Raw genomic sequence first — 56,182 nt, forward strand, 5'->3', positions numbered from 1 at the left:
ACGCCGGGAGGGTCGTCGACGCCGGCTCGCGGCTGATGGGGGCGCGGCTGATAGGGGCGCGGCTGATCGGCTCGCGGCTGATCGGGATGCCCTGAAGGACCGCTCGTGTGATGTCAGGCCCGCGTGACTCGCTGCTCCAGCACCTCGGCGATGCCCTCCAGGAACGCGTCGACGTCCGCGATCAGATAGCCGGGCTTGAAGAGCACCGTGGCGAACTTCGCCGCGCGCACCTCGGCGACCGTGAGCGGATAGTCGGTGGTGCCGCGCAGCGTGGCCACGATCCGGTCCAGGAAGGCGTCCACCTCGTCCTCGTTGTAGCCGGTGGCCATCCGGCCGGGCCGGAACGCCACCCGCTCCACCTTGGCCGCCTGGGTCTCGAACCACTCCTCGCGCAGCAGCTCCCCGGTAGGCTCCGCCATCGCCAGCCGTATCGGGCTCTTGGCCATGGTCTCCAGCGCCACGATGAACGCCTCCAGCGCGAAGTCCACGGCGGTCTCCTGGTAACCGCCGCGCTTGGTGCGGAACGTCGCGCCGCGGATGTCGTCGGCGGTGACGAGCTCGACCTCGCGCGGCCCCCTGCCGAGGGTGGCCTCGATCCGCCCGATCAGGACGTCGACTTCGGCGGGGTCGTAGCCTGAACGCATACCCATGACGCGTGGAAAGCGGTTCAAGCCTTCCTCCTGAAAGTGTGCTGGGCGGTCGCCTCATTGTCCTTTATCCCGACCCGGCGGGGCGACCTATAGCGTTAGATCACCATGCGCCTGTCGAATGTGTCCTTCCGCTACGCAAGACGTGATCAACCCGTCATCCAGGGGGTTGACGCACAGCTCGCTCCCGGCGACGTGATCGAGCTGACCGGCGCCAACGGCGCGGGCAAGTCCACCCTGCTGCGCCTCCTGGCGGGGCTCACCAGGCCGACCAGCGGCACGATCACCGACCGTCCGGCGGTCGTCGGCCTGGCCCCCGACCGCTTCCCGACCGAGCAGCCCTTCACGGTGTCGGCGTACCTGAACCACATGTCCCGCATCCGCGGCGGCGCCCGCTGGGAGCCCTGGGTGGAGCGGCTCAACATGGGTGAGCTGCTCGGCGTACGCCTCCTGGCGCTGTCCAAGGGCAGCGGCCACAAGGTGGGCCTCGCCCAGGCCCTGATGGCCGACCCCGGCCTGCTGCTGCTCGACGAGCCGTTCGCCGGCCTGGACGCCGACACCCGCCGGGCGCTGCCGCCGATCGTCGAGGAGCTGTCCCAACGTGGAGTCATCGTGATCGCCAGCGATCATCAGGGCGGCCTGCGCGGCCTCCCGACCGCCCGCCGCTGGTCCCTCACCGCCGGCCACCTCCAGGAAACGGCTGGTACGGCGGACGACGCGACACAGGAGCCGGTGACGGTCGCGGTGACCTTACCCGCCGCCGACGTCGGCGACTTCCTGACCAGGATGCACCACCAGGGCTACAAAACCCACGAACCGACCCCCGAGGACACCCGATGACCGCCCTGGCCACCGTGGAACCGACCACCCTCCAACCGACCACCCTCCGGCCGGCCGCCTTCCGGCCGGCCGTCTCCAGCCCGGCCGTCCGGGAGACCTCGTGATCGCGCTGGCCGTTTTCAGGATGGCCGGCTATGTGCGGTCGCATCGCGTCGTTCAGGCGCTGCTCCTGATGGTGCTCCTGCTCGCCGTCATGCACGGCAACCGGGCGCCCGAAGGGGCCGAGGCCGTCGTGCTGACGGACTCGGCGGCGCTGATCATCCCGGTGCTCGCCTGGGCCGCGCGGAGCCTGCTCGACACCGAGCCGGACCAGCAGCGGCTGATGTCCGCGACCAGCGTGGGCGGCAGCTCGCGGGAGCTGTCGGCCGGCCTCCTGGCCGCGCTGACCGCCTGCACCGGCCTCGCCGCACTGGCCCTGGCCTGGGGTGTGCTGCTCGGGCTGACCGCCACTCCGCCGGGGCCGGTGCTGGGAGCCGCCGTGGTGCTGCACGGGCTGGCCGCGCTGACGGGCACCGCGCTCGGCGCGCTCACCAGCAGAGTGATCCTGCCGTCGCCGGCCCTGTCCATCATGGCCCTGCTGTCCGGCTTTCTCGGCATGCTGATCCTGAGCGCGTCACCGCTCTACTGGCTGACCGTGCCGGTCCTCGTCTGGATGCGGGCCGCGAACACCGATCTCCTGCTCGACCGGCTCCCCGAGCTGTCAGCCCTCTCCCTGGCCTGGTGCCTGATCGGGCTGACCACCTACGCCTGGCTACGCCGTACCCGCCCCTGAAGCTACTCGGTGGCGGCGAGTTGGCCGCAGGCGCCGTCGATCTCGCGGCCGCGGGTGTCGCGGACCGTCACCGGGACGCCGTGGAACTGCAGCCGCCTGACGAACGCCCGCTCGTCCTCCGGCCGTGAGGCCGTCCACTTGGAGCCGGGCGTCGGGTTGAGCGGGATCAGGTTGACGTGCACCAGCTTGTTCTTCACCAGCTTGCCGAGCAGGTCGGCCCGCCACTCCTGGTCGTTGATGTCCTTAATCAGGGCGTACTCGATGGAGACCCGCCGCTTGGTCCTGGCGGCGTAGGCCCAGGCGGCGTCCAGCACCTCGGCGACCTTCCAGCGCGTGTTGATCGGCACCAGCGTGTCGCGCAGCTCGTCGTCGGGGGCGTGCAGAGACAGCGCGAGGGTGACCGGCAGGCCCTCGTCGGCGAGCTTGCCGATGGCCGGGACGAGGCCGACCGTGGAGACGGTGACGCCGCGAGCGGAGATGCCGAGGCCGTCGGGGGCGGGCTCCACCATGCGCCGCACCGCCGCGATGACCTGCTTGTAGTTGGCCAGCGGCTCGCCCATGCCCATGAACACCACGTTGTTCACCCGGGCGGGACCGCCGGGCACCTCGCCCGCCGCCAGCGCGCGGGCGCCCGAGACCACCTGCTCGACGATCTCGGCGGTGGACATGTTGCGGGTCAGGCCCGCCTGGCCGGTGGCGCAGAACGGGCAGTTCATGCCGCAGCCGGCCTGCGAGGACACGCACATGGTCACCCGGTCGGGATAGCGCATGAGCACCGACTCGACCAGCGCGCCGTCGAAGAGCCGCCACAGCGTCTTGCGGGTGGTGCCGCCGTCGGTGGTGAGCTCCTTGACCGGCGTGAGCAGCGACGGCAGCAGCGACGACAGCTTCTCCCTGGCCCCGGCGGGCAGGTCGGTCATCGCGGCCACGTCGGTGGTGAGCCGCTCGAAGTAGTGGCGGGAGAGCTGGTCGGCGCGGAAGGCCTTCTCGCCGAGCTCGGTGACGGCCGCGCGGCGGTCGGCCATGGAAAGATCCGCCAGGTGCCGAGCCGGCTTGGCCCTGCGCGGCGCGACGAAGGTGAGCTGACCTGGCTGCTGGGACACGATCCTGCCTTTGCTGTGGTGGGTTACCGACCAGGGTAGTGAACGCCGGCCGTCGAGGTGACATTCCGTGGCAGAGCGCACGCCGCCCGGTGCTCCCGGTGCGGTAAGCCTCGCATGAGGGCGACCGGCCGATCTACAGTCTTCACGTATGGCGATTTTCCGGTCTGCTTCTGGCGAGGGGCGCACCGAGGTCGTCCTCACCGCCGGCAACCCGTACGGCAGCCGGACGCTCGTGGTCGAGCGCGACGAGGACTCCTCGGTGGCCTACCTGTGCGCGCCCGACGGCATCGTGTACGGCGCGGTGTGGCTGGCCAACCACCGGCCCGCCCCGCCCGTGGTCGACCTGGCCAGGATCAACGCCGGTCTGCCGCCGCTGATGCCGAGGGCCAACACGGTGCATCCGACCGGGCGGCGGCCGCTCGGCCAGCTCACGCCGCTCTGGTTCGAAGAGGGTGACGGGGTGGCGCTCTACGAGGAGGACGACCTGCTGGCCGTCATCCCCGGGTGGGCCGACATGAGCCGCGGCATGCCGGGCTATGCCCGTGACGCGGTGGGTGAGTCGCCGTTCGCGTGGGCGCTGTCGGAGGCGTTGGAGGGGCTGCAGCCGCGGATCGCGGGCGCCCGTTCCTACTGGCGGTGGCGATCGGCCGAAGGGTCCTGGCCGTCGTACCAGGAGCTGGTCATGGGTCATCTGGACCGGACGCTGGGCCCGGCCGGGCGCTACTGGGACGCCGGTGGCGAGCGGTTGCCGACCGTCGGCATCAGCGAGCGGCCGCCGCGCGGCAGGCGCGAGTTCACCGTGCTGTCCACGGTGGGGATGAGCTGCCAGCGGATGCCGACGGTGGAGCAGTGGATCGACGGACCCGGCGCGTACGCCCGGATCGAGCTGGCCGTCGCCACCCGCGAGGATCCGCGCGACGCCGCGCTGCTGCTGGTGTGGCTGGCGCAGTATCCCTGGCACTCGGTCACCTGGCTGGGCCACGGGCACACCGCGAAGTGGTATCACGAGCCGTCGACGTTCCCGCTGGGCTCGCAGTACTCGGGGGTCGTCATGCAGGCCGACCCACCCGGCATGCCGGACATGTCAGGATTCGCGTTCGGGGGTGAGGCCGTACGGTGGCTCTGGCTCTCCCCCGTCACCCACGACGCGCTCGAAGAGCAGCGTCGCTAGCCGGAGCTCGCCGCACGGACGTCTTCGGACGAACGGTCCTGGACGCACCTCGCTAGACGAACGTTCCTGGACGAACAACGTCAGACGAACAGCGCCAGCAGCATCCAGACCGGCACCAGCGTAGTGATCAGCGAGTCCAGCCGGTCCATCAGCCCGCCATGACCCGGCAGGATCGTGCCCAGGTCCTTGATGCCGAGATCCCGCTTGATCATCGACTCGATCAGGTCGCCCACCGTGGCCAGCGCCGCGACGAGCACGCCGATCACGGCCCCCTGCCACAGCTCACCGCCCAGGCGCCACGTCATCAGCCACGCCCCGACGGCGACACAGGCGATGACGGACCCGGCGAACCCCTCCCAGGTCTTCTTCGGGCTGATCACGCTCATCTTGTGCCGGCCGAACAGCACCCCCGCGATGTAACCGCCGATGTCACTGGCCACGGTCACCGCGATGAACAGGACCACCCGATCGGCCCCGTCGTCAGGGGCCAGCAGCAACGCCACGAACCCGGCCAGTAACGCCGGATAGAACAGGACGAAGACCGAGGCCGTCCCATCACGGACATAACCATCGGTACCGGCGGCGAACATCCGCCAGATCAGCAGCACGAACGCGAACACCACGAACGTGCCGAGCAACCAATCCGCCCCGCCCCAGTAGGCGCCCGCCTGCATGGCCGCCAGCCCGAGCAGCGTCGGCACCACGGGCACCTGGATGCCGCGAGTCTCGAACGCCCGGATCATCTCCACCACGCCGACACCCACCGCGCCCACGACCACCAGGAGGAAAATCTCCTTGATCGTATAAACGGAGATGATGACCGAGGCGCCGAGTCCCACCCCCACCGCGATCGCGGCAGGCAGGTTTCGGCCGGTACGGCCGCCGCCGTTCGGTCCGGTGCCAGCCGTACGTTCTTCCACAGAGTCTCTCCAGAGCCACGGCCCCCGCCTTCAGGCGAGGGCCGTGCGGCGGGCCACTCAGACCTCGAGCAGCTCGGCTTCCTTGTGCTTCAGCAGCTCGTCGATCTTCGCGACGTGCTTCTGGGTGATGTCGTCGAGCTCCTTCTCAGCACGCCGGACCTCGTCCTCACCCGCCTCGCCATCCTTGATCATCTTGTCGAGGATCTCCTTGGCGGAGCGGCGGATGTTGCGCACCGACACCTTGGCGGCCTCACCCTTGTTCCGGGCGACCTTGATGTACTCCTTGCGGCGGTCCTCCGAAAGCTCGGGGAACGACACACGGATCACCTGGCCGTCGTTACCGGGGTTGACGCCGAGGTCGGAGTCGCGGATCGCCCTCTCGATCGCGGCCATCGAGCCCTTGTCGTAAGGCTGAATGATGATCATGCGAGCCTCGGGCACGTGGAACGAGGCCAACTGCTGGATCGGCGTCTGCGTACCGTAATACTCGGCGCTGATCTTGTTGAACATCGAGGGGGTGACCCGGCCCGTCCGAATGCTCGCGAAGTCTTCCTTCGCCACCGAAACGGCCTTGTCCATCTTCTCCTCGGCTTCGAGGAGGGTTTCGTCGATCACAGCGGCTCCCTGTCTACTAGCTGGCGGTATCGGGCTCGCGCCCTCATTTGCCTGCGGGACTCACCAGCGTGCCGATTTTCTCACCGCGGACCGCTCGCAGGATGTTGCCCTCACCCATGAGGTCGAAGACCACGATCGGCAGGTCGTTGTCCTTGCACAGGCTGATCGCGGTGGCATCCATGACCGCGAGGTCACGCATCAGCACCTCGCCGTAATCAAGATGGTCGAAGCGCACCGCGTCGGGGTTCTTGCGTGGGTCGGAGTCGTAGATCCCGTCCACCTGGGTTCCCTTGAGCAACGCCTCGGCGCCGATCTCCAGGGCTCGCTGGGACGCCGCGGTGTCGGTGGAGAAGTACGGCGACCCCAGGCCCGCGCCGAAGATCACCACACGCCCCTTCTCCAGATGCCTGATCGCCCTGCGCGGCAGGAACGGCTCGGCGACCTGCTGCATGGTGATGGCCGTCTGGACCCGGGTCTCGATGCCCCGCCGCTCAAGGAAGTCCTGCAGCGCGAGACAGTTGATGACCGTCCCCAGCATCCCCATGTAGTCGGCCCTGGCCCGGTCCATGCCGCCCTGAGACAGCGTCGCGCCGCGGAACATGTTGCCGCCGCCGACCACCACCGAGACCTGCACGCCCTCGCGCACCGCCTCGGCGATCGAATCGGCCAGGTGGTCCACCACGGCCGGATCGATGCCCAGCGGGTCGCCGCCGGCGAACGCCTCGCCCGACAGCTTCAACATCACCCGCTTCCAGCGCAGCGGACTCTGGTAGGGCACCGGGTCTGACTGGCTCGGCTCGTTCGGGGACTCGTTCGGGGTCTGGTTCGGGGACGGAGAGTCCGCCGACGTGGCGGGCTCCTGGCTGTCCTGCACGGCGGCGGCCTCCCTCTCTAGGCGGTTCGATGGGTCGGAAATTCGCTCAAGCCTAAGCCTGGCCGACCTTGAACCTGACGAACGCGAGAACCTGCACGCCGTTCTCCTCGGCGTACTTGCCCACGCTCTTCTTGCTGTCCTTGACGAACTGCTGCTGGAGTAGGGTGAAGTCCTTGTACCAGCCGTTGATCCGGCCATCGACGATCTTGCCGATCGCGGCCTCGGGCTTGCCCTCCTCACGCGTCATCTCCTCGAAGAGCTTGCGCTCCTTCTCGACGACGTCGACGGGGACGGCAGCGGCCTTCAGATACTGGGGAGCCATCGCGGCGGCGTGCTGCGCGATGTCCTTGGCCACCTCGGTGTTCGGCTTGTCGAGCTGTACGAGCACGCCGACGGCCGGCGGCAGCGCCGGGTCGGTGCGGTGCATGTACGCGCCGATGTAGCCACCCTCGAGCACCGCGAAACGGCGGATCTCGATCTTCTCGCCCAGCGCGGCGTTGGCCTCGTCAAGGTGCTCCTTGACGGTCTTGCCGCCGAAGGAGGACTCGAGCAGGGCCGGGACGTCGGCCGGCTTGGTCTCCAGCACGTGCGCGACCACCTGCGCGGCAAGCTCCTGGAAGCGCTCGCCCTTGGCCACGAAGTCGGTCTCGCAGTTGACCTCGACCAGCGCGGCGGAGGAGTCACCGTCCTGCTTGAGCGCGACCAGGCCGTTGGAGGCGGTGCGCGTCTCGCGCTTGCCCACGTCCTTGGCGCCCTTGAGGCGGAGGAGCTCGATGGCGCGGTCGAAGTCGCCCTCAGACTCCTCCAGAGCCTTCTTACAGTTCATCATGCCGGCAGCGGTGATCTCGCGAAGCCGCTTGACGTCGGCCATGTTCACGGAAGCCATTGCTTTTTCCTTGTGGGATTTCGTCGTGGATCGGGTGGGCGCCGGGATCCGGGCCCACCCTCTGTTGGTACGACACCGCGTGCCGTACAGGAAGCTCTTACTCGACCTGAGGCTGCGATTCGTACGATCCGAGCCCGGAGGCCCTTGACCGCTGGAACCCGCGTCTCCGGCTTACACTGACCACTGGCCACTGGCCACTGGCCTGTAGGTGGCCCCTTGCCTTCGGACCCGGCCTGCCCTGCCGTCGGGCCTGCCCTGCCGTCGCTGAGCCCTGCCCGCGCCGCTGACGTCCTGGTTTGACTGGACCCTGCGGCCCGGCCTTGCCCCTCGCCGTCGTACCGGACTCGGCCCGTCCGAGGCATGTCCGTGGCTCGGGTTTCACCCCGAGCCACGGACGCCCCGGACCATGGCGCGAGATCGTCAGGCCTGCTGCGGGGTCTCGTCCTCGGCCTTGACCTCGGTCTCGTCCTCAGCCTTCGCCTCGGCGGGAGCCTCGGCGGGAGCCTCGACCTCAGCCTCGGCGGGAGCCTCAGCGGCAGCCTCGGCCGGAGCCTCGGTCACGGTCTCAGCGGCGGCCTGCTCGCCGGTGCCCTGCTCGATGAGCTCGCGCTCCCACTCGGCCAGCGGCTCGGCCGCGGCCGGCTTCTCGTCGCCGCGAGCGGCACCCGAACGAGCCATCAGACCAGCGGCGACACCATCGGCGACCACCCTGGTGAGCAGGCCGACGGCGCGGATGGCGTCGTCGTTGCCCGGGATCGGGTAGTCGACCTCGTCGGGGTCGCAGTTGGTGTCGAGGATCGCGACGACCGGGATGCCAAGCTTCTTGGCCTCGCTGATCGCGATGTGCTCCTTCTTGGTGTCCACGATCCACACCGCGCTGGGCACGCGGCCCATGTCGCGGATGCCGCCGAGGGTGCGCTCAAGCTTGTCCTTCTCGCGCCGGCGCATGAGGAGCTCCTTCTTCGTGAGCCCCGAAGCGGCGACGTTGTCGAAGTCGAGCTCCTCGAGCTCCTTCAGACGCTGAAGCCTCTTGTGCACGGTGGAGAAGTTGGTGAGCATGCCACCCAGCCAGCGCTGGTTCACGTACGGCATGCCGACCCGAGCGGCCTGCTCGGCGATGGCCTCCTGGGCCTGCTTCTTGGTGCCGATGAACAGGATCGTGCCGCCGTGGGCGACGGTCTCCTTGACGAAGTCGTACGCACGGTCGATGAACGACAGCGACTTCTGCAAGTCGATGATGTAGATGCCGTTGCGCTCGGTGAAGATGAAGCGCTTCATCTTCGGGTTCCAGCGCCGAGTCTGGTGCCCGAAGTGGACACCGCTCTCGAGGAGCTGTCGCATGGTTACGACGGGGGCCATGTGCTGGTCCTCCAGGTCTGGGCGCCCATGATTCGGGCGCGATTCTCGGTTGTGTCGCGACAGCCGGCGGGCTGTCGCCCTGATGCCCCGGAACCGCTCCAGCCAGGCCGTGGCCTGGACCGAAGGTGCGATCCCTGGACGGGGCATGCGAAGTCGGCCTGCGAAGACAGGCCACCGAAAAGTCTACCTCCCACACGAGCCCCACCTGACCGTTCAGGTCAACCAGCGCGCCACCCCCGCAAATCCCCCGCGCCCCAGACGTAGTGATCCCGAATCGGCTGGGATCGAGGTTCGACACGTGGACGGTTCGCTCTGACGCTCACCCGTCGGGGCCGGCACCGTGATCTTCGCTGGGCAGCCCGGGGATCGGCCGCTTGGCGTGCGGGAACAGGTTCACCTGCGCCTCTGCCACCCTCGCCCCGGGCGGCGCGTCCTCCTCGCTGCGGTAACGAGCCCGGTACGGCGCCAGCAGCTTCTCGATCTCTTCGCTGAGCCGCGCCATCTCCGTCGTGTCGAGCCGCAGCAAAGTCCGGTCGAACCGGGTCACATCACGCCACTCATCGGGCTCCTGCGCAACGGCGGCCAAGGCTCGTTCCAGTTCGCCGTCGGCGTCCCTGCGCACTGCCCGGATCAGCAGATTCTTCGCCTCACGGACATCCGGCTGATCACCCGGAGCGACGCCGATCACCAGCCGTCTGTCCGTGGCCCTCCACAGCCGCTCACGAGCATCGCTCCTGGGCGGCGCATCCTCCACGAACCCGTACTTGGCCAGCATCCGCAAGTGATAGCTGGCCGCGCTCGGCGTGATCCCAGCGATCTCGGCCACCTCGGTAGCGGTGGCGCTGCCGTCGGCTCCAAGCCGGTTCAGAATCGCCAGTCTGGCCGGATGAGCGAGAGCCCGCATCGCTTTGGGATCAGTGAGCCCATCCCTGTCCTGCTCCATGCGCCAAAGGTACCCGGACACACATCGTGAAGGATTGCCTTCATAACTCCGAAGGATTACCTTCATAGTTATGAAGCATCTCTTTCATATCTTGGTGACCGACCCCGGCCATCGCCTCACCTCGGGCGACACCTCCCAGGCGCACTGAGGAATCCATGACTCCTCACCCTCCACGCCCGAACCATCCGGCCTTGAACACACCCGAGCCCCTCCACGCCGTCCCCCTACGCAAGCAGCGCGACTACCGCCTGCTCTGGTCGGCCCGCACGATCTCGATCACCGGCTCCGAGGTGTCCAAGCTCGCCGTCCCCTTGACCGCGGTCACCCTGCTGGCCGCCTCCCCGTCCGAGATGGGCCTCCTGACGGCCGCGTCCTTCGTGCCCGCCTTGCTGTTCGGCCTCCACTCAGGCGTGCTCGCCGACCGGCTGGCCCGCCACCGGCCGCTGATGATCGCCTGCGAGCTGGTCGCCGCGGCAGCAGCCGCGTCGGTCCCGCTGGCCTGGCTTCTCGGCGGCCTGAACGTAACCTGGCTCATCATCGTGGCCCTGATCATCGGTACCGCCGGAGTGATGTTCAGAGCCGCGAACTTTCCGCACATAGCCGCGGTCGTCCCGCCAGAGCAGCGAACAGATGCCATGGCCGGTTTCAACGCCTCCTACTCAGTCGCCTCGGTCAGCGGCCCGGGACTCGCCGGCCTGCTGGTGCAGACACTCACGGCACCTTTCGCCGTGCTCGCGGAGGCCCTGTCCTTCCTGACATCAGCCCTGCTCCTGCGCGCTATCCGTACCCCGGAGAAGAACGAGCCGGCCCCCTCCCACGGCATGTGGCGCGACGTCGTGGAGGGGCTGCGTGCCAGCGCCACCCATCCGGTCCTGCGCGCCCTGCTGGGCGCAGGCGTGACCATCAACTTCTTCGCCATGGCGTACACGGCTGTGTACATGCTCTACATGCTGAAGACCCTGGACATCCCTCAGTTGATGATCGGCATACTCATCGCGCTCAGCGGCCTCGGCGGCCTGCTGGGCGCCTGGTCCACCGCCCGCCTGGCCAAGCGGTACGGCGAGAACCGGATCCTGCTCGTCTCCGTGCTGTTCTTTCCCATCGAGATCCTGGCGGTAGGCCTCCTGGACGGGCCGCTCTGGTGGAAGCTCTCGGTCCTCGCCCTGACAGGCACGATCACCGGCGGCATCGTCGTCGCCTTCGCCACCTGCATGGGCGCCATCGTCCTTCGCGACGCCACCCCCCAGTTGAGAGGCCGCGTCAACGCCACCATGACCTTCGCCGTCCAGGGCGTCATGGCCCTGGGCGGCGTGACCGGCGGCTTTCTCGCCGAACTGCTCGGCCTACGCCCGGTCATCCTCATCTGCGCGGCCGGCATCGCCATGAGCACCATCTGGATCTGGACTTCGCCCCTGCGCCGACTTCCACCCGCGAGCGAAGACGAGCTCACGAACAACAGAATCTACCGCTAGGTCCCGCCTTCACTTCTCGCTCTGCTGGCGCACGGAAAAGGGTCGCCGATGACGCTGCTCCTGCCGGCCATCACGCGATAATACCTGGACAAAGGTTATTCAATGGCACGCTTCGGATGATTCTCTGCGGGAAGGCCTTTCGCATGACCAACGATTATGGGCCCACTGCCGATGACCTGCTGCATCACGCCCAAAAGTTCCTTCAACTGGCGACCCTGCTCAAATACGACAAGGACTTCGAGGGGAAGTTCAGCGCCGCCAGTCGCATGGGCGACGAGGAACAGGTGCAGAGCCTGCTCGCGCCGCTAGGAATGAAGGGGGTGACAGTCATGGCGGAAGGCGTTCGTCACAGCCCCGGGGTGTGCGAACACTGCTGGACCTATCAAGGCAAGCAACACTGTATGCCCATCTGCAGGTAGCGAATTACATTCGCTGGAGCAACCATGGCTCTGGCGCTTGACCAGTCGCAACCCTACCGCCACGATCCCTGGGTGCCGCGCCATCGTCGGATCACTTATCCACAGACAGCTGATGCTCCATTGATTCATCCACAGAATCGCGTTCGCCTCAGTTCGCCATCCGGCGTGCGCCACATACTCCCCGCATGTACGTTGCCCCAGCCTCCGACAACGCCTCCCGTCGCCTTGCAGGCTGCTCCTCCCGCCCCTATCAGAGACCCGGCTTCCACTGCGCTTCACCCAGCCACCACAACGCCATTACGAACCAGCACGCCAAAGCACTCATAACCATATTTCGTACTGTGTTCCCTTATTTCCTCACAAACCACCCTTTCTCCCTCACGACAAGACGTGATCGCCTCTCGTTCGAGTCCCGAATTCGCGTCATCGTGATGGCCACTACCCTCCTGATCGTTTCCTCCCTCCTCTCCCCGATCCCAGCGATGTCAGCAACGCCCGTAACGGCGGCACCCTCAACCTGGCAGTGGCCTCTCAACGGATCTCCGCGAATCCTGCGCCGCTTCGCCCCGCCGCCCGAACCATGGCTGACCGGCCACCGCGGCGTCGACCTCGCCGCGACCGTCGCAGCCCCCGTCCTGGCCGCAGGTCAAGGCACCATCGGCTACGCCGGCTCGGTAGGTGGTCGAGGCGTCGTCACCGTGGACCATCCGGGCGGCCTGCGCACGACCTATCTCCCAGTCGCCGCCGCAGTACGACCGGGCGATGCGGTCTCCCCAGGCGACCATCTGGGCATCGTCGAGCCGGGTTCCCCCCACTGTCCTGAGTCCTGCCTGCACTGGGGACTTCGCAGGGCCTCGGCTTACCTGGATCCCCTACTGCTGCTGGGGCGCGCCCGCATCCGCCTCTTGCCGTACTGGCACGCAATGCCGCCCCCGACTATCACCCCAACCCCACCGACCGCCACCTCCACGCCCGCTCCTAGCCCTCACCGCCCCTTGGACGATCACACACGTGGCCGCGGTGATCTCGCGGGTGACGCTGCCGCCCCGGTCGAGGTCGCGCGTCTCGACGAAAAGAAGCGGCCTTCACACCAACCCCTCGCCCCCGCCAAGCCAGTGCGGCACCACACCCCCGCCCCTGTCGCAGCACTCGGCCATTTCTCGCCGCGCTCCGCCGCGACCCCCATGCTCTCCGCCCTCGGCATCGCGGCACTCCTGGCCGTGCTGATTCTGCTCACCCTGCTCCGCTACCTGATGCGCCCGAACAGATCCCCACGTGATCCAGTAGGCGGGAGACACTCCGCTAGAAGCGATCACCCGGCCATGACAGACGACCGCTGCCATACGACAGGTCAGCACCGAAAGCCCCCGACGCAGACGGCCACGCCGAAAGTGAGCCCGACCACCGGCGAAGCACGCCGAACAGCGCACCACTGACCGCTTACACACCACCGCACGAGCGGATGAACGCACCGGCGTGGAACGATCATGCGGACCCGCCGACCACCCGCCCCAGTCATACGCGGCGGCAGATCTCACGCCCTGGGATGAGCCTGCCGATAAGCACTGCGAAGACGCTCGATGGAGACGTGGGTGTATACCTGCGTGCTGTTCAGCGAAGCGTGTCCCAGCAACTCCTGAACGCTACGCAAGTCCGCACCACCCTCAAGCAGGTGCGTGGCCGCACTGTGCCGCAATCCGTGCGGCCCCATGTCCGGAGCACCTTCGACCCGCCGCACCCGGGCATGCACCACCCGCCGCACCGTCCCCGCGTCGATCCGCCCGCCCCGGACACCGAGAAACAACGCCGGCCCCGACCCCGTACGCACCCACAGCGGTCTGCCGTGCACGCACCACCTGTCCAGCGCCCGTAGAGCAGGTCCCCCGAACGGCACCGACCGCTCCTTACGTCCCTTCCCCAGCACCCGTACGACACGACGCTCGCGATCCACGTCATCCACGTCCAGCCCGCACAGTTCGCTCACCCGGACGCCCGTGGCGTACAGCAGCTCCAGCAGAGCCTGGTCTCGCAGGTCCCGCGGCTCCCCCTCCGACGGCGCGTCGAGCACTTCCCGAGCCTGCCCCTGGTCGAGCACGGCGGGCAGCCGCCGAGGCGCCTTGGCCGTCCCCAGCAGCAGTCCCGGATCGTTCGGCAACCAGCCCTGCCGGTGACAGAAGGCACTGAAGGTCCTGATGCAAGCGGTCCTCCGCGCGAGCGTGGCCCTCGCCTTGCCCGCATCATGCTGCTCGGCCAGCCACCCGCGCAGCGCGGTGACATCGACACCGTCGAGGTGCCCGGCCAGGTAGTCGAGCAGAGCCGTCACATCTCCTATATACGCCCGAACCGTATGAGGGGACATATCCCGTTCGAACCGCAGATGCGCCTCGAACGCACTCAGCACCTCGTCAACGTCAAGATCCACGCGTCTCTCCGTTACCTCAGGCTTCACAGATCATTCTGCCAGGACCCCTTATTCCGCCACGGGGTGGCGGTATGCCTGTTCGGCGGTCGTATGCCCATTCGGCGGTCGCAGGAGGGGTGTGTCCGGTCCACGGCGTTCCCTGTCTCTCCGTACGGCCCCTCGCAGGATGCCTCCTGTCATCGGCCACCGCGGCCCGACGCGCAGACGGTGCGGATCAGATCATCGGCGACGCGCTCGAACGGCCCGTGGCGGGAAGGAAACCCATATGCGCAGGGTGGTTCGACTGAGTATGGTGCTTGCCATGTCGAGCCCAGAGGCATCCAAGGTGGGGGCTTTCGGTCACCCGTCAGCCCCCTGAACCCCACTGAGTGGTCCTGCACTGCTGCACGATGGCGGCAGATGGCAGGAGTAGTCGGGCCGCTGACCGCGGTGACGAGACGTCTCAGCTGATCTCTCATCACCTCGGAGTCTCTCAATGCCTCTACCTCTCTATCTGCTTGCCGTGGCGCTCTTCGCCATGGGCACGTCAGAGTTCATGCTCGCCGGCCTGCTGCCGGACATCGCCGCAGATATCGGCGTTCCAGTTGCGACGGCGGGGCTTCTCACCTCAGCCTTCGCCATCGGCATGGTCGTAGGCGCCCCGCTCATGGCGGCACTTGCGCGCCGGTGGCCACGGCGATCCAGCCTGCTGGGCTTCCTCGGCCTGTTCCTGATCGCACACGTCCTCGGCGCCTGCACGGGCAGCTTCACAGTTCTGCTCGCCAGCCGCATCATCGCGGCGCTCGCCAACGCCGGCTTCCTGGCGGTCGCGCTCACCGCAGCCACTGAACTGGTCCCTCCCCACCGAAAGGGCCGGGCCCTCGCCGTCCTGCTGGCGGGCACCACGGTCGCCACCATCGCAGGCGTCCCCGCCGGCGCCCTACTCGGGACACTGATCGACTGGCGCGCCACCTTCTGGGGGATGGCGATGTTGTGCCTCCCCTCGGCGCTCGGCGTAGTGTCTGGCATCCCCGCCAAAACAGAGCGTGGAATCACCGCCGAAGTAGATCGTGGGATCGCCGCCGAAACAGGTGGCATCCTCGCCAGAACAGAACGACTAGACGAGCCGTCAGGCCCGGATCTACGTCGGGAGCTCACTGCATTACGGCGTCCGCGACTGCTGCAGGTCCTGCTGCTGGGTGCCCTGGTGAACGCCGCGACGTTCGGCACTTTCACCTTCCTCGCTCCCATCGTCACCGATGTCCCTGGGCTGGATCCGCTGTGGGTCTCTGTCGTGCTGGTGCTGTTCGGCCTGGGATCCTTCGTCGGTGTCACCGTCGCCGGGCGGCTGTCCGACCAGCGGCCCGGTGTCGTTGTCGCCGTCGGCGGGCCGTTGCTGCTCGGCGGCTGGGTCACGCTCGGCCTTACCGCATCCGATCCGATCGCTCTGCTGATCCTTGCCTTCACCCAGGGTGCGCTCTCCTTCGGCCTCGGGAGCACGCTGATCGCACGCGTGTTGTACGAGGCCGCGGAAGCGCCGACCATGGCCGGCTCCTACGCCACCGCTGCCCTCAACGTCGGGGCTACCGCTGGTCCCGTGATCGCCGCCGCCACGTTGCACACATGGTCGGCCGACCTGGGACCCGTCTGGACCAGTAGCGCCCTGGTCGCGGTCGCACTCCTTCTCGCCCTGCCCTTCCGTCAGACCTTCGATCGCAGCGAAACATGAGGGGAGGATGCGACAAGGCATCGCAACGCGCCGTTGAACATCGAACTTGATCTTGGCTACGGTGGTGGCGCTTGAGGCGAAGCGCTGACAGGCTCGGTATCGGCGATCTTGGGTGACTCACCAAGGATCTGGCGACCCCTGGTGTGCCCTTCGCCTGACGTGCCCCCTGGCTCGCCCCGCTGACTTGATCAGAAGCCTGTCCGCCGCCACCGGTCACGTCCACCGGCGTGACTCCTCACAGATGCGTCCACGCGGCGCCTTCGCCCAGGTTCAACTCGTACGTCTGTCGCACCGCCTCCTCGACCCTCAAGAACTAGGTGCACCGCGAGCCTCGTGGGATACATCGCGCCAGCCTGGTCCACGGCCTACACGACCGGCATCGCCCCTCCCCTGGGGGATGCAGATTCAGTGGTGGGGAACTGGTCAGGGTCGGTGGGCGGTGGGGTGTGGTCGGTAGGGGCGGAGGGTGGGGGTGTGTTGAAGGCGAGGGTTTCTTGGGCTTTGGGGTAGACCGGGGAAGCGGTTCGGCGAGTGCGCCAGCCTTTGGGTACGCGTTCGATGTAGCCTGCCGCCGCCAGGCCGCCGAGGGCGCTCAGGACCGTGTTGAGGTCGACTCCGGCGGCCACCGCTATCGAGGCGGGGCCTGCGCCGCCTCTGGCGGGGACGGCGTCCAGGACTCTCCTGGTGGATTCCGAGAGGGCGTCTCTCGGCAGGGCAGGGGCTCTGCGGAGTGGGGCCAGGTCGTCGCCCATGACGCCTACCAGGTCGATCAGCTCCTCAGGTGAGGTGACGCAGGTGGCCTTCTGGTCGCGTAGGAGTCTGTGGCAGCCGGCTGACTGTGCGGAGGTGATGGGACCGGGCACGGCTGCCAGGTGTCGTTTCAGGGACAGCGCGTGGGTGGCGGTGTTGAGTGCGCCGCTGCGCAGGGCCGCTTCGACGACGACCGTGCCTCTGGACAAGGCGGCGATCAGGCGGTTTCTGATGAGGAAGCGCGCTCTGGTGGGGTGGACGCCCGGCGGGCATTCGCTGACGATCACGCCCTGGTCCCGGACGGCGGCGAACAGGGCGTGGTGTTCGGAGGGGTAGGCGATGTCAACGCCGCAGGCCAGGACGACAACGGTGGGTGATTCCGAGGCCAGGACGCCTCGGTGGACCGCGCCGTCTATGCCGAATGCGCCCCCTGAGACCACGGTCCATCCAGACTCACTCAGGCCGACACCGAACTGGGCCGCGACGTGCGCACCGTAGGCGGTGGCGGCCCGAGCGCCGACCACGGCCACCGAGCGCAGGCAGGAGAAGCGCAGGTCGGCTGAGCCGTGCAGCCACAGGCCGAGCGGTCGGGCAGCACCCAGCTGGTCAAGCTGGGTGGGCCATTCGGCGTCGCCCGGGATGATCAGCCGCGCCCCGGATCGCTCTCCCGCCACCAGGTCGGACACGGGATCCGAGGCAGTCAGGCGCGCGTGCCAGGTGCTCAAGCGCCTGCCCAGGTCTGCGGGGCGCTCCTCAGCGGCTTCCCTTGCCGCGAAGTCGGGCGGGAGGGTGCGGGCGCGTATGGCCTCCACTGCCTGTATGGCGCCGCAGCGCGAAACGAGGCGGCCCATGATCGTGTCCCCGACATCGGCCGCGCGCATGAGGGCGGCTCGTGCCTCATGCTCAGGGGTGCTGCTCAAGGATTCCTCCGGAGTATGGATGCTGCGCCACCGCGCGAGCAGTGCGGGAACGACATGGGAGAGGCGACCGCGCGGAGTGTGCCCACCTGAGGAGAAACGACCGCACGAGTACGCACCTGACACGAGTACGCACCTGAGAGGCGCGCGACCACGCGGGTGCACACCATGAGAGGGCGACCGCGCGAGTCCACGCCATGAGAGGCGGCATCGCGGAGGCGTGATGGGCGGGTGGGTCATCCCGACATCCCCAGCCACAGAGCCAAGGCCGCCGATGTCTCGGCCTCGTCGGGGCGATCCTTGCCGGCCAGATCCGTCAAGGTCCAGGCCACTCGCACCACCCGGTCCAGCCCCCGGGCGCTCAGCGTGCCCGAGTCCAGGCAGGTGGTGATGGGCTTCATGGCAGCCTCGGACGGCCGGAAGCGGGTGTGCAGTGCCGAGGACGGGATCTCGGCGTTGGTCCGCCACGGGGTCCCGTCGAAGCGGGCGGCCGCTCGCTCGCGGGCCAGCAGGACCCGCGCGGCGACCGTCGCGCTCGTCTCGACGAACTGCCGGTCCGCCATCAGCTCACGCCGCGACGACCGCGCGACGGTGACCTTCATGTCGATGCGGTCGAGCAACGGTCCCGAGAGTCTGCCCAGGTAGCGGCGTCTGAGCGTGGGAGTGCACTGGCAGCCGCCACTCTGGTCCTGGGGCTGGGCGCAGGGGCAGGGGTTGGCCGCGAGCACCAGGATGAACCTGGCCGGGAAGGTGACCGAGCCCGCCGACCTGGCCACCGTGACCTTGCCCGACTCCAGGGGCTGGCGCAGGGAGTCCAGCACATGCCGGGGGAACTCCGGCGCCTCGTCCATGAACAGCACGCCCCGGTGGGCCAGGGAGACCGCGCCGGGGCGCACGACGGTGCTGCCGCCGCCGATGATCGCCGCCGCGGTCGCCGTGTGGTGCGGGCTGACGAAGGGGGGTCTGTCGATCGTGGGGCTGTCGGGCGGCAGCACCCCCGCCACGGAGTGGATGGCCGTCACTTCCAGCGCGTGGTCGAGATGGAGCCGCGGCAGGAGGGTGGGCAGGCGCTCCGCCAGGAGGGTCTTGCCCGTGCCGGGCGGGCCCAGCATCCAGAGGTTGTGGTTGCCCGCGGCGCAGACTTCCAGGGCGCGGCGGGCGACCGGCTGGCCGACCACGTCGGCCAGGTCCACGGTGGGGACGGCAGCGGAGCGGGGTGGGCTCGGGGCGTCCTGGACGGGGTGCCGGGGCGGGTCGTCTCCTCTGCGCAGCCACTCCACGAGCTGGCGCAGGTCGGCGACCGGCACCACCTTCACGTCGGGGACCAGAGCCGCCTCCGCCGCGTTGGCGGCCGGGACCACCACGGTGACCTCCGGGTGCTCGGCGGCGCCCAGGACCGCGGGGAGCACGCCACGCACCGGCCTGAGGCGCCCGTCCAGGCCCAGCTCGCCGAGGAAGAACGGCCCGGCGACGCGCTCGGCGGGGACGAATCCGGCGGCGCCCAGGATGGCCACGGCGATGGCCAAGTCGAACTGACTGCCTCGCTTGGGCAGGCTGGCCGGGAACAGGCTCACCGTGATGCGGGCGTCCGGCCACGGGTAACGGCTGTTGACCACCGCCGACCTGACCCGCTCGCGGGCCTCGCTCAGGGCCGTGTCGGGCAGGCCGATGAGATGGATGCCCGCCATGCCGTTGCCCACGTCGGCCTCGACCTCGACCGTGCGGCCGGTGACGCCGACCAGCGTGACGCTGCGGGTGCGTGCGACGGCCATCTAGCTCGCCCCCCGCACGTGCCGCAGGGAGAAGTCACCCGCGAAGCGTTCGAGCGCGATCACGTCGACCCGGACCCCGGCGAAGACGCGGGGCTGACCGGCGAGCCATCGGGCGGCCAGGACCCTCAGGCGGGCCAGTTTGGCGGGACGCACGGACTCCAGCGCCGTGCCGTGGGAGCTGCTCGACCGGGTCTTCACCTCGACGACCACCAAGTTGGGGCCGTCCTCGGCGATGATGTCTATCTCGCCGTAGCGGCAGCGCCAGTTACGCTCGATGATCGTCATGCCCTCGGCCTGCAGGTAGGCCGCGGCGAGTTGCTCGCCGTGCCTGCCGAGTTCGTTCCTCGCGGCCATGTGCCACCTCCGGGCACCGACCTTCGCTCACTTCGACAGGATCATCGGAGGCCGAGCGTCGTTCTGGGGATAACCGAAGCCGATCCCCCGGAGGCTGTGGACAAGACGGTCCGGCGCGAGCCAGACCGTCCAGCTAGCCCGAGAAGCCCTCCTTCGGCATCTCCAGGTCGGCCTTGGCCAGCTCTTCGACGTTGACATCCTTGAACGTAACGACTCGGACATTCTTCACAAAACGCGCGGGTCGGTACATATCCCAAACCCAGGCGTCCTGCATCTTCACGTCGAAGAACACGTCACCGTTCTCGGCGGTGCGTACGTCCAGGTCGACGGAGTTGGTGAGGTAGAAGCGCCGCTCCGTCTCCACGACGTAGGTGAACAAACCGACGACATCGCGGTATTCGCGGTAAAGCTGCAGCTCCATCTCGGTTTCGTATTTTTCGAGATCCTCTGCGCTCATCGCGGTCCTCCTGTCGTACCGGTCCCCCGGTGTGCCCGCTCAGGCAACCCCGGCCCCCATTTCATTCTCGCCCATCTGTCTGGCCACCGTAACGAAGGAGTAGCGGTGGTGCGCGCACGGGCCGTGCGTCTCCAGTGCCAGGCGATGCTGTCGCGTGATGTACCCCTTGTGATCGGCGAAACCGTACAGCGGAAAGTCGCCGTCCAGCGCGACCATCAGCCGGTCCCTCGTCACCTTGGCCACGATCGACGCGGCCGCCATGCAGGCGGCCACCTGATCCCCCTTCCACACTGCCAGCGACGGCGCCGGAAGGCCCGGCACCGGAAAGCCATCCGTGAGGATGTACCCAGGGTCACACGACAACCGCGCCACGGCTCGCCGCATTCCCGAGATGTTGCACTTGTGGAGTCCCGTGGCGTCGATCTCCTCGGCGGGAATGATGACGACGCCGACGTGGGCGGTGGCCATGATCTCGTCGTACAGTCGTTCGCGCACCGGCGGCGAGAGCAGCTTGGAGTCCGCGAGCCCGTCGATCCGCCTGCGCAGGATGACGGCCGCGACGACCAGCGGACCGGCGCAGGCCCCGCGCCCGGCCTCGTCCACCCCCGCGATGGGCGTCAGGCCGCGGCGGGCCAGCGCCCGCTCGTAAGCGTAGAGTCCGGAATCGCGGCGAACGACGCTCGGTCGAGGGCGGAACGCAACTGTCATGACACAGGAAGCGTACGCCCCAAACGCCGCAAACCGCGACCGGAAGCGCTCGCTACTCGACCTTGGCGAAACTCTCGGGCTTGGTGAAGATCAAGCCCCGCGACAGCGGCCAGTAGCGCACCACCGCCGTGCCGACGACCGCGTCCACCCCGATGAACCCGCCGCCCGGCTCCTCCATGTGGCTGCGCGCGTCGGCCGAGGAGCTGCGGTGGTCTCCCATCAGCCAGAGCTTGCCCGGCGGCACCGTGACGTTGAAGTCATCACCTGAGGGGAAGTCACGCGGGTAGAGATAGGACGACTCGTCGAGCGGCTTGCCGTTGATCGTGATGCGCTTGTCGTCGTCACAGCAGACGACCTTGTCACCGCCGACGCCGATCACCCGCTTGATGGTGTCCTCGCCGTTCCAGCCCTTGAACACCACGATGTCACCCCGCTCGGGCGGCCCCGCGAGCTTGTTGACGAACACCCGGTCGTTGACCTTGAGGGTGTTCTCCATCGACTCCGAGGGGATCCAGAAGGAGCCGACCACGAAAGCCTGCAGCAGCAGCGCGATCCCCACGCCCATCAGCAGCATGATGATCGTCTCGCGGATGCCGCCCTTTTTCTTCTTCTCCACGCCCTGCGCCTTCTTGGTGACGGCCATCAACGCCTTGCCCTGACCCACCGCCGCCGGATCACCAGCACCGGCGCGGCCAGCGCGAACCCGGCGACCAGCGGAACCGACCCGCCGAGCGCCTGCAGAGCCGGCTGGGCGAACGTGTCGGGGATGGGGATCGAGGTGGCCCGCGCGAAGGGCCAGACGATCACGAAGGCCCGCCCGATGACCTGGCTCACGGGGATGGACCCGCCCCCGGGGTCGCCCGTGTGGGAGCGCGAGTCCAGTGAGACCTGGCGGTGGTCGCCCATCACCCACAGGCGGTTGGGCGGCACCGTGATGTCGAAGTTCTCCCCGGACGGCAGGTTGCCCGGATAGAGGTAGCTCGTCTCGTCGATCGGCACGCCGTTGACCGTGATGCGATGGGCCGAGTCACAGCACTTGACGTGGTCGCCGCCGACGCCGATGACCCGCTTGATGTAGTCCTTCTCACCGGGGACCACGCCGAACGCGATGCCCACCCAGCGGAAGAAGCCCGCGACGGGGTTGGCCGGCTCTTCGACCTGGAACTCGCCGTCCCAGGAGTCGACGCCGGAGAAGACGACCACATCGCCGCGCTCGATGTCGCGCGTGTGGTAGACCAGCTTGTTCACCAGCACCCGGTCGTTGGTCAGGAGAGTGTTCTCCATCGACTCGGAGGGAATGTAGAAGGCCTGGATGACGAAGGTCTTGATGATCAACGCCAGCGCGAGCGCCACAACGACCAGGACGGGGAGCTCTTTCCAGAACGACCCCTTCTTCTCTTTCTTCCCGTCTTCTGCCGGCTTCTGAGCCTCTTCGGCGACCACGTCCACCTCGTCCTCGACAGGGCGGCGCGCCGCGCCGTGCTCCTGGCCCTCGCTAGTCATTGTTGACGAGCCTAGATGATGCGCAGGCCCGACAAGCCTCGACCGACGTTACAACGGGCATGAGTCGCTCCGCATAAAGGAAACGACCCTGCAAAAGCCGAATGGCCCGCACGCCAGGCGGGCCATCCGGAAGAACATTCGCGTTACTTGGCGGGCGTGGCGTCACGCTTCTCGCGAATGCGAGCGGCCTTGCCGCGCAGGTCGCGCATGTAGTAAAGCTTGGCGCGGCGCACGTCGCCTCGGGTCACGAGCACGATCTTCTCGATGACCGGGCTGTGCACCGGGAAGGTCCGCTCGACGCCGACGCTGTAGCTGACCTTACGGACGGTGAAGGTCTCGCGGGCGCCACTGCCCTGGCGGCGCAGCACGAATCCCTTGAAGACCTGGACACGCGAGCGGTTGCCTTCGACCACTCGTACGTGAACCTCGAGCGTGTCGCCGGGCCGGAAGTCCGGCACGTCGCTACGCAGGGTCGACTTCTCGAGCTCCTGGATCTTCGTGTGCATGAGAGCTTTTCCTCAAGTCTCGTGAGCACGCGGAGGTCCACCCGGCCTGAAGCTCGCGGCGGACACGCCTGCTGATCTGATGAATCCCGGGAGCGTTTCCCCGGGCATGACGGACCAACCACATGACGGTTGGCAACGCTTCAGTGTGCCATATCTTCCGGCGGGAGGCGAAACGCGAGCTCTTCCAGCAGCCGGCGGTCGTGCTTGTCGAGGGTCTCGGGGTCGAGCGCCGCCGCCAGCTCCGGCCTGTTGGCGAGAGTACGGCGCAGCGCCTGGTCACGCCGCCACCTGGCGACCTTCCCGTGATGTCCGGACAGCAGCACGGCGGGCACCTCGTGGCCCCGCCAGACGGGCGGCTTGGTGTAGACGGGCCCTTCGAGGAGGTTGCGCATGGCGCCGGGGGCGAAGGAGTCATCGACGGCCGAGTGCGCGTTGCCGAGCACGCCCGGCAGCAGCCTGCCGATGGCCTCCGCCATCACCAGCACCGCCACCTCGCCACCGGCCAGCACGTAGTCGCCGATGCTCACCTCGTCGACCCGCAGCCGCGCGCCGTACTCGGCCATGACCCGCGAGTCGATGCCCTCGTAGCGGCCGCACGCGAACAGCAGCCACGGCTCGGCGGCCAACTCCTGGGCGAGCTCCTGGGTGAACGGCCTGCCGCTGGGGGTGGGGACGATCATCCGCGGGGAGCCGTCGCCGATCACCGTGTCGAGGGCCTCGCCCCACACCTCGGGCTTCATCACCATGCCGGGTCCGCCGCCGTACGGGGTGTCGTCGACGGTCCTGTGCACGTCGTGCGCCCATTCGCGCAACTGGTGCACCCGCACGTCGAGGATGCCGCGCTCGCGGGCCTTGCCCATCAGCGAGACGTCCAGCGGGGCGAAGTACTCGGGGAAGATCGAGATGATGTCGAGCCGCATCGCGCTCACAGCAGCCCTTCGGGCGGGTCGACCACCAGCCTGCCGTGCGCCACGTCCACCTCAGGCACGAGCGCCTTGACGAACGGGACGAGCGCGTCGTCCTGGCTGTCGCGGCGGATGACGAGGAGGTCCTGCCCGTGGTGGAGCACGTCGGTGACCTCGCCGACGGGCTCGCCCGCGACGGTGACGACCTTGAGCCCGATGAGCTCGTGGTCGTGGAACTCGTCGGGGTCGTCGGAGGGCGCCACCTCGGCGGAGTCGATGACCAGCATCGTGCCGCGCAGCGCGTCGGCGGCGTCGCGGCCGGCCACGCCCGCGAGGCTGAGCAGCAGCACCCCGTTGTGCCAGCGGCGGCCCTCGATGACGAGCGGCCCTCTGTTCGGGGGGTCCGTGGTGATCGACCCGCCGACGGGCAGGCGCAGCTCGGGATCGTCGGTGCGCACTTCCACCGTGACCTCACCGCGCACACCGTGTGGGCGGCCGATCCGGCCGACGACCAACTGCACGTGAACCTCGCCTCTCTAACGCAAGCGCCCCCATCGGGTGAACCGATGAGGGCGCGCGAACCTGACGCTAACGGACTGCTTCGTCCAGATCGAGCAGATCGACCCGTACGTACTTCCCGTCGGCCAGGGCATTCACGACTGTGCGCAGCGCCTTGGCGGTGCGCCCGCCGCGACCGATGACCTTACCCAGGTCCTCGGGGTGCACCCGGACCTCCAGGACGCGACCGCTGCGGATGCGGCGAGCGCGGACCTGGACATCGTCTGGATGTTCGACGATGCCTCTAACGAGGTGCTCGAGAGCCTCCTCGAGCACGTCAGGCCTCGCCCTCGGCCTCGGCCTTGGGCTCGGCGACGGTCTCGGCGGCAGCCGCGGCGGGGGCCTCGGCCGGAGCCTCGGCGGGTGCCGCCGGGGCGACCTCTTCCTTCTTCTTGGCCTTCTTCGGCGTCGTAGCCGCCGTGCCGGTGTCGCCACCGGACAGCGTCTCCTTGGCCGCGGCCTCGTAGAGGGCGTGACGGTCGGGAGCGGGCGCCGGCATCTTCATCGGCTCCGGGGCGGGCTCGCCCTTGTACTTCTGCCAGTCACCGGTGATCTTGAGCAGCTTGAGCACCGGCTCGGTCGGCTGCGCGCCGACGCTCAGCCAGTAGGCCGCACGGTCGCCGTCGATCTCGATGCGCGACGGGTCCTGCTTCGGGTGGTACAGGCCGATCTCTTCGATCGCCCGGCCGTCACGCTTGGTGCGGCTGTCGGCGACGACGATGCGGTACTGAGCGTTGCGGATCATGCCGAGCCGCTTGAGCTTGATCTTGACTGCCACGGGTGTGGTCTCTCCTGCATTCGAGCGCGGGTGAGCGGTGTCTCATCGAGTGGGGCACGACAAGGGTCCCGCTCCAGGGACAGGCGCGACCGGCGGGAGGTGAGAGGGCACCCACCTGGTCGCGATGTTCCAACATGTCATTGTGCCAGATGTACGGCACTGCCTTCGACTTCCCACCTGACTGGGTGGGCAAAGGTTACTTCTGGCCCGGGAGTCGCAGCTTGGACGGGTCGAAGCCGGGCGGCAACTCCATGCCCGGGGGCAGCTTGCCGCCGAGATTGCCCAGCACGCCGCCCTGCTTGGGCTCGGCGGGAGCCTCCGGCTCCGGCTTGCCGAGGGCGGCCTTGCGCGGGTCACCGCTCACCCGGCGCCCCTTCTTCGCCTTCTTCTGTGCCTTGCCCTTGCCCTTGCCGCCGGGCATGCCGGGAATCCCCATGCCGCCCGCCATCCGCTTCATCATCTTCTGGGCTTCGAAGAAGCGGGTGACGAGGTTGCTGACCGCGGTGACGGTCACGCCCGAGCCACCGGCGATGCGGGCCCGGCGCGAGCCGTTGATGATCTTCGGGTCCTGGCGTTCGGCCGGGGTCATCGAGCGGATGATGGCCGCGATGCGGTCCAGGTCACGGTCGTCGATGGAGTCGAGCTGATCGCGCATCTGCCCCATGCCGGGCATCATGCCGAGCAAGTTCTTGATCGGGCCCATCTTCTGGACCATCATCATCTGCTCGAGGAAGTCCTCAAGGGTGAAGCTCTCGCCCGAGGTCAGCTTGCCCGCCATCTTGGCGGCCTGGTCCTCGTCGAACGTCTTCTGGGCCTGCTCGATCAGGGTGAGGATGTCACCCATGTCGAGGATGCGGGAGGCCATCCGGTCCGGGTGGAAGGCGTCGAAGTCCTCGAGCTTCTCACCGGTGGAGGCGAACATGATCGGCCGGCCGGTGATGTGCCGGACCGACAGGGCCGCGCCGCCGCGGGCGTCGCCGTCGAGCTTCGTCAGGACGACGCCGTCGAAGCCGACGCCTTCCATGAACGCCTGGGCCGTGGTGACGGCGTCCTGGCCGATCATGGCGTCGACCACGAACAGGACCTCGTCCGGCGAGACCGCGTCGCGGATGTCGGCGGCCTGCCGCATCATCTCCTGGTCGATGCCGAGGCGGCCCGCGGTGTCGATGATGACGATGTCGTACTGCTGACGTCTGGCCTCGTCGATCGAGCGGCGGGCGACGCCGACCGGGTCGCCGACGCCGTTGCCCGGCTCGGGGGCGTAGACGGCGACCTGCGCGCGCTCGCCCACGACCTGGAGCTGCTGGACCGCGTTGGGGCGCTGGAGGTCGGCGGCCACGAGCATCGGCACATGCCCCTGCTCGCGCAGCCACTTGGCGAGCTTGCCCGCCAGCGTGGTCTTACCGGCGCCCTGGAGGCCGGCGAGCATGATGACGCTCGGCGGCGTCTTGGCGTAGCGCAGCCTGCGGGTCTCGCCGCCGAGGATCTCGATGAGCTCCTCGTTGACGATCTTGACGACCTGCTGGGCCGGGTTGAGCGCCTGGGAGACCTCGGCGCCGCGGGCGCGCTCCTTGACCTGGGCGACGAACGCCTTGACCACCGGCAGCGCGACATCGGCCTCGAGCAGCGCGATGCGGATCTCGCGGGTGGTGGCGTCGATGTCGGCGTCGGACAGCCGCCCCTTGGAACGGAGGGAGGAGAAGACCGATGTCAGCCGGTCGGAAAGCGTCTCGAACACGTGGTAGGCCAGTCCTCGAAGCGAATGTGGGTCTGCGGTCAGCCTATCCGCTTCGTCAGCCGTTCCAGCCTGGCACGGCCATCCGAACGGAAAGGGCATGCTCGACCAGGTTGATCAGAGCGCTTTTGACCGAGTCCTTGGAGCGGGCGTCCAGGCGGATGAGCGGGATGTGCGGGGCGAGGGTGAGCGCGTCGCGGACCTCTGAGTCGCTGTGCTCGTACTCCCCGTCCCAGCCGTTCAGACCGACCACGAAGGGCAGTTGCGCCTCCTCGAAGTAGTCGATGGCGGGGAAGCTGTCGGCCAGCCGGCGGGTGTCGACCAGCACCACGGCGCCGATCGCGCCCCGCACCAGGTCGTCCCACATGAACCAGAACCGGTGCTGACCCGGCGTCCCGAACAGATACAGGATCAGGTCACGGTCCAGCGACACCCGGCCGAAGTCCATCGCCACCGTGGTCGTCGACTTCAAAGGGGTCATGCCGAGGTCGTCGATCCCGGCCGAGGCATCCGTCATCACCGCCTCGGTCGTCAGCGGCATGATCTCCGACACCGCACCGACGAACGTCGTCTTGCCCACCCCGAAGCCACCGGCCACCACGATCTTCGTCGAGGTGAGCCCGGGACTAGAGCCTGCGTAGTCCACTGAGCACCCTTTCGAGCAAGTTGACATCTGGCTTGCCGTCGTCCAGCTGCGGCTGGTGCACGCGCAACAGGCCCTCCGCCGCCATGTCGGCGATGAGCACGCGTGCCACGCCGAGCGGCATCCGCAGCAGCGCGGAGACCTCGGCCACCGAGCGGACCTGCCGGCAGAGCTGGCTGATCGCCTGATATTCCGGCGTGATGTGGGAGAACTCCCTGTGCTCGGCCGTGGCCGAGGACACCAGCGCCTCCATCGCGAACTTCACCCGCGGCGCCGTCCGCCCCCCGGTCACCGCGTACGGACGCACCGGCGAGGCCGGGTCCGAGGTGCGCGGGGGTGTGGGCTCCCAGCCACCGCTGTTCCAGCCGCTACTGTTCCAGCCGCCACTGTTCCATCTGGGATCGGTCACTCACATCACCTGGTCTGAGTGGCACGTAGCTCCGCGCGCACCGCCGGGGTGAGCACCTGACCGGCACGGTCCACCATCAAGGTCATCTGATAAGCCACCAACCCCATGTCGCAGTCGGGCGCGGCGAGCACCGCCAGGCAGGAGCCGTCGCTGACGGACATGATCAGCATAAGCCCATGCTGCATCTCCACCATCGTCTGGTTGACCACGCCGCCTTCGAACACCCTGGCCGCCCCTTGGGTGAGGCTCACCAGCCCGGAAGCGATGGCGGCCAGTTGGTCGGCCCGGTCAGGCGGGAAACCCGACGAGGCGGCGAGCGGCAGGCCGTCGGACGAGACGACGACGGCGTGGGCGACACCTGGCACCGTGCCGACGAAGTCGGTGATCAACCAGTCGACTCCGCGAGCCGCGTGGCTCAGATCGTTCATGCGCCCTCCTCCCTGTTCTCGTGGTTCCGCTGCTGACCAGGCTGAGGAGCCCGGCCGCCACTGATGTCGTCACGCGCGGCCCGGAAACCCTGCTGGAAGCTGGACAGGCGGCTGCGTACCCGATCAGGTGAGATCGCCGGCATCGGCGCGACCCCCTTGGGCGCCGACGCGGTGTCGGCCGAGCCCGGCACGAGGTTGGCCTTGGGCACCCGCTTGGGCAGACCCGAGGCCGTCGCGCCGTCACGGACCGGCTCCGCCGCGGCCTGGGCCGCGCTCCAGCCGGCGTCGGCCTTGGCCGTCCCCCAGGCCGCGTCGGAACCGCCCTGGTCGAACCAGGCGGACTCCACCGAAGCGAAGATCGGCAGGAACTCGTCGCCGGCGGACGGCGGCGGGCCGGACGCCGAGACCACCGGCATGGGCCCGGTGGCCGCCGACTCGGTCTCGGGGAAGTCGTACGGCGAGCGCTGCGGACCGGCGTTCACCCGGTCGTCGAAACCGCGGCCGGGCAGCGGCGCGTCCGAGGGGCGCTTGGGCAGCGGGTTGCCCTCGCCGGACCAGGAGCCCGGGACCCGGGAGGGGATCCAGACGTCGTCGGTGTCGAACCCGCCGGTGCTGCGCGGCCCGGACTGCCAGGCCTGCCCCGCCCCGGCCGACGGCCACTGGGGCGCCGACGGCCAGGAGCCGCTCGGGTCCGCGTTGGAGGGATAGGAGGGGTGACCCGGTCCGGGCTCGTAGCCGCCGCTCTGCCACTGGGGGGCCATCTGCTGCGAGGGAGACGCGTAGGCCTCCGCCCGCCCGCGGTCCATCGCGGTCGCGGGGCTGTCCATGGCCGTCTGCGCGCCGAGCAGGCTCTCCGGCACCAGGACCATCGCGGTGAGCCCGCCGGTCCCCTGGGTGCGGAGCTGTACGCGGATGCCGTGCCGGTGTGCCAGCCTGGCGACCACGAACAGGCCCATCCGCCGCGACACCGACACGTCCACGGCCGGCGCGTCGGTCAGCCGCTCGTTGGCCTGGTTGAGCTCCTCGGCGGTCATGCCGATGCCCGAGTCGGTGACGGACAGCATCACGCCGCCGCCGTCGATCCGGCTGCCCGACATGGTCACCCGGGTCTCGCGGGGGGAGAACGACAGGGCGTTCTCCACCAGCTCGGCCAGCAGGTGGATGAAGTCGTTGACGGCCTGACCGGCCACGGAGACGCCGTCAGGCACCTGGAGCAGGACGCGCTCGTAGTTCTCGACCTCCGACAGGGAGGCGCGGGCCACGTCGATGAGCTTGACCGGCTGGCTCCAGCGGCGCGGCGGGTCCTGGCCGGCGAGGACCAGGAGGTTCTCGCTGTTGCGGCGCATGCGGGTGGCGAGGTGGTCGAGCTTGAACAGGTTCGCCAGCCGGTGCTCGTCCTGCTCGCCCTGCTCAAGGCCGTCGATCAGGGTGATCTGCCGTTCCACCAGCGTCTGACTGCGGCGGGACAGGTTCACGAACATCGCGTTGACGTTGGTACGCAGGCGGGACTCCTCGCCCGCCAGGCGGACCGCCTCGCGGTGCACCTCGTCGAAGGCCCGCGCGACTTCCCCGATCTCGTCGTTGGAGGCGACGCCGATGGGCTGCACCTGGACGGTGGCCCCGGCGGCGGCGTCGGCCTCGCGCAGCTGGCGCACGGTGTCGGGCAGGCGGCGCCCGGCGATGAACAGGGCCTCCCTGCGCAGTCGGCGCAGCGGGCCGCTCAGCGAGCGCGCCATGACCACGGTGACCAGCAGCACCAGCAGGAGCAGGGCGAGGATGGCGCCGGCCACGATGGCGGCGCTCTGCTGCTCGGCGCCTTCCAGGGCACGGCTGCGCAGCACGATGGCCTCGGCCGCCTGCTGCTCGACCTTGCGCATCCCGTCGACGGTCTCACTGATGGCGTTGTACCAGTTCTCGCCATTACGGGTGAGTCCGAGGGTGCGGTCTCTCAGGGGCAGCGCGGCGTCCTGAAGGACCAGGGCGCGGGCGGAGAGGACCTCGGCGCGGTCGACGGCCTGGCCGCTGACGGTGTCGTCGTACAGCTGGCGGAGCCCGAGGGAGACCTGCGCTCTGAAGGTGGCGAGCTCGCTGTTGCGCTGGGCGCGCGCGGCGATGAAGGCGTCGAGTTCGTCCTTGCCGAATCTGCCGGTGGCCAGCGCTCCCACCAGGAGCGCTCGCTGGGTGGACACGTACTGCTTGGCTCTGGCCAGGGCCGCGAAGCCGGCGACGCCCGCCGACAGCTCCTTGTCGACCGCACCCAGGTCGATCTTGCTGTTCAGCGAGAGCAGCTCCGAGATGAACCGGTCGTAGAGCTTGATGACCGAGTTCCCGTCGAGCTGCGAGTCGATCGCGGTCGTCCGCGAGGTGGCGAGCTCGTTGAGGCGGTTCTTGATGCTCAGGGCCTCGGCCGCGTGCGGGCCGTCCGCGACCTCAAGGGCCTCGACACCACCCCTGACGGCGATGACGAGCTTGTCGACGCGCTCGTACTGGGCGGTCACGTCCTCCGGACGGCCGCCTCTACGCCCCTGGGCGACGTACTGGGCGCTGAGGTCGCGCTCCACCTCCACCTCGTGGGCGAGGGCGGTCAGCTGGCTCGCCAGGACGGCGACCACGTTGACCTGCGCGTACTCGCCGGCGGTGGCGATCGAGGTGGTCACCCGCAGGCCGCCGAACACGAGGGCCGCGAGGGTGGGGATGACGACCAGGACCAGCAGCTTGGAACGGACTCGCCAGTTGCGCAGAGAGAAGCGAGAGCCCGTCCTGCGTTTGCCGGCTTTCGCACCGCCCGGAGCCTGTGGCCCATGGGACACCTGTCGGGGAGCCTCGCCTGCTAAGCCCTGATCCCCGCCCGCAGCGCGGGTAGCAGTCTTCACTTGCCTCCGCAACCTCTCTCAGATGGTCTGGTGCACGAAGATCATGTCACGCAGGAGTCAGCCGTGACCACATCGCACCGTTGGGGCGAGAGCAATTGGAGCACATCAACAGGAGATCGGCCAATGCCACAAGGGTCACAATCAGTACGCAACGCGGCACTTTGCCCAGATCATCACACCTGTCACACTCCTTCGAATCAACAGAACGGCTGACAAATAAGTCGGACAAACGTCATAAATCATCTGATATATGCATATATCGAATTAAGTTCTGATGTTTCGGCTGCGGAGAGATGCGATGCCTGCGCTAGGGTGCCACCGTCGCTGATCACTCCCCGTTCGCATCACCCCCCGATTCAAAGGAGATCCGCAATGCGGTTCGGTGCATTAGGGCGTACTGCCCTGGTTGGACTTGTGGCCACCCTCGTCGCCACAGGGTGCTCCGGTTCGACCGGCCAGTCAGCAAGCCCCGGCGCCTCCTCCGACATGAAGGCCGACCTGCTGATTGGCCAGTATCCCGGCGCCGACTCGGCCCCGCTGTTCATCGCCATGGAGCGCGGCTTCTTCAAGGAGGAGGGCCTCAACGTCAAGCAGGAGGCCATCCAGGCTCCCCAGGCCGTCCTGGGCAAGCTCTCCAACGGCACGATGGACGTCGTCCTCGGCAGCTATGCCACCATCCTGACCATCCAGGAAGCGGGCACCGAGAAGTTCAAGTACATCGCCGACTCCTACCAGGGTGCGGCGGGCGCCTTCGGCGTGATGGTCAAGAAGGGCTCGACCATCAAGCAGGTCTCCGACCTCAAGGGCAAGAAGATCGGCGTCAACGCCCTGAAGGGCCTGGGCGTGCTCACCATGAACCCGCACATGAAGATCGCCGGGCTCGACCCGACGAAGGACATCACGTACGTCGAGGTGCCGACGACCAACTGGCTCTCCTCCCTGGACAAGGGTGACGTGGACGCGGTCTGGATGACCGACCCGTACGTCAGCCAGGCCAAGAAGGAGCTCGGCGCCACCATGCTCCTGGACACGATGTCCGGTCCGACCGACGGTCTGCCGATCACCGGCTGGGCGGCCACCGAGAAGTGGGTGGCGGAGAACCCCAAGTCGCTGGCCGCTTTCCAGCGGGCCATGGCGAAGGCGCAGAACATCGCGGCCACGGACCGCGCCGCGGTGACGAAGATCCTGCCGACCTTCACCAAGATCCCGGCTGAGACCGCTTCGACGATCAACCTCGGCAACTACCCGACCACGCTGAGCGCCCAGCGCATCCAGCGGGTGGCGGACCTCATGCTCGAGGCGGACATGCTGAAGCAGAAGCTGGACGTCAACTCCATGATCTATTCCGCTCAGGGATGATGACCGCAGACTCTCCCGCGAGGCGCGGCCGTGGCCCGCTCACCCGTGCCAACCTGGTGAAGTTCTCCCGCCACGCCACCGGCGTGGCGGGTTTTCTGCTTGCCTGGCAGCTCATCGGCGTCTCGGGCCTGGTCAAGTGGCTGCCGCCGGCCGCGGACACACTGTCGAGGACGGTGGCGCTCGCCGTCGATCCCGTGTTCCTGGAGAACCTGCGGGCCACGCTCACCGCCTGCGCCATCGGACTGCCGCTCGCCGTCCTGGTCGGCGTCCCCATCGGCGTGCTCCTGGGAACGATCCCGGCGGCCGAGGAGATGACCCGGGTCTTCGTGGAGTTCCTCCGCCCGATCCCCTCGGTGGCGCTGATCCCGCTGGCGCTGTTCTTCTTCACGCCGGAGATCAACGCCAAGGTCGCTCTCATCGTCTTCGCCTCGTCCTGGCCCATCCTGATCAACACCCTCTACGGCGTGCGGGACGTGGACCCGCTGGCCAAGGAGACGCTGCGCGCCTTCGGCTTCGGGCCGGGCGCGGTGATCTGGCGGGTGTCCCTGCCGAGCGCGGCGCCCTTCATCGCGACAGGAGTGCGGCTCGCCGCCTCCATCACGCTCATCCTGGCGATCAGCGTGGAGTACATCGTCGGCGGCGCGAGCGGCATCGGCAGCTTTCTCATCCAGGCGAGCACGGGCATCGGCGCCGACGCGATGATCGACGTGATCGCCGCCCTCCTGTGGGCCGGCGCGATCGGGCTCGTCCTCAACACCGTGCTCGTGCGCGCCGAACGACGTCTGTACAGGTGGCAACTGCCATGATCCGTACGTTGATCAAGCGGCTGTGGCTGGTCCCCGTCGTCCTGGGCGGCTGGGAACTGCTCGCCCGATCACTCGGCAACCCCTATCTCCCCACCCCGTCCGTGATCCTCGCCCGGATGTACGAGATGTGGTTCTCCGGCCCCTACATCCTCACCGAAGAGGCCGTCGACCATTTCTTCCCCAGTCTGATCAGGGTCACCGGGTCCTGGTGCCTGGCCGTGATCGTGGGTGTGGCGCTCGGCGTGGCGCTCGGCCGGACCTCCTGGCTGGCCGACTACTTCGAGCCACTGATCGAGTTCGGCCGGGCGGTGCCGCCGCCCGCCATGCTGCCGGTCTTTCTCGTGCTCTTCCAGATGGGCACGCAGGTGCAGGTCGCGACCATCGTCTTCGGCATCGTCTGGCCCATCCTGCTCAACTCCATCGACGGCGCGCGCAACCTCGACCATCTGAAGCTCGAGACCGCCACCGTCTTCGGCGTGCCCGCTCATCTGCGGCTCACCCGGATCATCCTGCCCGCGGCCGCGCCGAAGATCTTCGCCGGTCTGCGCCTGAGCGTGTCGCTGGCGCTGATCCTGATGGTCATCTCCGAGCTCAAGGGCAGCACCGAAGGCATCGGCTACCTGCTCAACCTGGCCAGCAACAACGCCGACATGCCGGCCATCTGGGCCGGCGTCCTGCTGCTCGGCGTGCTGGGCTTCACCTTCAACACCTTGTTCCTCATGGTGGAGCGGCGGGTGCTGGCCTGGCACCGCGCCGCGCACCGTATCGCTTAGGAGAGACCGTCCCCGTGTCCGAGCTGCTGCTGAAGAACGTCCGGGTCGTCACGCACGACCAGGACGAGCCCATGAACGCGGACATCGCCATCGCGGACGGCCGCATCGTCCAGGTGGGGCCCGGACTGTCCGGCGCGGGCGACGTGATCGACGGGCGCGGCAAGCTGGCCTTCCCCGGGGTCGTGGACGCCCATCAGCATTGGGGCATCTACCGGCCGCTGTCCGAGGACGCCGGGTCGGAGAGCAGGGCCGCCGCCCAGGGTGGCGTGACGACCGCGCTGACATACATGCGGACCGGGCAGTATTACCTCAACAGGGGCGGCTCCTACGCCGACTTCTTCCCGGAGGTGCTCAAGCAGGCCGAGGGCCGGGCCTACATCGACTACGCCTTCCACCTGGCGCCCATGTCGAGCGGGCACATCGACGAGCTGCCCGACCTGATCGAGCGGTTCGGCGTCCCGTCGTTCAAGATCTTCATGTTCTACGGCGGGCACGGGCTGCACGGCCGGTCCGACGACCAGCGGGCGTTCCTCATGCTGCCCGAGGGCGAGCGCTACGACTACGCGCACTTCGAGTTCGTGATGCGCGGCGTGCAGGCGGCCAGGGAGCGGCTGCCCGAGCTGGCGGACGAGATCTCGCTGTCGCTGCACTGCGAGACGGCCGAGATCATGACCGCGTACACCAAGCTCGTCGAGGAGGCCGGTGACCTGAGCGGACTGGCCGCCTACAGCGCCTCCCGCCCGCAGCACTCCGAAGGGCTGGCCGTCTTCGTCGCCTCCTACCTCGCGCACGAGACGGGGCTGGCCAACATCAATCTGCTGCACCTGTCCTCGCGCAAGGCCCTGGACGCCGCCGTCCGGATGGCGGCGACGTTCCCGCACATCGACTTCCGGCGCGAGGTCACGATCGGTCACCTGCTGGCCGACGTCGACACGGCCAGCGGCATCGGCGGCAAGGTGAACCCGCCGATCAGACCGCGCGAGGACGTCGAGGCGCTGTGGGAGTACGTCCTCGACGGCACGGTGGACTGGGTGGTCAGCGACCACGCCTGCTGCCGTGACGAGCTCAAGTTCGGCGACCCGCGCGACGACGTCTTCGCGGCCAAGGCCGGGTTCGGCGGCGCCGAGTACCTGCTGCCCGGCCTGATCACCGAAGGCCGCCGCAGGGGCCTGCCGTACGGCCGGATCGCCGCGCTGACCTCCTACAACCCTGCCAAGAGGTACGGCCTGCGCGGCAAGGGGGCGATCGCCCCGGGCTTCGACGCGGACATCTGCCTGGTCGACCCCGCGAGCACCTGGACGGTGCGCGCGCAGGACTCGGAGTCGGCGCAGGAGTACACCCCGTTCGAGGGGTTCGAGCTGACCGCCAAGGTGACGGACACGTTCGTCCGCGGCAACCACGTGCTGGACGCCGGCAAGATCATGGACCGCAGGGTGGGCCGATACCTGTCCCGACCGGCCTGAACGGGCCTCGTCAGCCGCGCGACCCGGTGACATAGCGCACGGTACGGGCCAGGACGTAGCGGTCCTGGCCCAGCGCCGACTCCAAGGCCGCCCTGGCCTCGGCGCGCAGGGACGGCGGGATGCTCTCCAGTGCTGCCCTGCGGGCGGCCGACCAGAGCCAGTCCCACACCTGCCCGGCCTCGATGACCACCTCGAACACCACGTCCGCGCATCGGACCCCGCTCAGCCCGCCCCCTTCGAGCAGCCCGGTCAGGTCCTCGGGCGTGCTCAGCCGGTGCTGGAAGGGAGCGCCGCCCGCGCCCGGGGCGTACGGCTCCAGTGCCCGCTCCACCAGCGCGAGCAGCTCGGTCTCGGCCGGGCTCGACCGGACCAGCAGGCTGGCCGCCAGCCGCCCGCCGGGCCGCAGCAACCCGGCCATGGACCGGACCGCGGCGGGCGGGTCGGGCAGGAAGTACAGCATCATCCCCGCGAGCACGACGTCGAAGCGCTCACCAGGCAGCAACTCCTCCGCCCGCTCCGCGTCGCCCAGCAGGGCGATCGCCTGGGTCAGGCCGTGGCGCTCGATCTCGGCGGAGGCTGCGGCCACCATCCCGGGCGCCAGATCCAGCCCGACGACCCGGCCGGTGGGACCGACGGCCAGCGCCGCCGGCACGAGCGAGGCGCCGGTCCCGCAACCGGCGTCCAGGACCCGGTCACCGGCCTCGGGCGCGGCCCGGCGTACCAACTCGGCGGCGACCGGCGCGAAGAACGGCACGCCGACCCGCTCGTAGGTGCCGGACGCGCGATCGAACACGCCGGCCATGTACTGCTTGGCATCCATCGGGTTTCCTCACCGTCAGCGGGCACACGACCCGGCGCGACTCCGCCGGTCCGATGATCAGTGATCTTGAGCCTGTCACGGATGAGGACGATCATCAAGGGCCGGGCGCGGTCAGCCGCTCCAGCCGGGGACGGCGGTACGGACGGTCAGCGCATGCTCCACCAGGTGGATCAGCGCGCTCTTCACCGACTCCTTCGAGCGTGCGTCGAGCCGGATGAGCGGGATGTGCGCCGCCAGCGAGAGCGCGTCCCGCACCTCGGCGTCACTGTGGGCGTACGTGCCGTCCCAGCCGTTGATGCCCACCACGAAGGGCAGTTGCGCCTCCTCGAAGTAGTCGATGGCCGGGAAGCTGTCGGCCAGACGGCGGGTGTCGACCAGCACCACGGCGCCGATCGCACCCCGCACCAGGTCGTCCCACATGAACCAGAACCGGTGCTGACCCGGCGTCCCGAACAGATACAGGATCAGATCACGGTCCAGCGACACCCGGCCGAAGTCCATCGCCACCGTGGTCGTCGACTTCAAAGGGGTCATGCCGAGGTCGTCGATCCCGGCCGAGGCATCCGTCATCACCGCCTCGGTCGTCAGCGGCATGATCTCCGACACCGCACCGACGAACGTCGTCTTGCCCACCCCGAAGCCACCGGCCACCACGATCTTCGTCGAGGTGAGCCCGGGACTAGAGCCTGCGTAGTCCACTGAGCACCCTTTCCAGCAAGTTGACATCCGGCCTGCCCGCGTCTTCCAACGCGGGCTGGTGCACGCGCACGAGCCCTTCGGCCGCCATGTCCGCGATCAACACCCGAACCACACCCAAGGGAATGCGCAGCAGCGCCGACACCTCGGCCACCGAGCGGACCTGCCGGCAGAGCTGGCTGATCGCCTGATATTCCGGCGTGATGTGGGAGAACTCCCTGTGCTCGGCCGTGGCCGAGGACACCAGCGCCTCCATCGCGAGTTTCACCCGCGGCGCCGTCCGCCCCCCGGTCACCGCGTACGGACGCACCGGCGAGGCCGGGTCAGCCTGTAACCGCGGCTGGGACTCGGGCTCCCAGCCGCCGCTGTTCCACCGTGGATCCGTCACCACATCACCTAGTCTGGCTCGCGCGCAGCTCCGCACGGACCGCCGGCGTCAACACCTGACCGGCTCGATCCACCATCAGCGTCATCTGGTACGCCACCAATCCCATATCACAATCGGGGGCGGCTAAAACCGCTAAGCACGAACCATCTGAAACCGACATGATGAGCATCAGGCCCCGGTGCATCTCGACGATCGTCTGGTTGACCACACCCCCCTCGAACACCCGCGCCGCGCCCTGGGTGAGCGACACGAGCCCGGACGCGATGGCCGCCAGCTGGTCCGCCCGATCGGCGGGGAATCCCGACGAGGCAGCCAGCGGCAGCCCGTCGGACGACACGACCACCGCGTGCGCCACCCCGGGCACCGTGCTGACGAAGTCGGTGATCAGCCAGTCGACACCACGCGCCGCATGGCTCAGCTCGTTCATATGTTCTCCTCCGGATCGTCTCCGCCGTCCACCGCCCGCATCGGGCCGCCGAAGCCTGACCCGGTGGCGCGCCCGCCGTTGATGTCCTCGCGCGCCGCGCGGAAGCCCTGCTGGAAGTTGGACAGCCGCGAACGCACCCGGTCAGGGGACACCGCGGGCACCGGTGAGACACCGCGTGGAGCGTTGACCGTCTCCGCCGAGCCCGGCACCAGGTTCGCCTTCGGCACCCGCTTGGGCAGTCCGGCGGCCGTCGCCGCGCCGCGCACCGGCTCGACCGCGGCCTTGGCCGCCGACCAGCCCTCGTCCGCCTTCTCCGAGCTCCAGACGGCGCTGCTTCCCCCGCGTTCGAACCAGGCGGATTCGACCGCCGCGAAGATCGGCAGGTAGTCGTCTCCGCCGGCTTTCAGGACCGGGTCGGTCGTCGCGCCCTGCTCGATCTCGGGGAAGTCGTACCTGGGGCGTTGCGGCGGGTCGATCCGCTCACCCTGGACCCAGCTCGGGGGCGGGCCGGCTGCGGGCCGCCTGGGCAACTGGTCGCCGTTCCAGCCGGGCTCGCGCGGCGGCATCCAGACGTCGGCGGAGTCGAAGCCGCCGGTGTTGGGCCCGATGTTCGGCCCGATGCCGGCACCGGGTCCGCGCGTGTCCGCGGGCCAGCCGCTGCCGTTGTTGCTCCCGCCGCCGCCACCGTTGCTCGGTGGCCAGGGCGGCGCGGGCCAGCCGGGGCCGTCGGGGTTGGACGGGTAGGACGGGTGCGCCGGACCCATCTGGTACGGTCCCGCCCCGAACTCCGGCATGGGAGGAGCCGCGTGCGGTCCCACGTACGGCTGCTCCTCGCGAGGACCGCCGCCGGAGGCGCCCGCGAGCGCGGCCGGCTGGGCCAGCAGCGACTCGGGCAGGAGCACCATCGCGGTCAGCCCGCCCGAGCCGTGCGGTCGCAGCTGCACCCTGATGCCGTGCCGGTGCGCCAGCCTGGCGACCACGAACAGGCCCATCCGCCGCGACACCGACACGTCCACGCTCGGCGCGTCGGTCAGCCGCTCGTTGGCCTGGTTGAGCTCCTCGATGGTCATGCCGATGCCCGAGTCGGTGATCGACAGCATCACGCCGCCGCCGTCGATCCGGCTCCCGGACACCGTCACCCGGGTCTCCCTCGGCGAGAACGACAGCGCGTTCTCCACCAGCTCGGCCAGCAGGTGGATGATGTCGTTGACGGCCTGCCCCGCGATCGAGACGCCGTCGGGCACCTGGAGCACCACGCGCTCGTAGTTCTCCACCTCCGACAGGGAGGCGCGGGCCACGTCCACGAGCTTGACCGGCTGGCTCCACCGGCGCGGCGGGTCCTGACCGGCCAGGACCAGCAGGTTCTCGCTGTTGCGGCGCATACGGGTGGCCAGGTGGTCCAGCTTGAACAGGTTGCCGAGCCGCTGCTCGTCCTGTTCCCCCTGCTCCAGCCCGTCGATCAGGGTGATCTGCCGCTCCACCAGCGTCTGACTGCGGCGCGACAGGTTCACGAACATCGCGTTGACGTTGCTGCGCAGCCGGGACTCCTCGCCCGCCAGGCGGACCGCCTCACGGTGCACCTCGTCGAAGGCCCGCGCCACCTCCCCGATCTCGTCGTGCGTGGTCACGCTGATCGGCACCACCGGACCGGCCACGCCGTCCGCGCTCTCGCGCAGCTTGCGTACGGTCTGCGGCAGGCGCTGGCCCGCCACCTCCAGAGCCTCGCGGCGCAGCTTGCGCAGCGGCCTGATCAGCGAGCGGGCGATGAGGGCGATGATGGCGAGCACCACGACCAGCAGGATGAGGATGAGCACGCCGGAGACGAGGGCGGCGGTGTTGGCGCCGTTCTCCAGAGCGCGGGCGCGCAGGATGACCGCCGCGGCCAGCCCTTTCTCCACGTCGCGCATCGCGTCGATCTTGCCTGTGCTGACGTCGAACCAGGTGGACACGTCCCTGGCCGGTCTGGCGCCGATGCTCAGCGGCTTGCTCTCCGACGACTGGGCGATGGCCCGCAGCCGGAACAGGTCGGTCTGGTCGACATCCCGGCCGACGACGCTGTTGCGGTAGAGCTCCAGCTGCTCCTGGGAGGCGAGGGTGGCGAAGAGGGTCTGCTCGCTCTCCTCACGGGCCTTGGCGGCGGTGAAGGAGTCGAGCTCGCCGGCGTCGAACCCCTTCTTGTCCAGGGCACTGGCCAGGATGCCGCGCTGTCTGGAGGCCTGCTCCTTGGCGCGCGAGATCGCCGCCCCGGCGCCCGCGCCACGGGAGACCTGGTCGTCGACCGCGACCTCGCCGACCTGGTCGTGGAACTGGAGCAGGGCGGCGATGATCTGGGAATACTTGGAGATCGTCGGCAGTGGCTGGATCTTGCCCTTGACCGCGGTCTCGCGCAGCGTGGTGACCTCTTCCAGGCGTCGCAGCACCGAGCGCACCGAGGCCTCGTGGCTGCCGGCGAGCACGGCGGCCCGCTGCTTGGCCGCCAGGACCAGGTCGTCGACCCCGTCGTAGGTGTTGCGCAGCTGCGGCTCGCTGGCCGGCGGGCGGCCCTGCGCGATGTAGAGAGCGGTCTGGTCGCGTTCGAAGGCCAGCTCATGGCTGACCGCGCCGAGAGCTTCGCTGAACTCGGCGACCTCTCGCAGCGTCTGGTAGGTGTCGGCGTCCCGGAGCGAGGTGAACACGCTCAGACCGCCTAACGCCACGGCCACCGCCGTGGGTACGACGATCAGCGCGACGAGTCGCGATCGAACGTGCCAGTTTCCCAGCCCGAATCTTCTCGTAGAAGGCTTGGGCACCCGGCGCTTCTGGTGGCCGTGCGCCTCGCGGTCAGCGGTAGCTCCAGCGTTTTGCTTAGTCACTGCCTTCGCAACCTCTCGCCCCAGAGGGGAAATCTCGATCACCATGCTTGCTCGTCGCATGCGGGGCTCTGTGTACTATCGAGATGAGGGCCATTTGAGCATACGACGATGACCGGGATCAAACATCAGGAAATGTCACACTGTGCATATCCCTATTTGTCGCACATGACAAGGCCGATCCGCCACGTCGAATAGCGAAACGGACTGTGTCTGTCGCAGCTCGCATGAGCCGATCTTCGACTCGCCCCACCGGCACCTGCTTCCCCGGCGTCACCTCCTTCCCCTGAGGGCACGAACGCGCCATATTAGGCGAAAGCACGAAGACTGTTTACTGGTCGGGTCAATCCTTACGATATAGCGCCAAACTGGCGATGCAACCACAAGTGTTATTTTCCCGATGATGGCGCATCATGTGGTGCTACCGTCAGGTCCTGTCGTGCGGTGTGCACACAGTCCCGCTAATACCTCTAGTAACACTCACCCCTCCTTCCCCTCCAGGCTCCACCTCATCTTGTGAAGGGAGTCCAAGACATGAGGCTTGGCCGTCCTGCCCGGGCCGTCATCATCGGATTCGCCCTGGCGTTAGGAGTCTCCGCCTGCAGCGGCGGCACCGACACCGCCAGTCCGCAGACGTCCGCCGCCGCCGGTAACGGCGGCCTGGAGAAGACCGAACTGAAGGTCGCCGCCCTGCCGGCCATCGACAGTGCCGCGCTGTTCGTCGCCATTGACCAGAAACTCTTCGAGAAGGAGGGGCTCAAGGTCACGCCGGAGGTCGTCCAGTCGTCGCCCGAGGCCATTCCGATGATGCTCAACGGCGAGATCGACGCGATGTTCGGCAATTACGTGTCGATGTTCCAGGCACATGACCAGGGCGCGCTGAAGCTGCGCATCCTGGCCGAAGGATCGCGCGCCGCACCGGACTCGCTGAGCATCATGGCTCTGCCTGACTCACCGATCAAATCCGCCAAGGACCTCGAAGGCAAGACGATCAATGTGAACGTCTTGCGTAATTTCCAGGAGCTTGCCCTCACCCAAGTACTGAAAGCCAACGACGTCGACCCCGCCAAGATCAAGTACGTCGCCGTGACGTTCCAGAACATCATGCCCGCGTGGCAAAAGGGACAGCTCGATGCCGCATATTTGGGCGAGCCGATGGTAACGGCGGCGACGTCCTCGATGGGGGCCAGAAAGATTCTCGACCCGGCCTCCGGCCCCGCGGCCGAATTCCCCATCTCCGGCTACATCGGCACGCAGGAGTGGTACGACAAGCATCCGAAGACCGCCGCCGCCTTCCAGCGGGCCCTGCACAACGCGGCCAAGATGATGGAGAACAACCGTGAGGTGGTGGCCAACGTGCTGCCGAACTTCACCCAGATCGACAAGGACACGGCCGCGACCGTGACGTTCCCCTACTTCTCCAGCTCCGACAACCCGGTCCGGCTGCAACGCGTGGCCGACTGGATGCTGGAGGCCAAATGGCTCACCAAGGAGATCGACGTCAAGTCGTTGATGTCCCCCACCACCTCCGGGTGAGCATCCGGACCCGCACCCATGACCGCCCGTCCACGGCCACCGCACGGTGGACGCGGCGGGCGGTCGGGGTGCTCGCCTTCGCCGCCCTGTTCGAGGCGCTCGGCCGGGCCGGACTGGTCGACATCGGCTTCCTGCCGCCCACCTCGGTCATCCTCTGGCGGGCCGGCGAGTTGCTCGTCGATCCCGCCTTCCGCGCGCACGCGGCGACCAGCATGCTGGCCTGGGCCATCGGGCTCGGCGCCGCGGCGCTGATCGCGGTGCCGCTCGGGCTGCTGCTCGGCAGCGTCCGGCTGATCGACGCCGCCACCCGGGCGATCGTCGAGTTCCTCCGCCCCATCCCGTCGGTGGCCCTCATCCCCCTGGTGGCCCTGGTCATCGGGACGGGCCTGCAACTGCGCGTCACCCTGGTGATCTACGCCTCCCTCTGGCCCATCCTCTACAACACCATGTACGGCCTGCGCGGCGTCGATCCGGTCGCCAAGGAGTCGCTGCGGTCCTACGGCTTCCGCGCTCCGGCGGTGCTGTGGTGGGTGTCGCTGCCGTCGGCGGCGCCGTTCATCATGACCGGGTTCAGGCTGGCGACCGGGGTGGCGCTGATCCTCACGGTGAGCACCGAGATCGTGGCCGGTCGCGGGGAGGGCATCGGGGTGTTCATCTACTTCGCGGGCATCGCGGTGCCGGCGAGGATGGACGACATCATGGCCGGGGTCGTCTGGGTCGGGCTGTTCGGAGTGGTGGTCAACGCGCTGCTGGTCGCGGCCGAGCGGCGGCTCTTCGCCTGGCAGCACGCCAGGCTCGGGGCGCACGCCGGCGCGCCGGTCGCCGTGGGAGCCGGGCGGTGAGCGCGGTCATGGGCCGCCTCGCCAGGGCGCTCGCCTCCCGCTGGCTGCTGCTGATCCTGCTGGTGGCGGCGTGGGAGTGGGGGACCACGATCGCCGGCAGCGCGTTCTTCCCGCCACCGTCCACCATCGTGACCCGGATGCACGCGATGTGGTTCTCCGGCCCGCCGGAGCGGCTCTTCCTCACCGACCTGGCCGTCGAGAACGTCCTGCCCAGCCTGGGCCGGATGGCGGGCGGCCTGGCGGGCGGGGCGGTCCTCGGCGTCGCGCTCGGGCTGGCGCTGGGCCTGTCGGCCAAGGCCTACGACTATCTCGACGGCGTCCTGCAGTTCCTGCGCGCGATCCCGCCTCCGGCCCTGGTCACCGTCTTCCTGGTGGTGTTCGGGTTCGGGCTGCGCATGCAACTGGCCTTCATCGTCTTCAGCATCGTGTGGCCGGTGTTGCTCAACACCGCCGACGGCGCCCGCTCGGTGGAGCCGCTGCACCTGAACACCGGACAGGTGTTCCGGCTGTCGCGGGCGCAGCGGATCTCGCTGATCGTCCTGCCCTCGGCGCTGCCCAAGATCTTCGCCGGACTGCGCTTGGCCCTGTCCCTGTCCCTGATCGTCACGGTCTTCGCCGAGCTGCTGCCCGGCACCACCAACGGCATCGGCTTCCAGCTCACCGTCGCCTACTCGACCTTCAACCTGCCGGCGATGTGGGCCGGCATCCTGCTGCTCGGCATCCTCGGCTACGTGCTCAACGAACTGTTCCTGGTCGCCGAGCGCCGCGTGCTGGCCTGGCACCACAGCGCCCAGCGCGTGGAGGTATGAGCCGTTTTACGGAGTCATGCGCAAGATATGACGCCTTCGATAGAGTCGGCGTGTCATCGCTGGACTCGGCCCTAGGAATTCACTTTGCTGGAGATAGAGAACCTCACGCACATATATGGCGGCGGTGGGCCGAACGAGCATCACGCCATCGACGGGCTCGACCTCAAGGTGGCCGATGGCGAGCTGCTGTGCATCGTCGGGCCGTCCGGGTGCGGGAAGTCCACCCTGCTGCGCTCCATCGCCGGGCTGATCTCGCCCACCGGCGGGCAGGTCAAGGTCGACGACGTGCTGGTCAAGCAGACGCCTGACAACCTGGCCGTGGTGTTCCAGGACTACAGCCGGTCGCTGTTCCCCTGGATGTCGGTGGCCGACAACGTCGCGCTGCCGCTGCGCCGCAAGGGTTTCGACCGGCGTAAGCGGCGGGCGGCCGCGCAGGAGGCACTGGAGTCGGTGGGGCTGGCGGAGGCGGGCCGCAAGTATCCCTTCCAGCTGTCCGGCGGCATGCAGCAGCGGGTGGCCATCGCCCGCGCGCTGGCCTACCGGCCGACCCTGATGCTCATGGACGAGCCGTTCGGCTCCGTGGACGCGCAGACCCGGGAGGATCTGGAGGACCTCGTGCTGGAGGTTCGCCGGCTCCACCAGATGACCATCGTGCTCATCACGCACGACATCGACGAGAGCGTCTACGTCGGCGACCGCGTCGTGGTGCTCTCCAAGGCGCCCGCGCACGTGGTCGGCGACCTGAACGTGGCCCTGCCGGGGCCCCGCGACCAGATCACCACCCGCGAGCACCCGGACTTCGTCCACCTGCGGGCCGAGGTGGGCCGCCTGGTGCGCGGCCACACGGTCGCGCACTGACCTACGCGCTGGTATCCGGCCGTTCGCGGCCTCAGCGGTGCCGGCGGCACCGCTGAGGCGCCCGGATCACGCCGGAGCGTGCGTGTGGCGGGTCAGCGCGTGCTCCACCAGGGTGATCAGCGTGGTCTTGACCGCGTCCCTGGATCGAGCGTCCAGGCGTACGACGGGAGTGTGCGAGCTCAGCGACAGCGCCTCGCGCACGTCGTCCTCCCCGTGACCGAACTGCCCGTCCCAGCCGTTGATCCCGATGACGAAGGGCAGCTTGGCCTCTTCGAAGTAGTCGATGGCCGGGAAGCTGTCGGCCAGGCGGCGGGTGTCGACCAGGACCACGGCGCCGATCGCGCCGCGCACCAGGTCGTCCCACATGAACCAGAACCGGTGCTGACCCGGCGTGCCGAACAGGTAAAGAATAAGGTCACGGTCCAGCGACACCCGGCCGAAGTCCATCGCCACGGTCGTGGTCGTCTTGTTCGGCGTGAGCGAGACGTCGTCGACCCCCGCCGAGGCGTCGGTCATCACCGCCTCCGTGGTCAGCGGCAAGATTTCGGACACCGCTCCCACGAACGTCGTCTTGCCAACGCCGAACCCGCCGGCCACGACGATCTTCGTCGAGGTCAGGCCGGCGCTAGAGCCTGCGAAGTCCACTGAGCACCCTTTCGAGCAAGTTGAGGTCCGGCTTTCCCGCGTCCAGCGCAGGCTGGTGCACGCGGATCAGGCCTTCCGACGCCATGTCGGCGATCAGCACCCGGACCACCCCGAGGGGCTGGTGTAAGAGGGCTGAGATCTCAGCAACCGATCGGACGTTCCGGGTCAGCTGAATGATCGCCTGATACTCCGGACTGAGAAGAGACACATCTTGATATTCGGACGTCACGGAGGACACCAACGCCTCCATGGCGAACTTCATCCGCGGAGCGGTCCGCCCCCCGGTCACGGCATAAGGCCGTACCAGGGAGCTCGACTTCGGCGGACGGGGAGCCGACGGATGCGGCGGAGTGCTATCACCAGCCCAACCCTGACCTGACACCATGATCTCCTGTCACCGCCCGTCTAGCGGGGGCGGGCCGCCTGCAGTTCGGCACGTACGGCCGGTGTGAGCACCTGACCCGCACGCTCGACCAGCAGCGTCATCTGGTAGGCCACCAAGCCCATGTCGCAGTCGGGCGCCGCCAGCACCGCGAGACACGACCCGTCGCTGATCGACATGATCATCAACAGGCCACGCTGCATCTCGATGACGGTCTGGGAGACCATGCCACCTTCGAAGACGCGGGCCGCACCCTGGGTCAAACTGATCACACCTGAGGCGACAGCGGCAAGCTGGTCGGCCCTGTCCTTGGGGAAACCCTCGGAGAAGGCCAGCGGCAGGCCGTCTGACGACACCACGACGGTGTGCGCCACACCAGGCACGTTGTTGACAAAATCGGTGATCAGCCAGTTGATGCCACGCGCTCCCTGGCTCAGTTCTCTCATTGTTGCTCCTCCTCATTCTCGTCTCCGCGGGTGAACGCGCGGCCTTGCCGTACGCCTTGCTGGAAGCTCGACAAGCGGCTTCGCAGCCGATCGGGAGAGATCTGCGGGGCCGGTGAAGTGACGGGGGGCTCGGCCAGGCTCGCCGTGCCGGGCACCAGGTTCGCCTTGGGGACGCGGCGCGGCAGCCCGGACGCGGTGGTGCCGCCCTTCGCGGGCTCGGCCGCCGCTTGGGCCGCCTGCCAGCCGCTGTCCGCCGGGGACGTCCACGACGGGCTGACGCCCGACTCGCCCGGCCTGCGCTGCGGCAGCGCGGGCTTGTCCGAGGCGGTCTCCATCGGCCGGATGGCGGGCTGCACCTGCGTCTCCGGCTCGGGCTCGGGCTCCGGCACCGGGTCGGGCCGGCGGGGGGCGAGCTGCTCGGGCTCGGGGCGGCGGAACCAGTCGGACCCGACGGAGGAGAAGATCGGCAGGAACTCGTCGCCCTGCTCCTCCAACGGCGAGTTGCGCACCACGGGGAGCGGTCCGGTCAGGTCCTGTGAGGAGTAGTTGCCGGGCCCGAACGGGTTGACCGCCGCGTGGCCGTTCTGCGGGACGGGGTCGGCGGGCTTGGGACCATCGGCGAAGGACGGCCAGCGCTGCTCGTCACCCGCGAGCGAGTTCCAGCGCTGCTCGTCGGCCGCGAACGGCGACGGGCGCTGCTCCTCGCCGAAGGGCCGCTGCGCGGGCTGCTGGCCGAAGGAGGTCCAGCGCTGTTCCTCCTGCGGCTGGGCGGGCGGCTCGGTGGCGAAGGAGGGCCAGCGGGGCTCCTCCGGCGCCAGGGGAGGCGGCTCCTCGGCGAAGGACGGCCACCGCTGGTCGCCGAGCGCCGGCGCGGGCGGGGGCGTCTCCTCCGCGAACGAAGGCCAGCGGGGCTCGGCCGCCGCCGGGGGCGGCGCCACCTCGCCGAAGGACGGCCAGGACTGCTGCTCCTGCCGCTTCTGCGGCTCGGGGAACGGCGGCCAGGCCTCGCCCCCGGGCGCGGGCAGCGAGCCGGGCCACTGGGTGTCCATCGGCGCGCTGTCCTTGCCCCTGATGTCGGCCGTGTCGAGCCCGGGGGGCATCGAGGCCATGCCGCCGGGGGGCGCCGCGTAGACGCCGGAGCCGTTCGTCGCCGGGCTCTGGTCGAACATGCTGGGGTCGAAGTTGGTGAACGCGTCGTACTGGGAGCGCTGCTGCGGGGCGCCCGGCATGCCGGCCAGCAGCATGTCGGGCAGCATGACCATCGCGCTCAGGCCGCCGCGCTCGCGCATCATCAGCTGCACCCGGATGCCGTGGCGCAGGGCCAGGCGGCCGACCACGAACAGGCCCATGCGGCGCGACACCGCGACGTCCACGACGGGCGGGTTGGCCAGCCGCCAGTTGGCCTCGGCCAGCTCCTCGGCGCTCATGCCGATGCCCAGGTCGTTGATCGTCACCAGCACGCCGCCGCTGTCGACGGCGCTGGTGACCTGAACCTTGCTCTCGCGCGGCGAGAACGAGACGGCGTTCTCGATCAGCTCGGCCAGCAGGTGCACGGCGTCGGTGACGGCCGGACCGGCGACCATGGGGCCGGACGCGATCTGGATCTGGACCCGCTCGTAGTTCTCGACCTCCGACAGGGAGGCGCGGGCCACGTCGACCAGCGGGACCGGCTCACTCCACTTACGGGCGGCCTCCTGGCCGGCCAGGACCAGCAGGTTCTCGCTGTTGCGGCGCATACGGGTGGCGAGGTGGTCCAGGCGGAACAGGTTGGCGAGCCGGTTCTCGTCCTCCTCGCCCTGCTCCAGGCCCTCGATGAGCTGGAGCTGCCGCTCGACCAGCGTCTGGCTGCGGCGCGACAGGTTGACGAACATCGAGTTGACGTTGGCACGCAGCTTGGCCTCGTCGCCGGCCAGCCGGATCGCCTCGCGGTGGACCTCGTCGAACGCCCGGGCCACTTCCCCGATCTCGTCCCGGGTGTCGATACCGACCGACGGCACCTCGGGCACCCGGGCCGCGTCGCCGGACTCACGCAGCACGCGGACGGTCTCCGGCAGCCGGGTGGTGGCGACCTGGAGAGCCTCGGCCCGCAGCCGCCGCAGCGGCCGCACCAGCGATCCGGCCACCCGGGTGGTGATCACCAGCACCAGGAGCAGCAGGACCAGGATGGTGGCGCCGGAGATGATGGCGTTGCGCTGCTCGGTGTCACTGAGCTCGCGGGTCTTCGTCACGATCTTGGTGGCCAGGCCGTCCTCGACCTTGCGCATCGCGTTGGTGGTGAGCAGGGTGCTCTCGTACCAGAGGTTGATGTCCCGGCGTGAGGTGACGTCGAGGTCCCTGATGCGGGCGTACTCGCGCAGCTGGGCCAGGGCCCGCTGGCGCATGGAGTCGGCGCGGTCGATCTCGATGCCGCGCACGACCTTCGAGTAGGCCGCCAGGTCCTGGGGATCGGCCTCCTGCTCGAAGGCGGCGAGCTCGGACTGCTGACGGTTCCACGAACCGAGGAAGTCGGACAGGTCGTCGTAGTCGAGCGACCGCTCTTCGAGCGCGACGACCATGATGCCCTGCTGGCGCGAGACCTCTTCCTTGACCCGCTGGAGCGCGCGCAGCGCGTTCACGTCACCCTGGAGGTCTTCGTCGTTGACACCCTCGCCCAGGTCGGCCTGGAGCGCGGCCAGGACCTCGATGAGCCGCGAGTAGGTGCTGATCGAGGCCCGGGGCGGGACGCTGTCACCCAGGATCGACTCACGCAGCCCCTTGAGGCCGTTGAGCCACCGGTTCATCTCCTCGACCTCGCCCTGCACCCGCGTGGAGTGGGAGGCGTCGATGGCGCCCGAGGCCTCCAGCACGCGCTGCTTGGCGGCATCGACCGTGCCACGCTGCGTGCGCAGCTGGGTCATCCGGCCGTTCCGCCGGTTGTCGGCGACGTACCACGCGGTGAGGGTACGTTCCTTCCCGAGTTCGTGGGAGAGCACGCCGACGCGCTGCACCAGCTCGGCCACCTGGGTGAGCCGGCGGTATTCGCTGCTCGTGCCGATGGCGTCGGCCAACTGGATGCCTGCGAGCAGCACACCCACGATCGTGGGAATGAGGATCAGCGCCACCAGCCTCGAGCGCACGCGCCAGTTCGCCAGCCGGAACCGTCCGCCTGTGTACTCCCCCGGCCTCGTGTGCTTGGGGTTTTCCGTCCTCACTGGCTCTCGCAACCTCTCGCCGTTACGTGCTCGAAGGAAATCAGACACGCGTGTGGCGCATGGGATTCTGCCGGGCTGGGTAATTGGAACACAACCCGTACCAGATCGGCCAACCGGACATATCCCACTAAACGCTCCCAAAATAGGATCATGGGAGACATAGCGCCGTTCACGTTCTTCAGGCCGGGCGGAACGAGTCGCGTTCCGCGGGTGCCATATGCTTGATCATCAGATGGCGGGTCACGGAATATTCTTGCACCGCCTCCTGGCTCATGTCCTTGCCGAAGCCACTGCCCTTGACCCCGCCGTGCGGCGCCTCGCTGGCGATCGGCAGATGATCATTGACCCACGTCACCCCCACATCGAGGCGGTGCGACACCCGCATCGCGCGGGCGACGTCGGCCGACCACACCGAAGAGGCCAGGCCGTAGCGGGTGTCGTTGGCCAAGGCGACCGCCTCGTCCTCGCCGTCGAACGGCAGCACCACGAGCACGGGCCCGAACAGCTCGCCCTGGACGATCTCGCTGTCCTGTGCGACATCTGTTACCAAAGTGGGTGGATAAAAGTATCCGGGCCCGTCGACCGGCGCGCCGCCGTGCAGAATCCGTCCGCCCGAACGGGAGACGAAACCGTGCACCCGGTCCCGGTGCGCCGAGGAGATCAGCGGCCCGATGTCCGTGGCCGGGTCCCAGGGGTCACCGACCCGGATGCCTTCGAGCGTCGCCCGCAGCGCCTCCACCGTCTCGCCGTGGACCTCGCGGGCGACGTAGACGCGGGTGGCCGCGGTGCAGTCCTGGCCGGTGTTGTACGTGGCCCCCAGGGCCACCCCACGGGCCGCCTGCGCCAGGTCGGCGTCCTCGAAGACCAGGGCGGGCGCCTTGCCACCCAGCTCCAGGTGGACCCGCTTGAGGGTGCGCGCGGCGCCCGTCATGACCGCCCGGCCCGTCTCGGTCGAGCCGGTCACGCTCACCATGTCCACGCCCGGATCGGTGACCAGCGCCTCGCCGACCGCGGCGTCGCCGGTGATCACCTGGACCAGCCCGTCGGGCGCGCCCGCCTTGGCGAACAGCTCCGCCAGGCGCAGCGTGCTGCGCGGCGTCTGCGGGGCCGGCTTGATGACCACCGCGTTGCCGGCCGCGACCGCCGGGCCGATCTTCCAGACGGCCATCACGAAGGGGAAGTTCCACGGCGCGATCGAGCCGATCACCCCGACCGGGCGGCGCAGCATGACCGAGGTGTAGCCGGCGCTGAACACCCCGGCGCCCGTCCCGTCCAGGGAGCGGGCGGCGCCGGCGAAGAAGCGCAGGTTGTCGATGGCGAAGGGCAGCTCGCCGTCCCTGAACACGGCCGCGGGCTTGCCCGTCTCCTCCACCTCCAGCCGGGTCAGCTCGTCGGCGTCGGCCTCGGCCAGGTCCGCCACCCGCAGCAGCAGCCGGGCCCGCTCGGCGGGCGTCGTCAGCCCCCACTCGGCGAAGGCGTCCCTGGCCCGCCGTACGGCCGCGTTGACGGCCGCCACGGGGGTGTCGGGCAGCTCCGCGCAGGCGAGCCCGGTCGCGGGGTTGATCAATTCACGCATGGATATCTTTCCCTGTTGGCACTGGAGTCCGTACCTACTTCTGGCCGAGGCCCTCGATCAGGTCGGCGGCCTTGCGCAGGCCGTCGCGCCCGCGGATCTCTTCGCCTGCGGCGGCAAGTCTCGCACGGAGCTCACCGTCGCCGAGAAGACGGTCGAGCGCGCCCTTCAGCTCCTCATCGGTGAAAGCGTAGGTGGAAAGCCTGACACCATAGCCCAATTCGTCCACCCGCTGCGCGTTGTCGTACTGGTCCCAGAAGAGCGGGAGCAAGATCATCGGCTTGCCGAAGTGCAGCGCCTCGGTGGTGGTGTTGTTGCCGCCGTGCGTGATGACCAGGTCGCACAGCGGTATGATCTTCGTCTGCGGCAGGAACTCGGCGCCCCACATGTTGTCGGCGAGCTTGATCTCCTCGTGCAGCGGGCCCTTGGAGACGATGATCTGGTGCGGCGTGGTGCCCAGCACGTCGATCACCCGCTGCATGAGCTCCACGTCCGAGGAGCCGAGCGAGCCGAGCGAGAAGTAGACCAGCGATCCCTCGTTGCGCTCGAAGGGCAGCTCGAAGTCCTCGTCGGTCTCCCGGACCGAGGAGTCGAGGCGGTGCCAGTTGTCGGCGAGCGGCCGGGCGTCGGTGTAGTCGAGGATCTCCGGGAACACGTAGAGGTTCAGGTCCCCCTCGTGGATGAAGTCCAGGTCGGGCAGCGGCTCGGTGCCCTGCTCGACGCACCAGGCGTTGAAGGCGCTCCAGATCTCGCGGTGGGTGCGGTCGTACTCAGCGCGGAAGGCGTCCCACTCGGCGCGGTCGTCGGCGGGCAGCCCGGAGAAGACCGGCGCGATGCCCTCGCCGCGCACCTCCAGCGGGTTGCAGGAGACGATCCGGACGAACTTCTTGCCGGCGGTGAGCAGCGCCGGGAAGGTGATCACGTTGTCCTCGACGATGACGTCCGGCTGGACCCGCTCGATGATCTCCTTGAGCTGGGGCTCGCAGTATTTGGCGCCGTCGATGAGCGAGTCCCAGATCGGCTTGGTGACGGTCGCCAGCTGCTCCAGGGTGCTCTTGCGGTATTCGGGCGCGGTCTCGCGGATGAAGTCCTTCCAGAACTGACCGGCGTCCTGCTCCTCCTCGGCGGGCGGGGCGAGGTCGACCAGGTCCTCCTCGAAGCCGAGCGCCTCCAGCTTGCCCTTCCAGGACGCCTCGGCGGCGAACACGACGCGGTGGCCGCGGTTGCGCAGGATGTCGCCGATGCCGATGGAGTTGTTGGTGGGCCCGTAGGCGCTTTCCGGCATGAACAGGATGGTGAGAGACATGGGCACTCCGGTGGGGCTAGACATTTGAAGGTCAATTCAAATACGCAGGTAGCGAGGAGGTCAACTTCAGGGCAATATGGTCACGGATTACTGAACCGCAAGTGAAGAAAATGGCGAGGTGGTGAAGATGGCCCAGCGCAAGAGCCGTAGTGACCGGCGCATCGATCTGATCGAGGCGGCGCGGCGGGCCATCATCAAGCATGGCGTCGACGGAGTCCAGCTCTCCCACGTGGCCGAGGAGGCCAGACTGACCTCCGGCGCCGTGCTCTATCACTACCCTGACCTGGGCGAGCTGCTGGTCGAGGCGCAGCACTCCGGGATGGAGCGCTTCTACGAGCAGCGGCTGCGGCAGATCGCCGCCCTCACCGACCCGGCCACCAAGCTGGTGCTGACCATCAAGTCGGGGCTGCCCACCGGCCCGCTCGACCCGGACGTGCGGCTGCTCAACGAGCTGGGCGGAGCCGCCGGGCGGCACCGCGTCTACGGGGTGCTGCTCACCTCGCTCTACGACCGGCAGGTGTCGATGTACCAGTCGATCCTGGACACGGGGTCGGCGCTCGGGGTCTTCAGGCTCACCGCCGACGCGCTGTCGATCTCGCGCAACCTGGTGGCGCTGGAGGACGCCTACGGCTACCGCATCACCGCCCGGCATCCGCTCATCGGCCCGGAGGAGGCGGCGGAGCTGATCCTGTCCTATGCGCGCACGGTGACGGGCAACGACCTGCTTCATTGATCGACCGGGATGATCACGGCGTCGTCGGTCCGCCAGTCCAGCGTGACCTCGGCGCCGGGCTTGACCTCGCTGGCGCCCTGCACCGCCACCAGCACCGGCTTGAGCCGGCCGGGCACCGACACCGAGATGTGCGAGATGCCGCCGTAGAAGCTGACGTCGAGCACCGAGCCCTTGAGGCCGCCGCCCGTGGCCGCCGCCGCGCCCAGCCGCACCCTTTCCGGCCGGACGCCGAGCAGCGCCTTGGAGCCTGTCCGCAGCGCCCGCAGCGGCCTTCCGCGCAGCGCGCCGAAGTCCTCGGTCGCCAGGGTGTCCTCGGCGGCCAGGGCGCCCTCGAACAGGTTGTTGGCCCCGACGAAGTCGGCGACGAACCTGGTGTGCGGCCGCTCGTACAGCGTGACCGGCTCGTCCACCTGGCGCACCACGCCGTGGTCGAAGACCGCGATGCGGTCGGCGAGCGACATGGCCTCCTCCTGGTCGTGGGTGACGACCACGAAGGTGATGCCGACCTCGTTCTGCAGCCGCTTGAGCTCCAGCTGCATGTCCGCGCGGACCTTCTTGTCCAGGGCCGACAGCGGCTCGTCCAGCAGGAGCAGGCGCGGGCGCTTGACGATGGAGCGTGCCAGGGCGACGCGCTGGCGCTGGCCGCCGGACAGGTGCTGCGGCTTGCGGCCGGCGTGCGCCGTCAGGCCCACGGTCTCCAGCACCTCGCCGACGCGCTGCTTGATCTCCTGGCGTGACAGCTTCTCGCGCTCCAGGCCGTAGGCGATGTTCTTGGCCACGGTCATGTGCGGGAACAGCGCGTACGACTGGAACATCAGGCTGATCGGCCGGCGGTTCGGCTGCTTGCCCAGCAGGTCCTCGCCGTCGAGCGTCACCGTGCCGCTGTCGGGGGTCTCGAAGCCGGCGATGATGCGCAGCAGCGTGGTCTTGCCGCAGCCGGACGGGCCGAGCAGGGCGAAGAACTCCCCTTGCCCGATCTCCAGTGAGACGCCGTCGAGCGCGGTGACCTCGCCGAACCTGCGGGTGACCCCGTCAATCTTGAGCACGTGACTCCCCGATCTTGGTCATGCGCTGCCCCACGATCACAGCCGTGAAGCTCACCAGGAGCAGGACCGCCGCCAGCGCGTTGATCTTCGGGGTCACCCCGAAACGAATCATGGAATAGATGACGATCGGCAGCGTCTGCTCGCTGTTGCCGATCGTGAAGAAGGCGATCACGAACTCGTCCAGCGACAGCGTGAACGCCAGCAGCGCCCCCGCCACGATGCCCGGCGCGAGCTGCGGCAGCGTCACCTTCCTGAAGGTGGTCACCGGACCGGCGCCCAGGTCGCGCGAGGCCTCCTCCAGGGAGGCGTCGGCGCCGGAGAGCCGGGTGCGCACCACCGCCGCCACGAAGGCCATGGCGAACACGCCGTGCGCCAGGATCACCGAGTAGAGGCCCAGCGTGAGCTGGATCATGCCGTAGAAGAGCAGCAGCCCGATGGCCAGCACCAGGTCGGGCAGCACGGCCGGCACCAGCGCGACGGCGTCCAGCGTCTTGGACCTGGTGTGGCGGGCCAGGCCCACGGCGAGCAGGGTGCCCAGCACGGTGGCGATCACCGTCGAGCCGGTGGCCACGATGAGCGTGTTGATCAGGCCGTCCATGATGCGCTCGTCCGCGGCGAGGTCGGCGTACCACTTGAGGCTGAAGCCCTCATAGGTGTACGCCGACTCGCCGGAGTTGAACGACATCACGACCAGGACGACGATCGGCGCGTACAGGAACACGTACGTCGCCCAGAACGGGACGTACAGGAGTCTCGATCTACGCACGGCGGGCCACCCAGGCCTGCGCGAGCAGCAGCACGAGCAGCACCGCGATGAGGGCCAGCGCCAGCGTGGAGCCGAACGGCCAGTCGCGGGCCTTCAGGAACTCCGTGCGGATCAGGTTGCCCACCATGGCCGTCTTGCCGCCGCCCAGGATCTCGGGGATGACGAAGTTGCCGAAGCTCGGCACGAACACGAACAGGCAACCGGTCATCACCCCCGGCACCGTGAGCGGCAGCGTCACCTTGCGGAAGGTGGTGAACGCCGAGGCGCCCAGGTTGGCCGAGGCCTCGCGCAGCTGCGGGTCGAGCTTCTCGATCGCGGCGTACAACGGCAGCACCATCAGCGGCAGGTAGGAGTAGAGCAGGCCGGTGACGACGGCGCCCTCGTTGTAGAGCAGCTCGACGGGCTCCAGCCCCAGCGCCTGCAGGCCGGAGTTGACCAGCCCTGGACCGCTCAGCAGGATGATCCAGGCATAGGCGCGGATGATGAAGTTGGTCCAGAACGGCAGCACGATCGCGACCAGCGCGATCGTCTTCCACTTACGCGGAAGCTGCGCGATCAGGTAGGCCGTCGGATAGCCGAGCAGCAGCGCGATCAGCGTGGCCAGCCCGGCGATCTTCAGCGAGGTGCCGAGCACGCTCAGGTAGAGGGGGTCGAACAGGCGGGCGAAGTTCTCGCCCGTGAACTCGTAGACGACGCCGCCGAAGCGCCCACGCTGGAAGACCGTGTAGCTGAGCACCAGCGCCAGCGGCACCAGGAGCAGCACGATCAGGTAGGTCAGCCCCGGGGCCAGGAAGACGAATGCGCCCAGCCGGCGCCCCCGCGAGGGAGACACCGGCCGGGCTTCGATCGAGACCTTCACCGCAACTAGTCGGCCTGGATTTCGGAGGACAGGCGCGTGAACTTGGTCGACGCCTGCCCGAGGTCGAAGATGGCCTCACCGTCGAGCAGCTGGGCCGGCTTGATGCCGAGCAGCGATCCCGGGGCGATCTTGACCTTGTCCATGGCGGCCTTGTTCGGCACC

Annotated in this window: 57 protein-coding genes and 1 pseudogene (2 of these 58 only partly in view); 17 read left to right on the plus strand and 41 right to left on the minus strand. The window is 68.7% G+C overall.

The window, feature by feature from the left end:
- Positions 1 to 36, plus strand: partial view of an AI-2E family transporter gene (locus tag IEY87_RS09785; RefSeq protein WP_189138243.1) — the 3' portion only. The gene continues 972 nt to the left of window position 1, outside the view; only the last 36 of its 1,008 coding nucleotides appear in the window; its start codon lies off the left edge, out of view; its stop codon occupies positions 34 to 36.
- Positions 37 to 113: 77 nt separating this feature from the next.
- Here IEY87_RS09785 and IEY87_RS09790 read toward each other — a convergent pair whose 3' ends face one another.
- Positions 114 to 650 carry a DivIVA domain-containing protein gene (locus IEY87_RS09790; protein ID WP_189138244.1) on the minus strand — a complete coding sequence of 179 codons (537 nt, stop codon included), beginning with the start codon at positions 648 to 650 and terminating at the stop codon, positions 114 to 116.
- A gap of 105 nt (positions 651 to 755) precedes the next feature.
- Between IEY87_RS09790 and IEY87_RS09795 the strand changes: the two genes are divergently transcribed.
- Positions 756 to 1,487: an ATP-binding cassette domain-containing protein gene (locus IEY87_RS09795; RefSeq protein ID WP_189138245.1), complete on the plus strand. Its 732-nt coding sequence runs from the start codon at positions 756 to 758 to the stop codon at positions 1,485 to 1,487.
- A 100-nt stretch (positions 1,488 to 1,587) separates the two neighbouring features.
- A complete protein-coding gene (locus IEY87_RS09800; protein WP_189138246.1) occupies positions 1,588 to 2,259 on the plus strand; it encodes a hypothetical protein in 672 nt (223 codons plus the stop codon).
- 2 nt (positions 2,260 to 2,261) lie between these two features.
- Here IEY87_RS09800 and rlmN read toward each other — a convergent pair whose 3' ends face one another.
- Positions 2,262 to 3,362: a dual-specificity RNA methyltransferase RlmN gene (rlmN, locus tag IEY87_RS09805; RefSeq protein ID WP_189138247.1), complete on the minus strand. Its 1,101-nt coding sequence runs from the start codon at positions 3,360 to 3,362 to the stop codon at positions 2,262 to 2,264.
- Positions 3,363 to 3,510: 148 nt separating this feature from the next.
- Here rlmN and IEY87_RS09810 point away from each other — a divergent pair, with 148 nt between their 5' ends.
- Positions 3,511 to 4,533, plus strand: coding sequence for a suppressor of fused domain protein (locus IEY87_RS09810; RefSeq protein ID WP_189138248.1), 1,023 nt, complete (start codon positions 3,511 to 3,513; stop codon positions 4,531 to 4,533).
- A gap of 80 nt (positions 4,534 to 4,613) precedes the next feature.
- On the opposite strand, the gene IEY87_RS09815 is transcribed toward IEY87_RS09810, so the two are convergent.
- The 6 genes from IEY87_RS09815 to IEY87_RS09840 all read right to left on the minus strand — a co-directional run bounded on the left by IEY87_RS09815 (position 4,614) and on the right by IEY87_RS09840 (position 10,130).
- Positions 4,614 to 5,453, minus strand: coding sequence for a phosphatidate cytidylyltransferase (locus IEY87_RS09815; protein WP_225278261.1), 840 nt, complete (start codon positions 5,451 to 5,453; stop codon positions 4,614 to 4,616).
- A gap of 57 nt (positions 5,454 to 5,510) precedes the next feature.
- A complete protein-coding gene (gene frr, locus IEY87_RS09820) occupies positions 5,511 to 6,068 on the minus strand; it encodes a ribosome recycling factor (protein WP_189138249.1) in 558 nt (185 codons plus the stop codon).
- Between the two features lie 43 nt (positions 6,069 to 6,111).
- A complete protein-coding gene (gene pyrH / locus IEY87_RS09825) occupies positions 6,112 to 6,810 on the minus strand; it encodes a UMP kinase (RefSeq protein WP_225278267.1) in 699 nt (232 codons plus the stop codon).
- Positions 6,811 to 6,994: 184 nt separating this feature from the next.
- Positions 6,995 to 7,828, minus strand: a complete 834-nt coding sequence (gene tsf / locus IEY87_RS09830) for a translation elongation factor Ts (RefSeq protein ID WP_189138250.1) — start codon at positions 7,826 to 7,828, stop codon at positions 6,995 to 6,997.
- A gap of 420 nt (positions 7,829 to 8,248) precedes the next feature.
- Complete coding sequence (gene rpsB, locus IEY87_RS09835) at positions 8,249 to 9,187, minus strand: 30S ribosomal protein S2 (RefSeq protein WP_189138251.1); 939 nt, start codon at positions 9,185 to 9,187, stop codon at positions 8,249 to 8,251.
- Positions 9,188 to 9,506: 319 nt separating this feature from the next.
- The gene (locus IEY87_RS09840) at positions 9,507 to 10,130 is read right to left on the minus strand and encodes an ArsR/SmtB family transcription factor (protein WP_189138252.1); all 624 of its coding nucleotides are present in this window, start codon (positions 10,128 to 10,130) and stop codon (positions 9,507 to 9,509) included.
- A gap of 191 nt (positions 10,131 to 10,321) precedes the next feature.
- Here IEY87_RS09840 and IEY87_RS09845 point away from each other — a divergent pair, with 191 nt between their 5' ends.
- The 3 genes from IEY87_RS09845 to IEY87_RS47125 all read left to right on the plus strand — a co-directional run bounded on the left by IEY87_RS09845 (position 10,322) and on the right by IEY87_RS47125 (position 13,457).
- Positions 10,322 to 11,602 (plus strand): MFS transporter, encoded by a 1,281-nt coding sequence (locus IEY87_RS09845; protein ID WP_225278262.1) that lies wholly within the window; start codon positions 10,322 to 10,324, stop codon positions 11,600 to 11,602.
- 143 nt (positions 11,603 to 11,745) lie between these two features.
- The gene (locus tag IEY87_RS09850) at positions 11,746 to 12,021 is read left to right on the plus strand and encodes a hypothetical protein (protein ID WP_189138254.1); all 276 of its coding nucleotides are present in this window, start codon (positions 11,746 to 11,748) and stop codon (positions 12,019 to 12,021) included.
- Between the two features lie 482 nt (positions 12,022 to 12,503).
- Positions 12,504 to 13,457, plus strand: coding sequence for a murein hydrolase activator EnvC family protein (locus tag IEY87_RS47125; protein WP_225278268.1), 954 nt, complete (start codon positions 12,504 to 12,506; stop codon positions 13,455 to 13,457).
- Between the two features lie 98 nt (positions 13,458 to 13,555).
- Here IEY87_RS47125 and IEY87_RS09860 read toward each other — a convergent pair whose 3' ends face one another.
- Positions 13,556 to 14,422, minus strand: a complete 867-nt coding sequence (locus IEY87_RS09860) for a tyrosine recombinase XerC (RefSeq protein ID WP_189138877.1) — start codon at positions 14,420 to 14,422, stop codon at positions 13,556 to 13,558.
- Positions 14,423 to 14,918: 496 nt separating this feature from the next.
- On the opposite strand from IEY87_RS09860, the gene IEY87_RS09865 reads away from it, so the two are divergent.
- Positions 14,919 to 16,151, plus strand: a complete 1,233-nt coding sequence (locus tag IEY87_RS09865) for a Cmx/CmrA family chloramphenicol efflux MFS transporter (protein WP_189138255.1) — start codon at positions 14,919 to 14,921, stop codon at positions 16,149 to 16,151.
- A gap of 365 nt (positions 16,152 to 16,516) precedes the next feature.
- Here the strand turns inward: IEY87_RS09865 and dprA are convergent, their stop codons facing one another.
- The 17 genes from dprA to IEY87_RS09950 form a co-directional block, all read right to left on the minus strand.
- Positions 16,517 to 17,821 carry a DNA-processing protein DprA gene (gene dprA / locus IEY87_RS09870; RefSeq protein ID WP_225278263.1) on the minus strand — a complete coding sequence of 435 codons (1,305 nt, stop codon included), beginning with the start codon at positions 17,819 to 17,821 and terminating at the stop codon, positions 16,517 to 16,519.
- Positions 17,822 to 18,054: 233 nt separating this feature from the next.
- Positions 18,055 to 19,590, minus strand: a complete 1,536-nt coding sequence (locus tag IEY87_RS09875) for a YifB family Mg chelatase-like AAA ATPase (RefSeq protein ID WP_189138256.1) — start codon at positions 19,588 to 19,590, stop codon at positions 18,055 to 18,057.
- Positions 19,591 to 19,944 (minus strand): YraN family protein, encoded by a 354-nt coding sequence (locus tag IEY87_RS09880; RefSeq protein WP_189138257.1) that lies wholly within the window; start codon positions 19,942 to 19,944, stop codon positions 19,591 to 19,593. It abuts the gene before it with no gap.
- A 133-nt stretch (positions 19,945 to 20,077) separates the two neighbouring features.
- Entirely contained in the window at positions 20,078 to 20,401 is a 324-nt protein-coding gene (locus IEY87_RS09885) for a DUF2469 domain-containing protein (protein WP_026215037.1), read from the minus strand.
- 39 nt (positions 20,402 to 20,440) lie between these two features.
- Positions 20,441 to 21,109 (minus strand): ribonuclease HII, encoded by a 669-nt coding sequence (locus IEY87_RS09890; protein ID WP_189138258.1) that lies wholly within the window; start codon positions 21,107 to 21,109, stop codon positions 20,441 to 20,443.
- A gap of 52 nt (positions 21,110 to 21,161) precedes the next feature.
- Complete coding sequence (gene lepB / locus IEY87_RS09895; protein WP_225278264.1) at positions 21,162 to 21,773, minus strand: signal peptidase I; 612 nt, start codon at positions 21,771 to 21,773, stop codon at positions 21,162 to 21,164.
- Positions 21,752 to 22,612, minus strand: a complete 861-nt coding sequence (gene lepB, locus IEY87_RS09900; RefSeq protein WP_189138259.1) for a signal peptidase I — start codon at positions 22,610 to 22,612, stop codon at positions 21,752 to 21,754. The genes lepB (IEY87_RS09895) and lepB (IEY87_RS09900) overlap by 22 nt, the downstream gene beginning before the upstream one ends.
- Before the next feature lie 143 nt (positions 22,613 to 22,755).
- Positions 22,756 to 23,118, minus strand: coding sequence for a 50S ribosomal protein L19 (gene rplS / locus IEY87_RS09905; protein ID WP_189138260.1), 363 nt, complete (start codon positions 23,116 to 23,118; stop codon positions 22,756 to 22,758).
- A gap of 140 nt (positions 23,119 to 23,258) precedes the next feature.
- Complete coding sequence (gene trmD / locus IEY87_RS09910) at positions 23,259 to 24,038, minus strand: tRNA (guanosine(37)-N1)-methyltransferase TrmD (protein WP_189138261.1); 780 nt, start codon at positions 24,036 to 24,038, stop codon at positions 23,259 to 23,261.
- A gap of 5 nt (positions 24,039 to 24,043) precedes the next feature.
- Positions 24,044 to 24,544 carry a ribosome maturation factor RimM gene (rimM, locus tag IEY87_RS09915; RefSeq protein WP_189138262.1) on the minus strand — a complete coding sequence of 167 codons (501 nt, stop codon included), beginning with the start codon at positions 24,542 to 24,544 and terminating at the stop codon, positions 24,044 to 24,046.
- A gap of 67 nt (positions 24,545 to 24,611) precedes the next feature.
- Positions 24,612 to 24,857 (minus strand): RNA-binding protein, encoded by a 246-nt coding sequence (locus IEY87_RS09920; RefSeq protein WP_189138263.1) that lies wholly within the window; start codon positions 24,855 to 24,857, stop codon positions 24,612 to 24,614.
- A 1-nt stretch (position 24,858) separates the two neighbouring features.
- The gene (rpsP, locus tag IEY87_RS09925; RefSeq protein WP_189138264.1) at positions 24,859 to 25,359 is read right to left on the minus strand and encodes a 30S ribosomal protein S16; all 501 of its coding nucleotides are present in this window, start codon (positions 25,357 to 25,359) and stop codon (positions 24,859 to 24,861) included.
- 196 nt (positions 25,360 to 25,555) lie between these two features.
- On the minus strand, positions 25,556 to 27,097 hold the full coding sequence (gene ffh, locus IEY87_RS09930; protein ID WP_189138265.1) for a signal recognition particle protein: 1,542 nt from the start codon (positions 27,095 to 27,097) through the stop codon (positions 25,556 to 25,558).
- 55 nt (positions 27,098 to 27,152) lie between these two features.
- Positions 27,153 to 27,767, minus strand: coding sequence for a GTP-binding protein (locus tag IEY87_RS09935; protein WP_189138266.1), 615 nt, complete (start codon positions 27,765 to 27,767; stop codon positions 27,153 to 27,155).
- Positions 27,721 to 28,044, minus strand: a complete 324-nt coding sequence (locus tag IEY87_RS09940; RefSeq protein ID WP_189138880.1) for a DUF742 domain-containing protein — start codon at positions 28,042 to 28,044, stop codon at positions 27,721 to 27,723. The genes IEY87_RS09935 and IEY87_RS09940 overlap by 47 nt, the downstream gene beginning before the upstream one ends.
- A gap of 107 nt (positions 28,045 to 28,151) precedes the next feature.
- Positions 28,152 to 28,574 carry a roadblock/LC7 domain-containing protein gene (locus tag IEY87_RS09945; RefSeq protein ID WP_189138267.1) on the minus strand — a complete coding sequence of 141 codons (423 nt, stop codon included), beginning with the start codon at positions 28,572 to 28,574 and terminating at the stop codon, positions 28,152 to 28,154.
- Complete coding sequence (locus tag IEY87_RS09950) at positions 28,571 to 31,384, minus strand: sensor histidine kinase (protein WP_189138268.1); 2,814 nt, start codon at positions 31,382 to 31,384, stop codon at positions 28,571 to 28,573. The genes IEY87_RS09945 and IEY87_RS09950 overlap by 4 nt, the downstream gene beginning before the upstream one ends.
- Positions 31,385 to 31,861: 477 nt before the next feature.
- Between IEY87_RS09950 and IEY87_RS09955 the strand changes: the two genes are divergently transcribed.
- The 4 genes from IEY87_RS09955 to IEY87_RS09970 are packed head-to-tail and all read left to right on the plus strand — an operon-like array spanning position 31,862 to position 35,848.
- Positions 31,862 to 32,806, plus strand: coding sequence for an ABC transporter substrate-binding protein (locus tag IEY87_RS09955; RefSeq protein ID WP_189138269.1), 945 nt, complete (start codon positions 31,862 to 31,864; stop codon positions 32,804 to 32,806).
- Complete coding sequence (locus tag IEY87_RS09960; RefSeq protein WP_225276901.1) at positions 32,803 to 33,612, plus strand: ABC transporter permease; 810 nt, start codon at positions 32,803 to 32,805, stop codon at positions 33,610 to 33,612. The genes IEY87_RS09955 and IEY87_RS09960 overlap by 4 nt, the downstream gene beginning before the upstream one ends.
- Entirely contained in the window at positions 33,609 to 34,385 is a 777-nt protein-coding gene (locus IEY87_RS09965) for an ABC transporter permease (protein ID WP_189138270.1), read from the plus strand. Before IEY87_RS09960 ends, IEY87_RS09965 begins: the two co-directional genes overlap by 4 nt.
- 14 nt (positions 34,386 to 34,399) lie before the next feature.
- Positions 34,400 to 35,848 (plus strand): dihydroorotase, encoded by a 1,449-nt coding sequence (locus IEY87_RS09970; protein WP_225276902.1) that lies wholly within the window; start codon positions 34,400 to 34,402, stop codon positions 35,846 to 35,848.
- Between the two features lie 10 nt (positions 35,849 to 35,858).
- On the opposite strand, the gene IEY87_RS09975 is transcribed toward IEY87_RS09970, so the two are convergent.
- From IEY87_RS09975 to IEY87_RS09995, 5 genes are all read right to left on the minus strand, one after another.
- The gene (locus IEY87_RS09975) at positions 35,859 to 36,668 is read right to left on the minus strand and encodes a class I SAM-dependent methyltransferase (RefSeq protein ID WP_189138271.1); all 810 of its coding nucleotides are present in this window, start codon (positions 36,666 to 36,668) and stop codon (positions 35,859 to 35,861) included.
- Positions 36,669 to 36,779: 111 nt separating this feature from the next.
- On the minus strand, positions 36,780 to 37,394 hold the full coding sequence (locus IEY87_RS09980; protein WP_189138272.1) for a GTP-binding protein: 615 nt from the start codon (positions 37,392 to 37,394) through the stop codon (positions 36,780 to 36,782).
- Positions 37,348 to 37,752, minus strand: a complete 405-nt coding sequence (locus IEY87_RS09985; RefSeq protein ID WP_372462240.1) for a DUF742 domain-containing protein — start codon at positions 37,750 to 37,752, stop codon at positions 37,348 to 37,350. Before IEY87_RS09985 ends, IEY87_RS09980 begins: the two co-directional genes overlap by 47 nt.
- 4 nt (positions 37,753 to 37,756) lie before the next feature.
- On the minus strand, positions 37,757 to 38,179 hold the full coding sequence (locus IEY87_RS09990) for a roadblock/LC7 domain-containing protein (protein ID WP_189138273.1): 423 nt from the start codon (positions 38,177 to 38,179) through the stop codon (positions 37,757 to 37,759).
- Positions 38,176 to 40,968, minus strand: a complete 2,793-nt coding sequence (locus IEY87_RS09995; RefSeq protein ID WP_194511313.1) for a nitrate- and nitrite sensing domain-containing protein — start codon at positions 40,966 to 40,968, stop codon at positions 38,176 to 38,178. The genes IEY87_RS09990 and IEY87_RS09995 overlap by 4 nt, the downstream gene beginning before the upstream one ends.
- 594 nt (positions 40,969 to 41,562) lie before the next feature.
- Between IEY87_RS09995 and IEY87_RS10000 the strand changes: the two genes are divergently transcribed.
- From IEY87_RS10000 to IEY87_RS10015, 4 genes are all read left to right on the plus strand, one after another.
- The gene (locus tag IEY87_RS10000; RefSeq protein WP_189138275.1) at positions 41,563 to 42,564 is read left to right on the plus strand and encodes an ABC transporter substrate-binding protein; all 1,002 of its coding nucleotides are present in this window, start codon (positions 41,563 to 41,565) and stop codon (positions 42,562 to 42,564) included.
- The gene (locus IEY87_RS10005; RefSeq protein WP_225276904.1) at positions 42,561 to 43,406 is read left to right on the plus strand and encodes an ABC transporter permease; all 846 of its coding nucleotides are present in this window, start codon (positions 42,561 to 42,563) and stop codon (positions 43,404 to 43,406) included. The genes IEY87_RS10000 and IEY87_RS10005 overlap by 4 nt, the downstream gene beginning before the upstream one ends.
- Complete coding sequence (locus IEY87_RS10010) at positions 43,403 to 44,215, plus strand: ABC transporter permease (RefSeq protein ID WP_225276905.1); 813 nt, start codon at positions 43,403 to 43,405, stop codon at positions 44,213 to 44,215. The genes IEY87_RS10005 and IEY87_RS10010 overlap by 4 nt, the downstream gene beginning before the upstream one ends.
- 84 nt (positions 44,216 to 44,299) lie before the next feature.
- Complete coding sequence (locus IEY87_RS10015; protein WP_189138277.1) at positions 44,300 to 45,073, plus strand: ABC transporter ATP-binding protein; 774 nt, start codon at positions 44,300 to 44,302, stop codon at positions 45,071 to 45,073.
- A 66-nt stretch (positions 45,074 to 45,139) separates the two neighbouring features.
- Here the strand turns inward: IEY87_RS10015 and IEY87_RS10020 are convergent, their stop codons facing one another.
- The 6 genes and pseudogenes from IEY87_RS10020 to IEY87_RS10045 form a co-directional block, all read right to left on the minus strand.
- Complete coding sequence (locus IEY87_RS10020; protein WP_189138278.1) at positions 45,140 to 45,718, minus strand: GTP-binding protein; 579 nt, start codon at positions 45,716 to 45,718, stop codon at positions 45,140 to 45,142.
- On the minus strand, positions 45,699 to 46,103 hold the full coding sequence (locus tag IEY87_RS10025; RefSeq protein WP_225276906.1) for a DUF742 domain-containing protein: 405 nt from the start codon (positions 46,101 to 46,103) through the stop codon (positions 45,699 to 45,701). The genes IEY87_RS10020 and IEY87_RS10025 overlap by 20 nt, the downstream gene beginning before the upstream one ends.
- Before the next feature lie 20 nt (positions 46,104 to 46,123).
- The gene (locus IEY87_RS10030) at positions 46,124 to 46,546 is read right to left on the minus strand and encodes a roadblock/LC7 domain-containing protein (RefSeq protein ID WP_189138279.1); all 423 of its coding nucleotides are present in this window, start codon (positions 46,544 to 46,546) and stop codon (positions 46,124 to 46,126) included.
- Positions 46,543 to 49,662, minus strand: a complete 3,120-nt coding sequence (locus tag IEY87_RS10035) for a sensor histidine kinase (RefSeq protein WP_189138280.1) — start codon at positions 49,660 to 49,662, stop codon at positions 46,543 to 46,545. The genes IEY87_RS10030 and IEY87_RS10035 overlap by 4 nt, the downstream gene beginning before the upstream one ends.
- A 253-nt stretch (positions 49,663 to 49,915) precedes the next feature.
- Positions 49,916 to 51,325 (minus strand): annotated as a pseudogene (locus IEY87_RS10040) (aminobutyraldehyde dehydrogenase); the annotation flags it as partial.
- Between the two features lie 22 nt (positions 51,326 to 51,347).
- Positions 51,348 to 52,616 carry a glycosyltransferase gene (locus IEY87_RS10045; RefSeq protein ID WP_189138282.1) on the minus strand — a complete coding sequence of 423 codons (1,269 nt, stop codon included), beginning with the start codon at positions 52,614 to 52,616 and terminating at the stop codon, positions 51,348 to 51,350.
- A 127-nt stretch (positions 52,617 to 52,743) separates the two neighbouring features.
- Here IEY87_RS10045 and IEY87_RS10050 point away from each other — a divergent pair, with 127 nt between their 5' ends.
- Entirely contained in the window at positions 52,744 to 53,349 is a 606-nt protein-coding gene (locus IEY87_RS10050) for a TetR/AcrR family transcriptional regulator (RefSeq protein ID WP_189138283.1), read from the plus strand.
- Here IEY87_RS10050 and IEY87_RS10055 read toward each other — a convergent pair.
- The 4 genes in view from IEY87_RS10055 to IEY87_RS10070 are tightly spaced (at most 5 nt apart) and all read right to left on the minus strand, a layout consistent with a single transcriptional unit that may run on beyond the window.
- Positions 53,343 to 54,395: an ABC transporter ATP-binding protein gene (locus IEY87_RS10055; protein ID WP_189138284.1), complete on the minus strand. Its 1,053-nt coding sequence runs from the start codon at positions 54,393 to 54,395 to the stop codon at positions 53,343 to 53,345. The genes IEY87_RS10050 and IEY87_RS10055 overlap by 7 nt on opposite strands.
- Positions 54,382 to 55,161 carry an ABC transporter permease gene (locus tag IEY87_RS10060; RefSeq protein WP_189138285.1) on the minus strand — a complete coding sequence of 260 codons (780 nt, stop codon included), beginning with the start codon at positions 55,159 to 55,161 and terminating at the stop codon, positions 54,382 to 54,384. The genes IEY87_RS10055 and IEY87_RS10060 overlap by 14 nt, the downstream gene beginning before the upstream one ends.
- Positions 55,154 to 56,020 carry an ABC transporter permease gene (locus IEY87_RS10065; RefSeq protein WP_225276907.1) on the minus strand — a complete coding sequence of 289 codons (867 nt, stop codon included), beginning with the start codon at positions 56,018 to 56,020 and terminating at the stop codon, positions 55,154 to 55,156. Before IEY87_RS10065 ends, IEY87_RS10060 begins: the two co-directional genes overlap by 8 nt.
- Before the next feature lie 5 nt (positions 56,021 to 56,025).
- A protein-coding gene (locus IEY87_RS10070) for a polyamine ABC transporter substrate-binding protein (protein ID WP_189138286.1) crosses the window boundary here: on the minus strand, positions 56,026 to 56,182 show its 3' end. Its footprint extends 965 nt past the window's final position; 157 of the gene's 1,122 nt are visible here — the last part of the coding sequence; its start codon lies beyond the right edge, outside the window; the stop codon is at positions 56,026 to 56,028.

Source organism: Nonomuraea glycinis, from assembly GCF_014646515.1.
In the GTDB taxonomy this organism is placed as follows: Bacteria; Actinomycetota; Actinomycetes; order Streptosporangiales; family Streptosporangiaceae; genus Nonomuraea; species Nonomuraea glycinis.

What these genes read in the sequence shown, in the direction of transcription:
- IEY87_RS09790 (WP_189138244.1), bottom strand. Translation starts at nt 650, where the DNA reads ATGGGTATGCGTTCAGGCTACGACCCCGCCGAAGTCGACGTCCTGATC.
- IEY87_RS09795 (WP_189138245.1), top strand. Translation starts at nt 756, where the DNA reads ATGCGCCTGTCGAATGTGTCCTTCCGCTACGCAAGACGTGATCAACCC.
- IEY87_RS09810 (WP_189138248.1), top strand. Translation starts at nt 3,511, where the DNA reads ATGGCGATTTTCCGGTCTGCTTCTGGCGAGGGGCGCACCGAGGTCGTC.
- pyrH (WP_225278267.1), bottom strand. Translation starts at nt 6,810, where the DNA reads ATGTTGAAGCTGTCGGGCGAGGCGTTCGCCGGCGGCGACCCGCTGGGC.
- tsf (WP_189138250.1), bottom strand. Translation starts at nt 7,828, where the DNA reads ATGGCTTCCGTGAACATGGCCGACGTCAAGCGGCTTCGCGAGATCACC.
- rpsB (WP_189138251.1), bottom strand. Translation starts at nt 9,187, where the DNA reads ATGGCCCCCGTCGTAACCATGCGACAGCTCCTCGAGAGCGGTGTCCAC.
- IEY87_RS09840 (WP_189138252.1), bottom strand. Translation starts at nt 10,130, where the DNA reads ATGGAGCAGGACAGGGATGGGCTCACTGATCCCAAAGCGATGCGGGCT.
- IEY87_RS09850 (WP_189138254.1), top strand. Translation starts at nt 11,746, where the DNA reads ATGACCAACGATTATGGGCCCACTGCCGATGACCTGCTGCATCACGCC.
- IEY87_RS47125 (WP_225278268.1), top strand. Translation starts at nt 12,504, where the DNA reads ATGTCAGCAACGCCCGTAACGGCGGCACCCTCAACCTGGCAGTGGCCT.
- IEY87_RS09865 (WP_189138255.1), top strand. Translation starts at nt 14,919, where the DNA reads ATGCCTCTACCTCTCTATCTGCTTGCCGTGGCGCTCTTCGCCATGGGC.
- IEY87_RS09875 (WP_189138256.1), bottom strand. Translation starts at nt 19,590, where the DNA reads ATGGCCGTCGCACGCACCCGCAGCGTCACGCTGGTCGGCGTCACCGGC.
- IEY87_RS09880 (WP_189138257.1), bottom strand. Translation starts at nt 19,944, where the DNA reads ATGGCCGCGAGGAACGAACTCGGCAGGCACGGCGAGCAACTCGCCGCG.
- IEY87_RS09885 (WP_026215037.1), bottom strand. Translation starts at nt 20,401, where the DNA reads ATGAGCGCAGAGGATCTCGAAAAATACGAAACCGAGATGGAGCTGCAG.
- IEY87_RS09890 (WP_189138258.1), bottom strand. Translation starts at nt 21,109, where the DNA reads ATGACAGTTGCGTTCCGCCCTCGACCGAGCGTCGTTCGCCGCGATTCC.
- lepB (WP_189138259.1), bottom strand. Translation starts at nt 22,612, where the DNA reads ATGACTAGCGAGGGCCAGGAGCACGGCGCGGCGCGCCGCCCTGTCGAG.
- rplS (WP_189138260.1), bottom strand. Translation starts at nt 23,118, where the DNA reads ATGCACACGAAGATCCAGGAGCTCGAGAAGTCGACCCTGCGTAGCGAC.
- trmD (WP_189138261.1), bottom strand. Translation starts at nt 24,038, where the DNA reads ATGCGGCTCGACATCATCTCGATCTTCCCCGAGTACTTCGCCCCGCTG.
- IEY87_RS09935 (WP_189138266.1), bottom strand. Translation starts at nt 27,767, where the DNA reads ATGTCAACTTGCTCGAAAGGGTGCTCAGTGGACTACGCAGGCTCTAGT.
- IEY87_RS09945 (WP_189138267.1), bottom strand. Translation starts at nt 28,574, where the DNA reads ATGAACGATCTGAGCCACGCGGCTCGCGGAGTCGACTGGTTGATCACC.
- IEY87_RS09960 (WP_225276901.1), top strand. Translation starts at nt 32,803, where the DNA reads ATGATGACCGCAGACTCTCCCGCGAGGCGCGGCCGTGGCCCGCTCACC.
- IEY87_RS09965 (WP_189138270.1), top strand. Translation starts at nt 33,609, where the DNA reads ATGATCCGTACGTTGATCAAGCGGCTGTGGCTGGTCCCCGTCGTCCTG.
- IEY87_RS09975 (WP_189138271.1), bottom strand. Translation starts at nt 36,668, where the DNA reads ATGGATGCCAAGCAGTACATGGCCGGCGTGTTCGATCGCGCGTCCGGC.
- IEY87_RS09980 (WP_189138272.1), bottom strand. Translation starts at nt 37,394, where the DNA reads ATGTCAACTTGCTGGAAAGGGTGCTCAGTGGACTACGCAGGCTCTAGT.
- IEY87_RS09990 (WP_189138273.1), bottom strand. Translation starts at nt 38,179, where the DNA reads ATGAACGAGCTGAGCCATGCGGCGCGTGGTGTCGACTGGCTGATCACC.
- IEY87_RS10000 (WP_189138275.1), top strand. Translation starts at nt 41,563, where the DNA reads ATGAGGCTTGGCCGTCCTGCCCGGGCCGTCATCATCGGATTCGCCCTG.
- IEY87_RS10025 (WP_225276906.1), bottom strand. Translation starts at nt 46,103, where the DNA reads ATGGTGTCAGGTCAGGGTTGGGCTGGTGATAGCACTCCGCCGCATCCG.
- IEY87_RS10030 (WP_189138279.1), bottom strand. Translation starts at nt 46,546, where the DNA reads ATGAGAGAACTGAGCCAGGGAGCGCGTGGCATCAACTGGCTGATCACC.
- IEY87_RS10045 (WP_189138282.1), bottom strand. Translation starts at nt 52,616, where the DNA reads ATGTCTCTCACCATCCTGTTCATGCCGGAAAGCGCCTACGGGCCCACC.
- IEY87_RS10050 (WP_189138283.1), top strand. Translation starts at nt 52,744, where the DNA reads ATGGCCCAGCGCAAGAGCCGTAGTGACCGGCGCATCGATCTGATCGAG.